A 56,641-nucleotide genomic window follows, 5' to 3' on the forward strand; every position below is an offset into this window, starting at 1 on the left:
CTTCGAGCAGCGCGATCGTCTCCTCGTCGAGCAGCATCGCGCTGATCTCGCTTAATACCTCGAGACTTTCGCGCGCCAACGCCCGGGGCGCCAGCATGAGGAGGAACCGGTCCAATTGAACGGAAGGCCCGTCTTGCTGCGGCATTCGAACGGGCTTGCAAAGCCGGTACAGCTTAAGCGTGGACTGCGAGATCTCCGTCGCCCGCGTATGAAAGAGCGCGAGCCCCGTGCCGGGGATCATCTGGCTGCCCTGTTCCTCCCGGCCCAGCAGCCGGTCGCGCACGGCGGCCGCGCCGCTCAGCAGCCCGAGCGCTTCCTCCCGCCGGCAGGCGTCGTCCAGCGCCGCGTGCAAGTCGCAGGCCTCCTCGCCCAGCTCGATCGCCCGGAATCCGCCGACGAGCGAGACGATCTCGTCGAGCGTCGTCTTCAGGCGCTGCAGCCGGGCGAAGGCGTCTGCCTCAGCATCCGGCGAACCGGCCTCTCTCTTCCGCACGGCCGCTTGCTTAACCCCCCCACGGCGCCTCGCGAACGAACGCCCGCAGCCGGTCGGCTTCCCCCCTGCGTGAGCAGGGGGCTGACCTTGATGTAGTGCCTGGCGTCGATCGGAAGATCGATCGTGGAGATGATCAGGTCGTACGTGTCCTCGTCAAGACGGGCCGCCTCGTACCAGGATACCCGATCCGCGATCTCGATCTGCGGAAGCTCCTTGCGGATGCGCATCTGCAGCAGCTTGGAGGAGCCGATGCCGCTCGTGCAAACGAGGATCGCCCGCACGTCCCGCTGGAGCTGCTTGAGCCGCTCGTGGGAGGCGCCGAAGTGCATGACCAGGAAGCCGACTTCCTCGTCCGGCACCTCTAGATGCGGCAGCGCCAAGCTGGCGGCCTCCCTAACCGCCGCGAATAGCACGCCGTAATCCCGGCGGATCTGCTCCAGCAGCGGATTGCGGATGCGCTGCCCCTCGCCGAGCCGCTGCACCGCCTGCTTCAAGTGCTCGAACAAGCCTTCCCGAAGCGATCGGTCCTCGTCGTAATCGACGCCCGTCGACGTCTGCACCGAACGGATGAGGCGGCGGACGGCATCCGCAAGCCCTAGATCGTCGCCGGGCAGCAGCGCGAGATCTTTGCCGTGCGCGTCCTGGAGCAGCTCGGCGACATAAGCCGTCTCGGCCGGGCCGATCGCCACGCCCGGCCGAGACGCGAGATGCTCAGCCAGCTGCGCGGCCTCCGCCGCGGCACGCTCGGACGCTTGCCTGTCCTGCGGCGGCGGCTGGTACGGACCGGGCGCGTCCGCCACCGTTCTGCCTTGCCGGACCCGATGCAGCGAGATCGAGAGGCGGATGAGCAGGTCCGTATAAATTTGTTCGTTCAGGCTGCCTGCCCATCGGCCCTCCAGCCCCCACAACGCGCTCTCGACGTCTGCCATGTCCGCACGTCCGGCCAGCTCGAACAGCATGCGGTCGAGCGGATGAGACGGCGGTTCGCCCCGGCTCGCGATCAGCTCGGCGTCGTCGAGGCGCAGCCGGATGAGCTGCCGGATCGTCTCCCGCAGTTCCGCCTCCCCGCCCGAGAGCTCCACGCCGTAGCCTCTGCGGCGGATCAGCTGTACGCCGAAGCGCTCCACCCATTCGGCCAGCTCCTCCAGGTCGCTGCCGATCGTCTGCACCGTTACCTTCAGCTCATGCGCCAGCGCGAATTGCTTGACGGGCTCCCGCTCCCGAAGCAGCAGGCATAACAGGTAGACCTGGCGCTCGTCGGGAGAGAAATCGGCCGCCTCCGACCCGGAAACGATGTCCCCGAGGCGCTTCAGCGCGGCCGGATCGCCCTGCAGGGCGATGCCCGAGCCGGATTTTTTTACCAGCGATACCGCCTGGCCTGCCAGCAGATCGTCGACCGCGGCAAGCTCGCGGTGCACGGTGCGCGAGCTGACCTGGAGCCCTGCGGCAAGCTCGGCGGCCGTCATCTCCCGCCCGCTGCGCAGCAGCAACTCGAGGATTAGCCGGGTTCGGTTGGATACGCTCATGGACGGATCATTCCTGTCTATCCAAAATGGGCTGAACGCCGGCGATATGCTCGCCAGCGTCAGCCAATTCGATATGCGTCGGAGGAAACGACCGTCAGGCCGCTTCCTTTCGAATGTTCGCCCGGGATCAGGTCAGCCTGTTCACCAGCACGTCGTATTCCGGACTTTTGAGGAAGTTGTCGATCGAAATATGCTCGGCGTTCGGCGCCTTCTGTCTGGCGCGGTCGGTGAGCGTCTTGTGCGTGATGACGATATCCGCGTCGTCCGGAATGTCGCCGATCGCCGTATTGACGACCGTCACGTTCGATCCCGCGGCCTTCATCTTCTTCCGCAGGATGGATGCGCCCATGGCGCTCGAGCCCATGCCGGCATCGCAGGAGAAGACGATCTTGCGCACGTCCTCCTTATCTTTAACCGCGGATGCCGCCGCTTGAAGACTTGCGTCCACGTACGCCGTGTCCGGGAGCGAAGGCCGCGCGCCGCCAGAAGCCGTGACGCCGGCGACCGGCGCCGCGGCATTGGCCGCTGCCGCGGCCGCCGCAGGCGTACCCGCCGCTTTCATCGCCCTCATGCGGCTTTGCGCTTCCTCGATATCTTCGTCCTCCGCGTTTTTCCTCGACGTCTTCAGCAGCAGCGCCGAGACCGCGAAGGATACGATGGCCGCGGTGAGCACGCCGCTCAGCACCGGCAGCAGGCCGCCCTTCGGCGCCATCGCGATGTAGGCGAAGATGCTGCCCGGCGAAGGCGGAGCGACCAGTCCCGCGCCGAAGAGCGAGAAGGTGAACGTGCCGGTCACGCCGCCCGCGATGACCGCCAGGATCAGGCGCGGATTCATGAGAATGTACGGGAAGTAAATCTCGTGGATGCCGCCGAAGAAGTGAATGATCGCCGCGCCGGAAGCCGACTGCCGGGCGGAGCCGCGGCCGACCAGCATATAGGCCAGCAGAACGCCGATGCCGGGACCCGGGTTCGATTCGAGCATGAACAGAATCGACTTGCCGGTGCGCGACGCCTCTTCCAGCGCGATCGGACTCAGCACGCCGTGATTGATCGCGTTGTTGAGGAACAGGATCTTCGCCGGCTCGATGAGCACGTTCGCCAGCGGGATCAGGTTGTGATTGACCAGGAACTCGACGCCGTCCGACAGCCAGGACGTGAGCTGCTCGATGATCGGACCGATGCCCGAGAATGCCAGCAGCGTCAGGCCAGCGCCGATGATGCCGAGCGAGAAATTGTTGACCAGCATCTCGAAGCCCGCCTTGATCTTGCCTTCCACGGACTTGTCGAACTGCTTCAGCACCCACGCCGCGAGCGGACCGCAGATCATGGCGCCGAGGAACATCGGGATGTCGGTGCCGACGATGATGCCCATCGTCATGAGCGCGCCGATGACGCCGCCTCGCGTCTTGTGCACCATCGTGCCTCCGGTATAGCCGATCAGAATCGGAAGCAGATACGTGATGATCGGACCGACGAGCTTCGCAAGCTCCGAATTCGGCGCCCAACCGGTCGGTATGAACAAGGCGGTGATGATGCCCCAGGCGATGAACGCCCCGATGTTCGGCATGACCATGCCGCTCAGGAAACGCCCGAATTTCTGGACGCCTACGCGTATGCCACCGCTAGAAGCAGAACGCTGTACATGCTCCATTTCGGTTCCTCCTTAAAATTAACCGCTTTCTTTTCGCGGCACTCCGCCAGCGGTCGATATGCGTTTATAGTACCCCTCGCTCACTTCCGCGGCAACAGAAGGAAAACGCGAATTTGTCAATCATACTGTTGACAGCATTTGATGTTTTTATGAGGCGGCAGCCAGCCGTGCGGGTTCTACTGCGATCATGCAAAGATACATCATTCAAGTCAGTGCGGCGTTCTTTCTCGAACGATCGCCCAGGCTCGCCATCCTGGCCGTGAAGGATGAGCGTTCGCAGTAGGGTTAAGTCGTTGCCTGGACGCAAAGAAGAACGGCCGAAAAGCTTCGACCGTTCTATGCAATAGGACTTCCCGTCCCGGCCTTCTTTTAGTCGACGGCCGCGCCGGCCGGCAGGATCTTGCCGGGTTCGCCCGCCTCCCGCCGCGAACGCTTGTAGAACAGCAGCGTCGCGAGGAACGCGGCGCCAAGCATGGCGGCGTAGACATAGAGCACGGGCGTCAGATGCGTCCCGAACTGGTCCGGCGTCGCGATCTCGCCGCCCTGGCGGAACACGAGGCTGCCGATGGCGATGCCGAACACGCCGCCGAGCTCCCGCGTAGCATTGGCGACGCCGCTTGCCTCCCCGGAGCTCGAATCCGGCACGGCGGAGAGTACGCCCTCGGACAAGGGCGTCAGGCTGAGCCCCATGCCGAGTCCCGCCAGCACCATCGCGGGCGCCAGGTAAGCGAAGGAGAATACGGCGCCGTTCGCGACGATGAGGACCGCGAACAGAATCAGCGCGGCCGTCTGCAGGAGCAGGCCGGTCAGCAGCACGCGGCGGGTGCCGAGGCGTCCGATAAAAAGCCCTGCCAGCGGCGCGGCGACCATCGTGGCGCCGGTCCAGGCCATCTCGCGGACGCCCGCGCCGAGCGCGGAGTAGCCCTGCGCTTGCTGAAGGAACAGCGTGAGCAAGAAGATCGCGCCGAAGATGCCGGCGTACAGCCAGAATCCGGCGACGATCAACGCCGAGTAGTCGCGGCTCTTGAACAGGCGGAGCGACAGCAGCGGGTGCGGATGGCGCCATTCCCAGGCGACGAAAGCGGGGAGCAGCAGCAAGCCTCCCGCGAGCGGCCCCCACACTTCAAATTCTCCCCAGCCCGCTTCGTTCCCGCGAACGAGACCGAATACGATGCCAAGCATCGAGGCCGCGATGAGTACCAAGCCGAACAGATCGAGCCGTTTCTCTTCGCCTTTCGATTCGCGGATCCAGAGCCAGCCGAACGCGACGGCGAGCGCCCCGACCGGGACGTTGATCCAGAAAATCGTCTGCCAGGGCGAGCCGTTCACGATGAGCCCGCCCACAAGCGGTCCCGTGGCGAGTCCGAGCCCGGATACGCCCGACACGATGCCGATCGCCGCTGCCCTGAACTTGGGCGGGAAAGCGGCGCTGACCAGCGTGAGGCTGATCGGCGTGATCGCGGCTCCGCCTACGCCTTGCAGCGCTCTGGCCAGCGTTAGCCCCCATGCATGCATGCTGAGCGCGGAAGCCAGCGAGCCTAACGTAAATATCGCGATGCCGAGCAGAAACATCCTTTTGCGCCCGTAGCGCTCCCCCAGCATGCCGAAGGGAATGAGCAGCACGGCGAAGGTCAGCGTGTAGCCGTTGGTGAACCATTCGAGATCCGCGAGACCCGCGTCGAAAGACTTTTGAATCGACGGCAGCGCCACGCCGAGCACCAGCGTATCCAGCATGACCATGAACAGCGCCAGGCAGACGACGACCAGCATCCGGTTCCTTTGCGAAGTTGACATCGTTGACATTCTCAACACTCCTTATTTATCGATAAATAAATTTATACCCTAAAACAGCCGCCAAGCATCTACATGCAGCCTGGCGGAACAGCGGACGGCGCCGCCGATAGTTCGGATCCTCTCGAATTGCCTGCGATGGGCGAGCGGTTTACTCGGGATCGCACCACGGAAGCAGCCGCGGGAGCTCTAATATTTGCGAGAGCGCGATGAGAAGTCCCGTGCCGATAAACATGCCGGCCTCGCCGGACGCATTGGGAATGCCCGCCTGCGCAAACCGGCTTCCGACCATCCGATGAATCTCGTCGAACTTCGCCTTCACTTCTTCGCGGATCGCGGGCTCGGGGATCGCATAGGCTTGCATGACGAGAAGGATCTCGTTGCGATGGGTGACGAGCAAAGCCTCGAACGCGCCGCCCATCCGGTGAACCAGCTCCTCGGGCGGACTCTCGACGGCGGAGAAAGCGTGCACCAGCCGACGATAGCCCCGGTCCAGCACGGCCAGGAACAGCTCCTCCTTCGTTCTGAAAAAATGGAACACGTAGGGCTGCGTCACGCCGACGGATTTGGCGACCAGCGCCGTCGTCGTCTTGTAAAAGCCTTGAAGCGCGAACAGCTCGGCGGCCGCGTCGAGGATTTGTTCTTTGCGCGTCGCCGTGGATGCATCGTCCCTGGGTGTCATGTGCCGCAACTCCAAATCAAGTTTATTTATTGATTAATAAATATCATGCGGAGGCTTCCCTTGTCAATACTCTCCCATCTAAATAAGCTTTGGCGGAACGGGAGGGCTTTGCTTTCGGATTTTTGATAAGATAAGGGTATCTGGACATTTCGGAGGTCGCTAACGTGGACTACATCATATTGGATATCGAATTCAACGGACGCAAATTCGCGAGCGAGCTGCCCATGGAAGTGATCGAGATCGGCGCTGTTCGGCTGAACGACGCGTTGGAGACGGTCGACGAGTTTTCGGCGCTTATCAAGCCCGTCTACTTTTCCAAGCTGAACAGCTTTATTAAGAAAAAAACCGGTATCCCTCAGGAGGACATCGATAGCGCGAGCGGCTTCGTGCCGGTTATCCGATCGTTTCTGACGTGGCTCGGACGCAGCGAGTCGTGCCGGTTCGTCACGTGGGGCGGCGAAGACTTCAAGCGGATCGTGCTCGATACGCGCATGCACAAGCTGGACGATGCGTACTGGATGTCCGCCGTCTACTACGACTTGCTCAAGGTATACCTGCGCGGCCGCGGGCTCACCAACGACGTCAGCGTGGAGGCGGCGCTCGAGGAGCTCGGCATTCCGTCCGAGGGCTCGGCCCACCGGGCGCTGGACGACGCGCGGATGACGGCGGAGATCTTCCGCAAGACGTTCGCCGTGCTCGATCCCGAGAAGGACGCGAAGCAGTACAAGGACACGTTCAGCAACGCCAAGGAACGGCGTACGGTCAAGAACGCGATCCGGCTGGCGCAATCGCAGAAGTTCGCGCTGAGCTGGGAGCTGCTGGCGGAGCAGGTGCTCGCCGGCAAGATCGACATCTCCGATCCGCGCAAGGCGGCGGAGCTGAAGGCTTACTTCGAGGCGGAGACGGCGAAGCCGCCCAAGCCGCCCAAGCCGAGAAGCGGCGAGCTTCAAGGCCAACGCCCCGATGGCGGAACTTTTGCCGAGGCGCCGGGCGCGGCGACCGCGGAGACGGATGCAGGCGAACCGGGTTCGGAAGATGCGGACTGACTGACAAATCGGTTGAACCGAATCGTCCGCAAATATAAAAAAGGCTTGAGCCCTAAGACGGCTTAAGCCTTTTTTTTTGCCGTGCATGCGCACCATCCCGGACGGAAACTTGCGGCTCGATCGCCGCGCCACGTCAAGCTTTCTTATTGCGCATTGCCTTGAGCACCTTCACGCCTTCGACCTCGCCGTCCGCGAACCGGCCGTATGCCTCCGACTCCTTGGGCACGAGCGCGACCTTGCCCTCGGCGTTGAAGTGCAGGCCCCAGCCGTACTTCTTCGGCAGCATCGAGGCCCGCATGCAAGCCTTCGGCTTGCCGTAAAATTCGGCCCGCATCTCCGCCTCTCGCGCGTCTCGCTCTTCGGGCGGGAGCCGCTTGTGGCGGACGTAGGTCTCGTAGAGAATCTCTTCCTGCGTGTACGCGTAAGGCTCGCCGGCGATCATGTCGTACTCGATGCCGGGCTTCGTCTTGCCGGCGGCCTTGTCCGGCGGCACAGCGCCATACTCGACGGGACAATCGTCGGACACGGCGATAAAGGTGTTGTAGTAGTTCCATTCCACGGGAGAGTTCCTCCTCTTCAGCGTGCAGGCGCTGCCTGATTCCTTATGGCATGAAAATAACATATCCGGACGCGACATACAATCGGTTCGCAAAGGTCCGGCCGAAAGCGGAAAAAAGCCGTCCCGGCCCCCATCTCGCAATGAGCGCTGAACGGCAAATCCGAGATTCCCCCCCCCCCTCTAATGCGAGATTCATCATAAAAAAACCGCCAGGGCGTAACCCTGGCGATTAGGTTGGACGCGAACCGCAGTTTTTTTGCGGTTGCAGCTTCGAAGATGACCGCCAAACCGGCCTCTATCCGCAGTTTCTGCGGTTGCAGCCCGACTAACCACAGGCCCCGTTGCAATAACCGCGCTTTTCTCGCTTACAGCGAACCGCCGCAGCAGCAACGTTACTTTCCTCGCGCACAGTCCCCTCTCTCGCACCCTTCACCTCAGTAACCGCGCTCTTCTCGCTTACAGCGCAGCTCTGCCGCTGCCCTTGCCTCGCTCGCCTGCAGCGACCGCGACAGCCGGCCTTCTTATCGCGTCGGCGCCAGATAGCCGTCCTCCAGCTCCCCCGCAGGCATCGGCCGGTCGATGTAGTAGCCCTGCGCAATGTCGCAGCGCAGCTCTCGCAGACGATCCATCTGCGCGTGCGTCTCCACGCCTTCGGCGATGACGCGAAGCTCCATTCCCTGCGCCATCTGAATGATCGCCCGCGTGAGCGCCTCGCTTTTCGGATCCGTGGTCAGTTCGGCCAGGAAGCTCTTGTCGATCTTCAATATATCGATCGGAAGCTGCTTCAAATAGCCGAGCGCCGAGTAGCCTTTGCCGAAGTCGTCGATCGCGATGCGGAAGCCCGCCGCCTTCAGTTCGCGCAGCACGGCGATCACCGGCTCCATATCCGTGATGCCGAAGCTCTCCGTAATCTCGAGCACGATCTGGCGCGGATCGCAGCCCGCCTCCCGCACGATGCGGCGGATCGAATCCGCCAAGTCCGGCGCCATGAACTGCCTGGCGGACAAATTCACCGCGATTGCCGGCACCGCCCGCGATGCCCGGTCCCATTCGCCCAGCTGCCTGCATGCCTCCCCGAGCGCCCAGCCGCCGATCTCCCGGATCAGGCCCGTCTCTTCCGCGATCGGGATGAACTCCGACGGCGAGATCGCGCCCAGCTCAGGATGCCGCCATCTCAGCAGCGACTCCATGCCCTCCAGCCTGCCGCTCGCCAATCCGATCTGCGGCTGATAGACGAGCTGGAGCTCCCCGCGTTCGGCCGCGAAGCGAAGCTCCCGCTCCAGCCGAAGCTTGCGCAAAAAAGCGCTGCTGATCCCCTCGTTGAACACCTGCGGCCCCGTGCCGAGCGACTTGGCCTCGTACATGGCCAGGTCCGCGTGCCGCATGAGCGATTCCAGGTCTTTGCCGTGATCCGGATACAGGCTGATGCCGATGCTGGCCGACATGTAAATCTCGTTGTCAGCCCCGTCGAACGGGCGCTCCATCAGCTCCGTGACCCGCCGCGCCGTATCCAGCGCTTCTTCGACGCGCTGCACGCCTCGCAGAACGACGATAAATTCGTCGCCGCCGAGCCTGGACACGACATCATCCGCGCGAACCGCTCGCTTCAGGCGCTCCCCCATTTGCCGCAATACCTTGTCTCCCGCATCGTGGCCAAGCGAATCGTTGACGGACTTGAACCGGTCCAGGTCGATAAACAGCACGCCCAGCCGCTCTCCCTTTCTCCGGCAGCCTTCCATCACGTCCGGCAGCATCTCCTGCAGCAGCGTCCGGTTGGGCAGTCCGGTCAACGCGTCGTAGTGGGCGAGATACTTCAGCTTGTCTTCCGACTGTTTGCGCTCGGTGATGTCCTTGAACATGCCGATGTAATTCGTGACTTCGCCATGCTCGTCGCGCAGCGTCGTGATCGTGAGGAACTCTGGATAGAGCTCTCCTCCCTTGCGCCGGTTCCAGATCTCTCCCTGCCATCTGCCGGTGCTGCGGAGGCTCTCCCACATGCGATCGTAAAAGTCGCGCCCGTGCCTGCCGGACCGGAGCAGCGCGGGCGTATGCCCGCAAGCCTCCTCCTCCGTATAGCCGGTAACGACGGTGAACGCTTGGTTGACGGATAAAATCTTGAGCGCGGTATCGGTGATCATGATGCCTTCGCTCGCGTGGCCGAACACCTGCGCGTGAAGCCTGAGCTTGGAGGCGGCGCTCTTGTATTCGGTTAGGTCGAGGAACATCGCCATATAATTTTGCAGCTGCCCGGCTTCGTCCTTGACCGCGGAGATCGACAGCCATTGCGGGTAAACCTCGCCGTTTTTGCGCCGGTTCCAGATCTCGCCCTTCCATTTGCCGTCGAGATGAATCGCCGCCCACATCCGCGCATAAAAGTCCGGCGACTGACAGTCGGACTTCAGCACGCTAGGCGTGAGCCCGACGACTCTCTCTCTTCGAAGCCCGTAATTCTGGAGAAGGACGGATTCACTTGCAAGATGCGGGCGCGACTGTCCGTGATCATGATCGCTTCCTGCGAATCGCGGTAAATTCGGGCATAGAGGGGCCATAGGGTCTCGTCATGATTCATGCCGTCCGCCAATGCCAAATATCCGCTCATGCCAATGCCTCCCTGATGCCGCGCCCAATGTGGTTTTAACGCGAGGCCAATCCGACCGCGCCGAGCTTTGGCGCCAGCCAAGCGCCCGCGTTTTTAATTTCGAACGTCGCCCCGATGTCTGCGGACAAATTCCTCAAAGCTAGCAACAGGCCGAGTCCCGAGCTGTCCAGGTCCGTGACCTCGTCCATCCGAAGCAAGACGCCCAGAACCCCCCGCCGTTAACTCGGGGAACAGCCTGTGCCGAAGCTCGACCGCTTCGGCTACGCCGATCCTGCCGGACAGCGCGATCGCGACCGTACCGTCCTCTCGCCTGATATCGCACTTCATGACGAACCTCCCGCGGGCGTCGACAGCCGTGTGACCCGAACCGACAGACACCGGCATATTTTGGTGACTTTTTCTTATATACACCGAGCTGGCGGACGCTGTATGTGACATTTATCACACTGCTGATTCTTCCAATCGACATGGATCGGCGGCAGCAGGTAGAATTGTAGCAAGAGCGTGTTCGCTAAAGGAAAAGGAGTCGGAAAGATGAAACTGGCGTCATGGAACGTGAACGGGCTGCGTGCCGCGGTGAATAAAGGGTTTGGCGTGTACTTCGAAGCGCTGGACGCGGACCTGTTCTGCGTGCAGGAGACGAAGCTTCAAGAGGGCCAGCTTAGTCTGGACCATGGAGAGCGGTACGGCCAATATTGGAATTACGCGAAGCAAAAGGGGTACTCGGGCACCGCCGTATTCACGAAGCGCAAGCCGCTGTCGGTGCGGTACGGGATCGAGGAGGACGCCGAAGAGGAGGGCCGGATTCTGACGCTGGAATTCGAGGGTTTTTACCTGGTCAACGTCTATACGCCTAATGCCCGCCGGGACCTGTCGCGGCTGGAGATGCGCATGACATGGGAGGACCGCTTCCGCCGTTATCTGACGGGGCTGGATGCGGTCAAGCCCGTCGTCGTCTGCGGCGACCTGAACGTCGCGCACGAGGAGATCGACCTGAAAAATCCGAAGCCGAACCGCGGCAACGCGGGCTTCACCGACGAGGAGCGCGCCAAAATGAGCGAGCTGCTGGACGCGGGGTTCGTCGATACGTTCCGCCACCTGTACCCGGACCGGGCCGACGTGTACTCCTGGTGGTCCTACATGCCCGGCGTCCGCGCGCGAAACGTCGGATGGCGCATCGACTACTTCCTCGTATCCGCGCGGCTCGCCCCCCTTCGTGCGGGAAGCGTCGATCGACTGCGCCGTCATGGGCAGCGACCACTGCCCCGTGCTGCTGGAGCTGGACGACAGCGTGTGGGACGGCATCGGGCAGAAGTAGTCTCGGTTGGGAACCAATTCGCTTTGACGCGTCGTTGGGTCGGCCGGGTAGTCTCGGTTGGTAACAAACTCGCTTTGACGCGTCGTTGCGTCGGCTTGGTAGTCTCGGTTGGGAACCAATTCGCTTTGACGCGTCGTTGCGTCGGCTTGGTAGTCTCGGTTGGGAACAAATTCGCTATGACGCGTCGTTGGGTCGGCTTGGTAGTCTCGGTTGGGAACAAATTCGCTTTGACGCGTCGTTGGGTCGGCTTGGTAGTCCCGGTTGGGAACAAACTCGTGCGGCCTCCAGCTGCCTAGCTGCCCGTGATCTTGACGCTAAGGCTGACGATCTGCACCATGATCGGCGTGCCTGCGAAAAGCGTCGTACCGGCGGGATCGATCGTCACGGACGTAGGCGTCAGCGTGTAGATGTCCTGTTCTTGGGGCACGCCATTCAGATACAGCATCGAGTAAGCGCTTGGACCGAGCCCTTCGAACGCAGCGGCGGGCACGCCGTTTACCGTGAATTGTCCGGCACCGATCGTGATCGGGCCGCTCGCGGCTTGTTCCAGAAAAGCGAGATACAGCGCGTTGCTTGGCAAAACGGCGATGTCCGCGGGAAGCGGCCCTGCCGGTCCCGGGGGGCCTATGGGTCCTGTCGGACCGGCAGGGCCTATGGGACCGGTCGGACCGGGAGAGCCGACGGGGCCGGTCGGCCCAATTGCGCCGGCGGGGCCGGCGATTCCCGGCTGGCCGCTCGCACCGGGGGCACCATCGGGGCCTGCAGGTCCAGGCGGGCCAATCGGACCGGCCGGGCCGGCGAGACCTGTCGGATCCGACAGATTGGCCGGAGCAGGCGGGTCTGCCGGATCGGGCGGGTCTAGCGGAGCAGGCGGGTCATCCGGAATGGGCGGGTCTATAGGAATAGACGGATCGGCCGGATCGGCCGGATCGGCCGGATCGGCCATGCCTAGCCGGCTCAGCGGCCCTGCCTCCCCATGAATGACTCGCTTGCCTTTCAATCCCGCAATGCCTTTCAGAGCGTGCCGGCCCAGCCGCCCTCTATCCCCAGAAGATCGGGGAACGACTCGCATGCCCTTCGCGCCTTCTCCGCTAGGCCTCGCCCTGCGTCTGCGCGCGCCCGTTCGGGCCGGGCGATTGCCTGGCGTCCCGCTCTTCGGACGCTCCTCCCGCTTTTTTCTTTTTTCCGCAAAGGTCGCCCCGAATCGCCGCCTTCGCTGCCGACCGTGCCGCGTGAGCGGCTTCGGCGCCTGCGCCGGTATGCGCGGGCGTCTGCCTTTCGAGCCTGCTTGCAAACGATGCGGGACATCTCCATCGGAATCCTCCTTCTATGCGGATTGCCGCATGCCTTCCCATCCGCTTGCGACGACAGCCTCGTCTTGCCGATAGCCTATCATATGCCGCGCCGGCCGATGCGACTTGGGCCGTTGGCCGGACGGCCCGCGATTTGCATTGCTTTTTCCGCAAGTTGAGCCGCTTGACGCAGTCGAAGCGCCGTACCGCATTCGCTCGCGATGCATGTACTGTTAAAAGGCCGAGCTGCGAACGCAATTTTCTCGGCCGGAGGAGGTGAATGAGATGCCCGTCATTAAACCTGTGATCGTCGCGATCGCCAGCAACCCCGTGGCGACCGGAGGCGTCATCTCGACGACCGTCAGCCCCACGGTGGACCGCTACTACGCCGCGGTGACGGCTGCCATGATCGTAGGCGGCGTGACCACGATTCCGGCAGGCAGCTTTCTCGACGACGCCGACGGACCCGTGACCACGCTGCCCGAACCCCCAGCCAACGGCTATTACAACGTCTATGTCAACGGCACGCTGCAGCAGGGCGGCCTGTCGACGTTGACCGCCGCCAGCTTAGTGCTGGCGACCGGGGACCTGACCGAAGGCACGCCCGTTCTGCTCGAGGTCAGCAGCTTCGACGGCGCCTCGACGATGACGACGCCGCCGACCATCTCGGCGCCGACGATCACGATTATCTCCTGATCCAGAAAGAGCAAGAAGGCCGGCACCCTTATGGGGCCGGCCTTCCTGTTCTCATACGGCACGGCGTCCGCCGTCAGCGCTTCTCCTTAAATTCCAGATGCATGTATCCCCATCCGCACATCGCGGAGAGCACCTGGCCTAGCGTCTTGCCGTGATCGGACAGCGCATATTCGACCTTCGGGGGGGGATCTCCGCGTAAACCCGCCTGTCGATGAGGCCGTCGCGCTCCAGCTCCCGCAGCTGGTTCGCCAGCATGCCTTGCGTGACGTCCGGCAGCCGTCGGCGCAGCTCCCCCGAATCGCTTCGTCCCCTCCTCGAGCAGCAAAAACAAGATCAAAGGCTTCCACTTGCCCCCGATCGCGCGCAGCGTCGCCGATATCCCGTCGGTGGCAACTTCGCGCCGCTTGTCGTCGGTCATCGTCGGCGCCCCTTTCGCTACTAGCTCTGAACATGTCTTTTTTCCACTTTAGCAGAGGACGGGGAGGAGCGGTAGTGGCCCGCCGGCCGAGCGGTCTCCGGGTCAGTACGGTTTAACGGACTATGTACGAAAAAACGGCGTACTGTGCAGCCGGATGCGCGCGGTCCATAATGAAAGAGCCATCCGGATGAGCGATAGACGAAGGAGAGAACGCAACAGATGAACATTTCGTTAAAAGGCAAATCTGCCCTAGTCACAGGCGCGAGCCGCGGTATCGGACTGGCGTCCGCGAAGCTGCTGGCCGAGTCGGGGGCCGGCGTCGTGGCCGTCGCCCGCAGCGCGTCGGACGAGTTGAACATACTCGCCGCGGCGTATGACGTGCATCCGGCCGAAGCGAACGCGTCGACGAGCGAAGGGGCTGCGGCGGCTGTCGAAGCCGCCGTCTCGCGATACGGCAGACTGGATATTCTCGTCAACAACATCGGCGCCACGGACGCACGCGCGGGGGAAGGCTTCCTTAAGCTGTCCGACGACGACTGGACGGAGATGTTGGAGGTCAATCTGATGAGCGTCGTGCGGACGACCCGTGCTGCCCTTCCGCATATGCCGCCGGGAGGCGCCATCGTCAATATTTCGTCGATGAATGCGGTCATGCCGAACGCGCGCATCATCGCTTACAGCGCCTCTAAAGCCGCGGTGACGAACTTATCGAAAAATCTGGCCCTTGCCTACGCGCCCCAGGGCATACGCGTCAACACCGTGGCGCCGGGCCCGACAGAGACGGCGATGTGGGAGGCTCGCCTGCCCGCCGATGAGGAAGAAAAGATCCGGATGGCCAAGGAAATCGGCATCGCTGTCGGCCGGTTCGCGCAACCTGAGGAGATTGCGGAGCTCGTCGTATTCCTCGCTTCCGACCGTGCTTCGATGATTACGGGCGCGGATTATATCATCGACGGCGGCTTGGTGAAGACGATTCACTAAGGGTATAGGCGGTAAACGCAAAGTAAAGAAGGTACGGCCGCCTCCAAAAATGGAGGCACCGTACCTTCTATATTTAAGCCTTCCTCGATGTCAGGGACCGATGAATTGCTGCGTCCAATAGCTGTGGTAATCGGAATCCGTGTAGTAAGCGTACCCGATGCCGATCTGGGCGTAGTCGCCGAGCATGTTGGCAAGATGTCCCGGGCTCCGCTCCCATCCGGCGACGACGGCCTGGGGCGTCTCGTGACCCGCGGCGATATTCTCGGCCCCCGCCCGGAACTGGATGCCCTCATCGCGCATCATCTCGAACGGGTCGCCGTAGGTTGGCGATTCGTGATCGAAATATCCTTGCTCGCCCATATCCGCGGACTTCAGCCACGCGACGAGCGACAGCTTCGCGTTAAGCGCGAACGGCTTGGTCTTGCCGTGCCGCGCGCGCAGGTCGTTCGTCCGGAAAAAGACTTCGATCTCCTCATTCGACAGCCGGAACAGCTCGCCCGACAGCGCGTACTGCTTGAACGTCATCTCCTGCGCCGCGCCCGCGTCCGGCTGCGAGATGACGGCGGTCTTGGAGGCCTGCCGCCATTCAAGCGCATGACCCGTCAGCTCCGCGCTCGCCCGCAGCGGAATCATCGTGCTGTCCGACAGGAGCTGCGCGGCCACGTCCAGCTTCACGACGTAGTCGGACGTCTTGCCGGAAGCGTCCGTCAGCGTCCGCTGCACGTACGGCGAGCCGATTTTCAGCTTCAGCACAGTTCCGCCGCCCTTCGCCTCCTGCATCGTCGCCGTCACGATCCGCGCGTCCGGGTCCCACGCCATGCGCGCGCCCATCGCTTCGAGCAGCGCGCGTGCGGGCACGAGCATGCGCCCCGCCTGGATGACCGGCACCGCCTCCGCGAAGACGACAGGCTTGCCGTCGACGATCGCGTTCGCGGCGGCCCCTGCCGCAGACACGGAACCCGCGCCTCCGGGGGCCGGCGCCGCCAGCCCGACCGCCAGCAGCAGCGCCAGTCCCGCTTTGCTCGTCGTACCGTATCGCCTCATCCGCATCGCCTCCCTCTGTGGTGTCTATTTACCCGTATGCCAGAAGGCTCTACCCGAATCGCGCCTTTACCGCTCGCCCAGCAGAATCCGCGTATACGGCGAATCCGCGGGCAGCATGATGACCGGCTCGCCCTTGAACGTCGTCGTGTAGCTCTGCAGCGTGCGGTACAGCTTGTAGAACTTCGGATCCTTGCCGTACGCCTCGTTGTAGATGCGCGCCGCTTCCTTCTCTCCCTCGGCAACGATCTTCTTGGCGTCCGCCTCGGCCTGCGCGATGAGCTCCTGCGCCTGACGGTCCGCGTTGGACGTCACCTTGCGCGATTGCTCGTCGCCCTCGGACAGGTAGCCGGCCGCGATCGACTGGCGATCCGAGATCATCCGGTTGTAGACGCTCTGCTTGTTCTCCTCGGGCAGATCCGTCTTCTTGATGCGCACGTCGATGATGTCGATGCCGTAGTTCTGATTCGCCGCGACGTCCTTGACGATCTGGGTGATCTCGTCGTTGATGTCGCCCCGCGCCGTCGTTTCGCTGATGATGCTCCCGTATTCGATCTCGGACAGCTTGCGCCGCACCGCGTTGTAGACGGCGTCGCCGATGCGCCCCTCGGCCGCCGACACGGTCTGCAGCGAGCGCAGGAAGCGGTGCGGGTCGGAGATGCGCCATACCGAATAGTTGTCGACGATGATCGGCTTCTTGTCCTTGGTCAGGATCGTCGTCGGCTGGCTGTCGTAGATGCGTTGGTACTTGGGGAGCGTGCGCACGGATTCGATGAACGGGATTTTAAAATGAATGCCGGGGGACTGATGGATGCGCGTCGCCTCGCCGAACTTGAGCACGACCTTGTACTGTCCCTCGCCGACGACGAACATGGAGCCGGAGAGGAGAATGATAAGCAGCAGCGCGCCGACGCCGGTCAGGATCCATTTGCGGGTGTTCATTGTCCGGCACCTCCCTGGTTAGGCTGCGTCGTAGCGCCGCCCGTACCGCCCGAAGTCGTCGATTTGGCGCCGCCGTTCTTGAGGAAGCTGTCGAGCGGCAGGTAGTTCACCGTGTCCCCGCTGCCGTCGGTCACGATAACCTTGGCATTAGGCAGAATCTGCTCGAGCGTCTCGAGCACGAGGCGGTCGGCGGTGACTTCCGGATTTTTAGCATATTCATTGTAAACGGCATTAAATTGCGCCACGTCGCCCTGCGCGTTCAGGATCCGCGACTTCTTCTGCGCCTCCGCTTGCTCGATGAGCGCCTGCGCCTCGCCCCGCGCCTTGGGCAGCCGGTCGTTCACGTACTTCTGCGCCTGGTTGATCTTCGTGTTCTTCTCCTCGCGCGCATTGGTGACTTCCTTGAACGCCGTCTGCACCTGGCCCTCGGGCGGCTCGATGTCCTGGAACTTCAGGTCGATGATCTGGATGCCCGTGCCGTACTTCTCCTGGATCTCCTCCAGCTTCTTTTTGACGTCGGTCTGGATGACCGTCTTGCCCTCGGTGATCGCGTAATCCAGCTTGGTCGCGCCCATCACGGAACGAATCGCAGCGCTGGCCGAATTCCGCAGGAACTGCTCCGGATCGTCGATGTTGTACAGATAATCGCGGATGTTGGCGACCTTCCACTCGATGACCGCGTCGGCGGACACGATGTTCTCGTCGCCCGTAATCATGAGCGCCTCGGACTCGACCGGCGTCACCTTCCCGCCGCTGTCCTCGCGGTAGCCGATGTGCAGCTTCTGCGTCAGGTTGGCCGGCACCTTCACGACCCGCTGGATCGGCGAAGGCAGCTTGAAGTGCAGGCCCGACTTCTCCTGCGTCGCCGTATACTTGCCAAATGTCAGGATCGCCGCCTGCTCCTGCTCCTGTACCGTGTAAAACGTCGTCGAGCCAAACCAGATCAGAATGACCGCCGCGATGCCGATGGCGATGAGCCGCCACGTTCGCTTGGGCAGCTTGGGCATCTGGTAAACCCTTTGCGTATTGCCGCCTTGAAAGACTTCCATGCGCAATCCCCTCCCATGTGTGTGTAGGAGTACATACGCTTAAAGAAGGAAGCGGTTGCTATGGATTGCGGCGAGCGGCCTCCCCCGGCAGTCCTCTATCTCCGCATGGCCGCGGCGATTTCCTGGGTCAGCGCGCTCTGCAAGTCGTCCAGGCCTCTGAAAAAAAGCCATATAATAAATGCCATCATGGCCCCAAATATAATAGGTGTGGCTCCGCTCGTCCGTTTGACCTGTGCCGGTCCCGTACGGATCGAACGAGCGCTTCTTATCCCTGAAGACCGTCACATCTATGCCGCCCGCATCCAGATGATCCGTCGACGGGAGTTTAGCGCCGTCTATCAGAGGGGTGCGGCTCTGGTACAGACTCACGTATTCGTTCCAATCGCCGATCGGCGTATAAGTGCTCTCCAGCGCGTCGCCCGGCGGACGGAAGTAGAAATCCGTATTTTGGTCGTACGGCCTGAGAAGCATGGCGTCGCTCAGCTGTAAGCGGCCTTCTTGCAGCCCGCGGGGCAACCTCGGTTCAAACCCGATTATCTGCTTCGCCGCCGCCAAGTCCTCCTGGTCGTATAGGGGGAAAGAGTTGCCTGCGCCGCTGTAGTCGGCTTCGCGAAGCTGCTCGGGCCTAACGAAGGACAGAAGAACCCGGTCGCGCTGCGCGTCGGTCAGATTGAGCCAATGCTGCGGCAGACCTTCCTCTTTCGTATGGTTCTCGCTGAAGTAGTCGATGGCATACCAAACGCCCTCGTCCTGCCAGATGAAGCTCTTGGCGCGCTCCGGCAAGTGCCAGGCGTACGTCTGGACCTGCGTCGCCAGCGTGCCCTGGATGCCGGCGAACACGGCGGGCTCCTGCTTGTAGGCGATCGGCTCAGCCTTTCCCCAGGTCGCGGGGGCCAGGGTGCGCTTTTCCCACCCCGGCTGCTGCCTGTATTCGCCGCGCAAATCTCCTGTCGAAGCTTTGATCTTGAACCGCACGACCTGATCTGTGCCGTAGCCGGATTGGAACGACAGCGTCACCGACTCGTCCGTTTTATCGCGAGTCCGCTGAACAACCTCGACATTTTCCAACGCATAGCCGGACGGTACGGCACCCGGCACCTTAAAGGCAAAAGATGCGAAGGCGCGTGCACGCTCCAGGTTGCTGAACCACTTGTACCGGTCCATCAGCCTTACGATGCCGAGCGAGCCGCGGCCGTCGTCCTGTGCCTCAGCCCTCGACTTTGAGCTCAGGAGCGGCGGAGAAGCCATGGCGAGCAGCATCGCGCCCGAGACGAGAACCAAGACGAGCGAGAGAAAGGTCAACCGGTACGAGCCGTTGCGGAAATCGGCGATCATCGTAATTCTCCGTCTCAGCTCTCCTCGTTTTTCCGGGAAGAGCGAGAACGAGATGCCTGGCGACGGCTTACCGGCGAACCGCCTGGACAACCGGAGCAGCGTCGTGCCGTAGGCGGAGGTTTCACGTTCGCCCAGCATAGCGAGTACGCCTGCATCGCAAGCGATCTCCCGATCCGCTTTCATGCCTCGTATCGCTATCCATACGGCGGGATTAAACCAGTTGACGGCGGCAGCGAGCATCCAGAGGGCACTGAGCCACAGGTCTTTGCGCTTGAAGTGGATCAGTTCGTGCAACAGAATATGCGAGAGCTGGCGGGCATCCGATTGAGCCGCCAAGCCCCGGGGCAAATAGATGGCGGGCTTCAACAAGCCATAGAGACACGGCCCGGCGAGTCGGTCATGCTCGTAAACGGCGATCGCACGGCGGATGCCCAGCCGTTCGAGGCATGCCTGGAGCACCGCGCGCACTTCCGGATCGGCGATCGGTACGGAAGCTGTCATCCGCCGGCGATAGCGCAGCCCGGCGATTGTGCCGATCAGGATGAACGCCAGACATCCGCCGGACCAAGCAAGCGAACCCGCCAGCAGCCAAATGTCGGACGAAGAAGCGGCCCTCGAAGCCGGCTTGGGCTCGCCGGAAGCCGCATCCGCTTCTGGAGCATGCGCGACAGTGCCGGAAATCGCAGCAGCATTCTCCGAAGCCTTATGCGGAGCCGAGTCGACGGGCTTGACCGACGCTTGCGCAGTCGGCTCCATCCGCGCTCCGCGCTCGCCCTGCGCCAGATGGGGAACCCATTGATACAGGTTGAGCGGATTGTCCGGCACGACCGGAACGAGCAGCTTGACCAGCACCAACAGCCAGACGAGCGACATGATGCGCGGACGCAGACGCATATAAGTCCATCTCCGCATGAGCAGCACAAGCGCGATGAGCGCCATCGCAGCCAAGGACGACTGCAGCAGCAGGAGGAAGGCCGATTCCGGCGCCCTCAAGTCGCTAACCATCTTTCCTCTTCTTGTCGAGCAGCTGCTGGAGCTGCTCGATATCGCTTTCGGACAGCTTTTCATCCTCCAGAAACTTGGCGCACATCAAACCGACGGCCCCGTCGTAGACCCGGTTCAGAAACGACCGGTTTTCCGCCTTCATATACTGGTCGCGTGTAACGATCGGGTAGTACAGGTAAGTGCGGCCCGTCTTCTCGAACCGAATCGCTTCTTTATTGAGCAGACGGTTCAGGAAGGTTTTGATCGTCTGGTCCGACCAGTCCGTTTGATGCTGCAGACGTTCGATAATCTCTCCCGCCGACAGCGGCTCCTTTTCCCATAGCAGCTTCATCACCGCTCCCTCGGCCTCGCTGATGCGTATATGCTCGCTCATGACGGCTCCTCCTCTTCGTTTACGTATGTAAATGGTACAATAAGATTACACGCGTAAACAATCCATGTCAAGAGAGGCGCAGACGGTAAAGAAGACGCAGCGTCGCTACAAGACGAATGCGAATCGCAACGAAAAACGGGATGAAGCGAGTATGTGCTCGCCTTCATCCCGCTTTCCGAATACTAGTGCGCGATGCCCCAAACTGTCAGACCGTCTCCCGCTTCAAATCCAGCCAATCCATCTCCGCCCTCGTCAGCGCGAGACGCATCGCTTCGTCGCACGAGCGGAGCTCCTCCGCGTTGCGGGCGCCGATGAGCGCGCATGCGGGGGAACGGCTGGTTCAGCACGTAGGCGAGCGCGATCTGGATCGCGGTGACGCCCTTGTCCGCGGCGAGCCGCTCGGCGCGCGCGAGACGCTCCCAGTTGTCGTCGCTGTAGAACACGCGCACCAGATCGGCGTCGCTCCGGTCGTCAGGTGAGAAACGCCCGGTGAAAAAGCCGCGCGCCTGCGACGACCAGGAGAGCAGCGGAAGCTGGTGCTTCTCGTGCCAATCGATGGTCGCTTGGTCTGCGGAGACCGCGTCCTTCCAGTACGGCTCTTTGGCCTTCGCGAGGCTCAGGTTCGGGCTGCTGAACGTGAAGCCGACGAGGCCGTGCGCCGCGGCATACTCGTTGGCCTCTTGCAGTCGTTGCCACGTCCAGTTGGAGCCGCCGATCGCCCCGATCGCGCCGGATTCGATATGCGCGTTAAGCGCCTCCACGATAACGCCGACCGGAACGTCCGGATCGTCGCGATGCAGCGCGTACAGCTCGATATGATCCGTCCGGAGCCGCTCGAGGCTTACCTTCAGATCGTCTGCGATCGCCTGCTTGTTCACGCGCGGGCCGTTCTGGTCATGGTGCGCGCCTTTGGTGAGGATCACGATCCGGTCCCGGTTGCCGCGTTCCTCCATATACCGGCCCAACACCTCTTCGCTCTGTCCGCCGCAATAGATGTGCGCGCTGTCGACGGCGTTGCCGCCGAGCGCCAGGAAGGCGTCCATATTCGCGGCCGCCAGCTCGTACGAATGATGGTAAAAGTAGTCGGTCCCTTTGATCAGTCGGGATACGGGCAAGCGCAATCCCGGAATGTCGATGTACTCCATTCTTGCAGCCTCCTCTTATGAAATGACGATGCGCGCGCGTTGGGAAGCCGACCGCAGCACCGCGTCGATGACCTTCATGTTGCGCACCGCGTCTTCCGGCCCGAACGCCGGCGCCTCGCCGTCCAGGACCGTCCTGGCAAATTCGTCGCCTTGCAGCGCATATTGGTTGCCGCGCGGCACCTCGATCTCCCGTCTGCCGTCCTTGGAGACGACGAAGAAATTGTATCCGCCGTCCGGTCCCGAGACGAACGCCGACGGCACCTCAATGCTCGCCTCTGTGCCCAGTACCTCGAGCGTATTGCGAAAGGACGCCCACATGCCGCAGTCGAAGGTCAGCCCCACGCCGCCCGCGAACTCGACCAGCCCGGATGCCGTCATATCGACGCCGTCGTGCTCGGGCGAGAAGAACGCATGCGCCGTCGCCGCCTCCGGCTCCTGCCCGAGAATGAGCCGCGCCGCGCTGATCGGATAACAGCCGACGTCGTACACCGAGCCGCCGCCCCAGTCGCGCCGGTACCGGATATTCGTATGGTTTGCCGCGTTGTTGAAGGTAAAGGTACCGTGAATGCCCCGCACCTCGCCGATCTCTCCCGCCTCGACCATTTGCCGGATGAGCCGGTAGCGCGGATGATGGCGGTACATGAACGCTTCCGCCAGATGCACGCCCTTGTCTTGGCAAACTTCGACCATGCGCGCGGCTTCGGCCGCGTCCAGCGCGATCGGCTTTTCGCAAAGGATATGCTTGCCCGCCTCCGCGGCGCGGATCGTCCACGGCAGATGCAGATGATTCGGCAGCGGTATGTAGACCGCGTCGATCGTATCGTCCGCGAGCAGCGCCTCATAGCTGCCGTAAGCGCGCTCGATGCCGAGGCGCTCCGCCGTCTCCTTGGCCTTGTCCGCATCCCGGCTCGCGATGGCCGCGACGACGTTCCGCTCTGACTGCTGAAGACCAGGTATAACCGCCCGAACCGCGATGCCCGCGCACCCGAGAATGCCCCATTTCAACTTGCGTTCCATTTGACCGCCGCCTCCTTGCTTATGCTTGATTGATAAGATATTGTCAGTATAATAACAACCAAACAAAATGAAAATGACAGCTTATTGACCATCATTAGAACAATATTGTCACCGAGGAGACGGACTGTGAGAAGACAAGCGCATCTGCTGACGCTGGCCGGAAGCCCGTATCTCGTCATGCCTGAATCGGTGGGCGCCTACCGCGATTTCCCCGACCATTCGGTGCTGCGGGAAGCCGGCGTGCTCAACAATTTCAACATCCATTATGTCGCGGCAGGCAAAGGCTACGCGGAGACCGAGACGGGCGTGCACGAGCTGCGGGCCGGCGACGCCGTCCTGTATTTTCCGCTGCAGCGGCAGCGCTACTATAGCAGCGAGGACGAGCCGTGGGACGTGAGGTGGGTTCACTTTTACGGGGAGGAACTGCGCGACTACCTCGTGCGCCTTGGCTTCCATCAGTCGGCGGTATGGTCCCTCCGGCACCGGGAAGCCTGGGAAGCCGCGCATCTGGCGCTTCTCGAGGAAGCGGAGACGCATCAGCTGCTGCGTCCGGTCCGCCTGTCCATGCTGACTTACGCCCTCTTCTCGGAGTTCGTGCAGCAGGCCGTCCCCGTCTCCGACGTCAAATCGGCGGGCACCGACCGCCGCATTCTGGACCTGCTGCCCGACATGCAGCGGGAGGCTTGCGCGCCCTTCATTCTCGAAGATTGGGCGGCGCGCGCTGGCGTGAGCCGTCATTATTTTTGCAAGCTGTTCCGGCAGGCGATGGGCTTCTCGCCCATGGACTTCGTCACCCGCTGCCGGCTGCAGGCGGCCAAGCAGTGGCTGCTCGAGCATCCGACGCTGCCCGTCGGGCGCATCGCGGAGGACGCCGGGTATCCGAGCGCGAGCTATTTTAACAAGCGTTTCAGCGCGCATGAGGGCGTCACGCCGACGGAGTACCGGCGGCTGTTCGGGAAGGCTTAGGAGGATCGCAAAGATCGCAGCCCGGATGAACGCCCAAGCTGCAACGCACAAAGGCCGGAAGCTCCAACGAGGCGTTCCGGCCTTTTTTTTGCGCAGACGCAGTTCGAGATCCGCTTCCCGTTCGTCAGCCGTGCGAGGCGTCTTGATCTTGATGCTCGGCATAGTACGCTTCCCGCGCCTCGCTAACGGACGCATAGTGTGCCGAAGACCATTCCTTCAGCATCCGCAAAAAGGGAAGAAGCGTCATGCCGAGCGGCGTCAGCGCGTATTCCACGGCGGGCGGGACGACAGGCGTTACTTTTCGAACGACAAGGCCGTCGCGCTCCAGCTGCTTCAGCGTCTGGGTCAACATTTTCTGCGAAATGTCCGCAATCCGGCTCTTGATCGTGCCATACCGGCTCGTTCCGTCTTCCAGGGCGTAGATGACGAGCGCCGTCCATTTGTTCGAGACGATCTCCAGCGCCCGCCTGTAGCTGCATTCCGCGATCGAGATATCGGGTTCCCTCACGCCGCTGCCTCCTTTACGCACCTTGAGGTTCGCATGCCACGTCAAAGTGCCTTCTTACTTAATTTTAGTAAATCAATTATGGTATGTCTATTCCCATCTCAAGGAGAGTGGCATTCATGAAAGCATATGTCGTTCGAGGCGGCTTCGGCCTTGATCATGTCGTACAGGTCGACCGTCCGATTCCCGAGCCGGGTCCGGGCCAAGCGCTCGTCCGACTCAAGGCGTTGTCCTTGAATTCCCGCGATATCGGCGTCATCGAGGGCTTCTACAATCCGGAACGCACCGAAGGCCTGATTCCCGTATCCGACGGCGTCGGCGAGATCGTCGCCTTGGGCGAAGGCGCGGCCCGGTTCAAGCTCGGCGACCGCGTCTGCGGCATCTTCACGCAGAGCTGGATCGACGGCGAGCCTACCCCGGCGAACTGGACGTCGACGCTCGGCAGTCCGCTGAACGGCCTTCTGGCCGAGTACGCGATGCTGCCGGAGGAAGGGCTCGTCCGCGTCCCCGATCATCTGAGCGACGCGGAAGCCGCGACATTGCCGTGCGCGGCCGTCACCGCCTGGCATGCGGTCGTCGAGGAAGGACAGGTGCGCGCCGGCGACACGGTCGTCGTGCAGGGTACGGGAGGCGTCTCCATGTTCGCGCTGCAATTCGCCAAGCTTCAGGGCGCGCAGGTCATCGTCACCTCCGGCAGCGGCGAAAAGCTCGAACGCGCGCTGGCGATGGGCGCCGATCACGGCATTCTATATACGGAAAAAGCGGATTGGGAAAACGCGGTGCTGGCCTATACGCAAGGGCGCGGCGCGGACCATATCGTCGACGTGGGCGGCGCGGCGACGCTGAACCGGTCGGTAGCGGCGCTGAGGGTCGGAGGCAGGATCAGCATCGTCGGCTTGCTGTCCGGCGCGGCCGTCGAAGATTTCGCGATCGTCCCCGCCATTCTAAAGAAGGCGAGGCTGCAAGCGATTAACGTCGGCAGCCGCGCGATGTTCGAATCGATGAACCGCGCGATCGGCCATAACGGACTGCGTCCGGCCATCGATAGCGTATTCCCGTTCGACGAGGCGGTCGAGGCGCTTCGGCGCTTGAAGACGGGATCGTACTTCGGGAAGATCTGCATTACGCTTTAAATCAATGCCATCCGCATGGGAGCGTTCGTTCAGAGCGCGGCAGGGAGGGGGCGGCTACGTTCATCCCCCAGCGACAGTCCTTAGCCCCCGCCGGGATCAGCGATGCAGCGCGTAGCGGTTCGCCTTGCTCACGCCGCGGATCGCCTCGAGCTCCGCGTCCGAGAGCGGAGGCGCCTCGGCGGCCGCGAGGTTCTGCAGCAGCTGCTCGCGGCTGCTCGCTCCCGGGACGGCGGCGGCGACCGCCGGATGCCCGAGCGAGTAGCGGATCGCGAGCTGCGAGAGGCTGCGCGCCGGCGACGTCAGCCGATGCAGCGCGCCGCGCAACGCGACCAGCTCGTCCAGCTCGTAGTCAAGCACGCCTTTCGCCGGCTCGCGGCCGTTCGCCAGCGCCCCGCTCGCTACGGGTCCGCGCGCGATGACGCCGATCCCCTTTTCCGCCAGGAGCGGCAGTACGGTCTCTTCAGCCCGGCGGTCGACGATGCTGTACTGGTTCATGACGCTCGCGATCCCCGAGCGCGCGGCATACTCGCGGATGACGTTCGGCCGGATCGAGGAGATGCCGTACGCCCGGATGACGCCCTCGCGCTTCAGCTGCTCGAACGCCTCGATCGTGTCGTCGATCGGATCGTCCAACGTGCCGCCGTGCAGCTGGTACAGGTCGATATAATCGGTGCCGAGCCGCTTCAGGCTATCCCGGACCGCCGACAGAATATAGGACTTGGAGGCGTCCCAAGTCCAGCCCTCTTGGCCCGGCACGCGCCGGTTGCCTACTTTGGTGGCCAGCACGACCTGCTCGCGCCGGCCGCTGATCGCTTTGCCCACCAGCTCCTCGTTGCGTCCGCCGTCGTACAAATCCGCCGTATCCAGCAGCGTGACGCCGCGATCGAGCGCCTCCCCGATCAATGCGACCGCCTTGGTCTCCTCCGTGCCCAGCGACATGCAGCCGAGGCCGATCTCGCCGACGTACAGTTCGGAAGCGCCTAACCGATTTTTCTTCATAAATCCGATCTCCTCCCTTTATTCAAGTTCAACGCCCTTTACGCCCTTTTACAGGCCGAGCTGCGCGCGCTTGCCTGCGGCCGGATCGGATACGGCCTCCGGCGCATCAGCCGCCCCGAAGATCATCGTCATCCGCTCCGGCTCCCCATAGGCCGGCCACGCCAGCTTCGCCGTATCCGGCGATCCCGCCTTCGCAAATGCTAGCCAGGCAGCCTGCATCTCCCCGGCCAGCCGCCATGCGTCCGGCCCCAGCGTCGCACCCAGCTGCCGCTCCAGCACCTGCAAATTGCCGAAGACAAACACGATCTCGCGTGTATGAACCGCCCGCGCCAGCGACGGATGAACGGCCGAAGTCCAATCGAACCGGTACATCCAGACCGGCGCATGACGGGCCTGCGCGTGGGCGAGCCGCACCGCGGCGCGCCAGAAAAACAGATCCGTCATCAAGTCCGCCTGCCCTTGGGCCGTATGCGGATAAGAACGAACGAGCGATGCCGCGTCGACGATGTCCGTCATGAGCTCGACGCCCAAGATCGCGCCTTCGAGGGGCATAGGCGCGGCGCCCGGGCGAATGAAGTATTCGCCTTCGTCCCTGTTCGTGCCGACGAGCAGCGACACGCCGCTTGCCGCGCCCGCCCGAACCGCCTCGAGGGGCTCGACCGGCAGCGTGGCCGCTTCGACGACCGGCTGAAAGAGCATCGCCGGCCCGCCGCCCAGCATGCGTCCCATTTCCTCGGCCGCTTGCATGATGGCCGACGCGGGAAGCTCCTTCAGCAGATGCGCGTCGGACCTCTCGATGCCGAGCAGCAGCAGGATGCCCGCCGCGACCTGCTCGGCTTGCTCCGCCGGCAGCGTCTGCGCGGCCCCGCTCTGCAGGATCGCCCGCGCGAACAGTCCCTTCGCGCCTGGCATCGCGAGCAGCGCGGCGATGCTCATCGCGCCGGCCGACTCGCCGAACACGGTGACCTGCGCCGGATCTCCGCCGAACGCGGCAATCTCGGCGCGGATCCAGTTCAGCGCCGAGATCTGGTCGAGCAGCCCCGCGTTGGAGACGAAGCCCTCTCCGAGCGGCGCGAGATGAAGAAACCCAAAGGGGCCGAGCCGATAATTAACCGTAACGGCGATCACGCCTTGGCGGGCGAGACATGCGCCGTCGTAGGCCGAATCCGCGCCGGTTCCGGTAACGAACGCGCCGCCGTGAATCCAGACCATGACGGGCAGCGGCTTTTTGGTTCGTTTGGCGGGCGCCCATATATTTAAATACAAACAATCCTCGCCGGGAGGCGGCGCGTCCGCCGGAAGGCCGTACTTCTCCGCGGGCTCGCCGGGCTGCAGGCACGGCGGGCCGAACGTTTTGGCCGGCCTGAGGCCTTCCCAAGACGCCGGCCGCTCTGGCGCCGCGAATCGCCGCTCGCCGGCCGGCGGCCTCGCGTAAGGAATCCCTTTCCACGTCCTCGCGCCGTTCTCCGCCCGGCCTTCCAACCATCCCGAGCTTGTCTTGATTCGCAAGTCGTCCACAGGCGCGCACCCTTTCCTGTCAACCTTTCCTTATCTTATTATCAACGCTGGCGAAGTGATTTTCCAGTCGCCGGCCCAAGCCGATGACGGCGAACTTCATACGCTGTACCACATGGACCAAAGCCGGCAAACGGCCCCCGTGAGCGGAAAGGAGTGGCGAGCCACATGGCATCAACCAAATCGGGCGCAGGAAAGACCGGCCCTCGCATCGACGTGCTGATCCCCGCGATCGAAAAGGACCTTGGCACCCTGCCGCACGTGATCGACGGCATTCGCAAGCAGGTGAAGCATCCGATCGCCAGCTTCATGATCGTCTCGCCGAACAGCGAGCGGATCAAGGCGCTCTGCCGGAGAAAAGGCTGCAAGTTCGTCGACGAGCGGACGGTGCTGCCGATCGGCAAGAAGGATATCCGCTACGGCACGAAACGCTGGAATCGCGCGGGCTGGCTTTATCAGCAACTGCTGAAGCTCGCGGGCAGCAAGCTTGGCGCGGCGGGCCACTACCTCGTCGCCGACGCGGATACGGTGCTGATTCGGCCCCACCGGTTCGTGACGGGCGGCCGGCCGGTCTTTTACTGCCGGAGCTGGAGCCAAGGCGAATACTTCCGCACGTACCGCAAGCTGCTGGGCACCAAGGCTTCCGCCCCCCGTTCTTTCGTCACGCACTATATGCTGTTCAACAAAGCGAAGGTTAGGCAGTTGAAGGGGACAATCGAAGCGCGCCACGGAAAACGCTGGTATAAGGCGATCATCGGCAGCATCGACAAGACCCGGCAATTCGGTTTTTCCGAATTCGAGACGTACGGCAACTTCCTGCACGGCCGCAATCCCCGCGGTATCGTCATGAAGTCCGCGCTGAACAAAAGCCTGCACGCCTCGTTCTCCTCGCTGTCGCCGGCTCGGCTGCGCAAGCTCGCGGGGAAGTACCGCTCGATCTCCTTCCACAAGCGGAAAATCTATTCGAGGCCCGGCGTGTAAATGCATGCTCGACGGCAGCCCAGGCGCGATGCGCTTGGGCTGCCGTTTATTGGCGTGCCTTCGCAGAACATGGGCGCTGTTCGCCGGTTATGAGATCAGCTGCACAAGGCGCTAATAGCGCGATTCACAGGCTTCACCCGCTTGCGGAGGCCGGATGAGGCGCAAACGCGTTTATCGGCTGCCTGATACCGCTTCCCGAAGCAGAGATAAGGCGCAAATGGCATGATCCGCGGAACTATGCTGCGCGCAAAGGCAGAGATAAGGCGCATATAGCATTATTTGCGGAATAAAGCTGCTCTCGTGTGCCGAGATAAGGCGCAAATGGCATGATCTGCGGACTAAAGCTGCTCGCGTGTGCCCAGATAAGGTGCAAATGGCATGATCTGCGGACCTACGCTGCGTGCACAGGCCGGGATAAGGCGCAAACGGCACTAACGGCAAACCGGCACCGTGGGAGAAGGGCTACCGGCACGTCACCTGGCCACCGGCACCGGCACGTCACCTGCCCGTCCCCTGTCCGTCCCCCGCGATTCCCCCCGCGATTCCCCCCGCTTTCACAAGCTTGATCAATCCCGCCGTCTGGGCTACGATACTTGCGAGGCAAGCGCCTCCCGCGGACCCGCACCGAATCGAACTGCCTAGAGCGCGGGAAGCCGGCTCCTACATATATCGGCTGGAGGAATCATACATGACCAAGATCGCCATTATCATCGGAAGCACGCGCCCGGGGCGCAAAGCCGAAGACGTCGCCAAGTGGGTATACGAGATCGCCGCCAAGCGGGACGACGCGTCGTTCGAACTCGTCGACATCGCCGACTACGCCCTGCCCCTTTACGACGAGCCGATCCCTCCCGTTATGGGCAACTACAAGCACGCGCATACGCTGGCCTGGTCCGAGCGGATCAAGGGCTTCGACGGCTTCGTGTTCGTCACCCCCGAGTACAATCACTCGACGTCGGGCGCGCTGAAGAACGCGATCGACTATCTATACCACGAGTGGAACGACAAAGCCGCGGGCTTCGTCGGCTACGGCAGCGCAGGCGGCTCCCGGGCGGTCGAGCACCTTCGCCAGATCGCGGGCGAGCTGAGAATGGCGGACGTTCAGGCGCAGGTCTCCCTGTCGCTCTTCCAAGACTTCGAGAACTTCAGCGTCCTGCGTCCCGGCCCCAAGCAGGAGGCTTCCGTGAACAACATGCTGAGCCAAGTCGTGGCGTGGAGCGGCGCGCTCAAGACGCTGCGCGCGTAACAAATGAAAAGAGAGGCCAGGCTGCGGCAATTTGAACCGCGGCCTGGCCTCTTGGCATTCGCGGGACGCGAAGGCTCAGCTTTTTGAAGCAGCCGCAGCAGCGTTCTGCCGGTTCTTGCGCACGCCGCCCTTCGCGAAGGAGACCAAGCCCGCCGACAGCGAGAGCAGCGCGAACGCGAGTCCCGCCCAGGGATGGTAGCGGACCGTGGACGATGCGTCGGCGAGCAGGCCGCCGGTTAAAGATCCGATCGCGACGCCAAGGTGAAGCAGCGACGTGTTGAGTCCCAGCACGATGTTCGCCGATTCGGGCGCGATCCGGACGAAATACGTCTGGATCGCCGGAATCGCCACGGAGTAGGCCAGCATCCAAGCCGCGGCGACGGCGATGCCCGACGAGAGGCCGCCTGCCGCGGAGGAAAAGACGGATGCCGCGAGCGGCATCAGCGCCAGGGCCAGCGCCATCGCGGCCAGGCCCCGCACGATGACCGCGGGCGGACCGAGTCTGTCGGCCGCGCCGCCGCCGGAGCGCGTGGCAAGCGTGCCGGCCAAGCCCAGCAGCAGCATGGTCAATCCTGTAAAAGACGCCTTCAGCCCGAGGACGTCCTGGAGGAAAGGCACGAAATACGTGTTCAGCAGGGCGATGCCCGACGAGAACAGGAGAGACATCAGCAGCCCTGCCGCGAGGGCAGGACGTCCCAGCACGGCGAACTGACGGCCGAAGCCGACGGGGGGCGTCGCCCTCTACCTCGGGCATGAGCCGCAGGACGCCCAGCATCACGAGCAGCGCGCCAGCGCCGAGCAGCAGGTACATGCCCTGCCAGGACCATCCGTCCGCCAGCGCGATGCCGATCGGCGCGCCGAGCACGGAGGCGGCGCTGAACGCCATCATGACGGTGCTCATGGCGCGGCCGAGCTGCGCCGCCGGCATGACTTTGGGGAGCGCGCCCAGCGCCGTCGTCAGATAGACGCCAGCGCCAGCGCCTATCAACGCGCGCAGTCCGATCATCGCCGCATAGCCTTCGCTGAAGTACGAGAGCAAGCTGCCTGCGGCGAATACGAGCAGCGCGGCCGCCAGGAGCCGTCGCCGCGATATCCGCTGCGTGAGCGACACGAAGATCGGCGTGCCGACGGCGAAGCCGAGAGAGAAGGCGGTGACAAGCTGGCCCGCTTGGGCAATGCTGATGCCGGCATCCCGGGAGATGATCGGCAGGATGCCGATGATGGCCAATTCGGCGAAGCCGGTCAAGAAAGTGCCTAGCGTGAGCATATACAAGATCGTGCGATTCATTTTAACCACCTCTTATAATTGTCGGGGAGCCGCGCGGCCCTTGTAGCGACAGTATAAGCGGGTTACTATATTTAAGTAAGAACGCAAATCCTTTGGGGATAATCCTAACTGATGGACTTACTAACTTAAGTAAAGTATGTTTGCCGGGAGGCGTTTATAATGGCCGAACAAGAAAGGGACGAGGATAAACCGATCTGCGAGGTTCTGCAAGTGCTCGGGGCCAAATGGTCCTTCGTCGTGATCGCGGAGCTGCAGAAAGGGCCGAAGCGATTCAACCGGCTGCAGCGGGATGTCGCGATCGTCGGCACGCAGTCGCTTACGGACACGCTGCGGCATCTGGAGCAGAGCGGCATCGTGCGGCGGGAGGTATACCCGACCGTGCCCGTGACGGTCGAATACAGTCTGACGGATAAGGGCTTGGACTTTCAGGCGACGCTCGCGGAGATGGAGAAGTGGGCGCTGCGCTGGCGGAAGCCCGACGGGGAGAGGTTCGCTGGCGAGGACGCGCCGGGATCTAAAGCCGCCGACGCAGGCTGACAGGCGAACACGCCATCCGGAGTCGTCGACCCGCGAGACCGAAGCCGCCAGTACGGCGGTTACAGCGATGCCGCCAAGTGGACCACAAGCGGCAAGTACAGGAAGCTAGCAACGGTCGAAAAGGCGACGTTCATCGCGACGAGCTCCTTGTCGCCGCCGTAGCGTTCCATGAGCACGAGCGAATTGATCGCCGCGGGCATGCAGGACTGAACGAACAGCACCGCGGCGGTCAAGCCGTGCAGGCCGAGCATCGCGATCGCGGCATACGACAGCAGCGGCACGACCGCGATGCGCAGGCCGAGCGAGATCCAGATCTCCCGGCGCAGGCTGCGGCGCCAGTCCGTCTTGCGAAGCTGCATGCCGAGGAGCAGCAGCACGACGGCCGGGTAGGCGCCGCCGACCAGCTCGAGGCCCGCCGAGAGGCTCTCCGGCAGGCGCGCCTTGAACAGGAACAGCGCGATGCCGACGGCGGCCGCATAGACGAGCGGCGTCTTCGCGATCTGAAGGAACGCCTGCCTCGGCTTAAAGGACGCGCGCGCCGCCAGATAGAAGCCCAGCGTATTCACGAGAATGACGTGCGTCACGACGTTGGTCACCCCGATCGCGAAGCCTTGCGTGCCGAAGGCAAGCAGCAGCAGCGGCAATCCGTAATTGTTGGAGTTGGAAAAGATCGTCGTCAGCTCCATCGCGCGCCGCGAAGGCTCGCTCATCCGCAGCAGCCTTCCCGCGGCGGCGGAAGCCGCCCAGCAGAGCGCGGTCTGCAAGAGCGTATAGATCGCGACCGTCCCCAGCGTGCCTGTCTTCAGGTCGCTGCCGGCGAGCGCCGCCACGATGAGGCACGGCGAGAGTACGAACAGGCTGAGATCGGCCAGCAGGCGCGAATCGGGGGTTTTGTACTTTTGATACAGGTAGCCCAAGCAGCAGGCGATCAAAATGGGGATGCTGACGTTCGCGAACGTATGGAAGTATGGCATGAGCCGGTCGTCTCCTGGCCCGGCGGACCGGGCGATCGATTTGATGCTCTAATCATATAAGAATTCAAATCATTGTTTAAATATATAAAATAAATAAACTAAATAGTTATCGTCTATAAAAGTCACTCTCTCTCAAACCCCGATCCCGTCACTTTCGTCCTCGCCGATCCTATATTTCGAAAGCCGGAGGCATGCACTCGCGCTGCCGGAGCCTAAAAAAATCCGCCGGAAAATCCCGACGGACCGTTGTCTTTCATTTTGCAAAACTCGCGCGACTGCACGCTTGCTCGTTCTACGTTCTCGCCGGCCGCGTCGCGGAGCGCACTCTCCTTTTACCAGCCCAGATCCAGCGTCTTGCCCGTCTCGACGTAGGATTTGATGTTGCTCAGGATCATCGGCCAGCTTTGCTTCGTGCTCTCGTACGAGGGATGCCCCTCCGGCCACCGGTCGTTGACGAACGTCACCTTCGTGCTCGCGCCCATCGGCTCGAGCTCCATCGTGATGCGCGTCTCGAGCTCGGCATGATTTTCCCGGTAAGAAGGCCCGGCATGCTCGGTGTAGCTCATCAGGCTGTACGGTTCGTACGCCAGCACCGTTCCGTATACGTGCACGGTCTCGTCGCCGTCGTCGCCCGGCCCGACATAAGCGTAGGGCGCGCCGACTTCGAAAGTAGACTGCAGCACGCTGCCGAAAAAGATCGCGCGCGTGCCCTCCGGCGAAACGAGCGCCTCCCATACCTGCTTCGGCGTGCCGCCTATATAGATCGTATACTTCAAGTCTTCCATGCGATTCCCTCTTTTCCTGGCTCGATTTAAATTGCGGCGTTTGCTGCGGACTGCTAGTATCGATTGTAACGCAACGTCGGCGCCTTGTATTGGAAAAACGCGACAAATCCTGGAGGTCGATTCCCCTGAAGCCTATCGAACGTCCTTTGGACAAGGCCATCCTCAAGCCGGAGGAGGCCGCGCGCAAATTCGATCTGAAGCTGTACGCGCCGTCGGCCGAGCTAGCGGGCTGGGTCGAGCATTATTGGACGCTGGCCTGGGATCTGCGGGGCGACGTCCCCTTCAGCCAGAAGGTGCTCTCCTACCCAAGCATAAATCTGACGTTGGAAAATGAAAACGGCGCCTCGCACGCCGAAGTATACGGCGTGCCGCGCGGCACCTTCACCCGTACGCTGACGGGGTACGGCGAGTGCTTCAGCGTCAAGTTCCGGCCCGGCGGCTTCTATCCCTTCTGGCGCGAATCCGCCTCCCGGCTGACTGGCCGCAAGCTCCCGCTCGGAGAGATATTCGGCGCGTCAGGGGAGGCGCTGTCCGGCCTGCTGTCGGCCGTGCCCGCCACCGAGGCGAGGCTCGCCGCCATGGAGCGATGGCTGCTGGACCTTGCGCCCGAGCGGGAAGATTCGGCCGAGATGGCCGGCCGGATCGTACAGGATGCGGCGTCCGACCGCAGCCTGCTCCACGTCGAGGCGATGGCGAGCCGGCATGGCATGAGCGTCCGCACGCTCCAGCGGCTGCTCGGCCGGTATATCGGGGTATCGCCGAAGTGGATTCTGCAGCGCTTCCGGCTGCAGGAGGCGGCGGAACGCATCCGGCAGGAAAAGCTGCAGGATTGGGCCGGGCTGTCGATGGAGCTGGGATATTACGACCAGGCGCACTTTACCCGCGACTTCAAATCCGTCGTCGGCGTGCCGCCCGAGACCTATGTGCGCGAGCTGGGCTGAGCCGGCTGGGCTGAGCCGGCTGGGCTGAGCGGGCTGGGCTGAGCGGGCTGGGTCAGCGGGCGAGCGCAAAGCATAAAACGGCTACATTTTTTGATCGGCCAGCCATTCCTTCAGCCCGCGCAGCGGCGCGCCGACGAGCTGCCGCAAGTCCGTGGAGACCGCAGCAGTCTCGGAGAGCGGCAAGAGCGAGTAGACCATGCCCTTCATCGCCGGATCGGCGCGGTGAACGACCGGTCTGCCCGATCGTTCGGCGAGCGCGCGGGCCAGATCGTTCAGGCGCCAAGGGCGCGAGGCCGTCAGTTCGTAGACCCGGCCTTCATGCCCGCTCTCCGTCAGCACCGCCGCAGCGGCCGCGGCGAGGTCTTCCCTGGCCGCGGCATTAAAAATCCAGTCGCCCGGCGGACTCAGCAGCACGCCGCCGGCCAGCGCCTCCCGCCAGCCCAGCATCTCGACGATGTCCATATAGTAGGCATTGCGCAGGATCGTGTATTCGAGCCCCGACTCGCGAATGAGCCGTTCGGTCGTCACATGCAGCTCATGCAGCGGCAGTCTTCCCCGTTCGGCGTACGCGATGCTCGTGTAGACGATCCGACCGGCTTTGGCTGCCGCCGCGCCCTCCACCGCTGCCCGGTGCTGCCGCAGACGGGCTTCCTCGTCCCGCAGCGGAGACGAGATGAAGAGCAGCGTGTCCGCGTCTTTGAATGCCGCAGGCAGCGAAGCCGGATCGTCGTAATCCCCGTAGCGGACCTCGATCCCCCCGGCTGCGCAGCGCCTCGGCCGCTTCCGGTCGCCGCGTCACGATCGCGATGCGCGCTGCCGGCAGGCGCCTGAGCAGCTCCTCCAACACCAGCGATCCGAGATTTCCAGTGGCACCCGTCATAACGATTTTCATGCCATCTCCACCCTTCATCCCTCAGTAGTTAAATGTTTAACAAATTAATTAAAAAGAGCCGTTGACAGCAAACCGACAACCCGGCGCGCAAGCCGTCGTACGGGGTCGGACTGGGCCGGGCATGATCGCGACTCGCTGACTGCCCCTCATCCTCAACCGCCCGTCAACTTGGCGAGGAGTCCCAGAAGCTGGCGAATCTCCGATTCCTCCAGCCGGCCCATGAGCGCCTCCAGCACTTCCCGATTGCCCGGCAGCGCGTCCAGCAGAAGCCGCTCTCCCGCCGGCGTCAGCGACACGCGCCGCCTGCGACCGTCTTCCGGGTCTCCGGCGACCCGCACATACCCTTCTTTGGCGAGCGGCACGAGCAGGACGCTGATATTCGCCTTGGTCACGCCGATTCGCTCGGCCAGCGCGGTGGGCAGCAGCGATCCGCCGGCCTTGGCGATCTCCACGAGTATGCGGACGCGCGCGCCGTTCAGTCCTCTTGACTGCCAGTACTTCTCGGATACGCCGATCAGGCTCGCCGTGGTCTCCACGAGCGCGAAAAAAGCGCGCACCTTGGGCGGCTGCTCCGACACGTATCCATGCAGATCGTCCATGCTATCTTCTCCAATTGGTTAAATATTTAACTATATGCAGGATACGACAGCAGGCTAGGGATGTCAATCGGCGCCTCTTCGGAAGCGATCGCCAAGCAGCCCCTGTTTTACGCTTTGCATCACGAAGAGCCATTTTAGCGTCCCTGCTGGTCGTCCAGTGTGGCATCCGAACCGGCTATCGTGCAAAAGTATACGTTCGAGATCAGTACCCTTTCATCTTTATGCCTATCGCGCAAATGTGCAGGATTTTCACTTAAAATTTGCCCCATCTCGCTCAAAGAGGCGAGCTTTCGTGCACTTTTGCGCGATTGATCGCACAAACCCGATAATCCAGTCTTGGTTGATGTACTTTTGCAGTATGGCTCTAGGCAGGAATGACAATCTATGCTATCATCGATACGAATTGTATCATAAATGAGGAGCTGATCGTTTTGTTACAACGTTTTATGCCAAAAGCATCCTTGTTCCTGCTCGTCTTCGCGATCCTCGCTTTTGCCTCGCCCGTATCGGCTTCCGCCGCAGGCGGCTCCTACATCCTGTTAACGCTGGACAAGATCAGCGGCGATAGCACGGTCGAAGGCGCGAAAGGGGCGATCGACATCTCGTCCTTCTCTTTCGGCGCCTCGAACGCGGCTACCTCGCCGGGCGGCGGCAGCGACATTGGAAAGCCGATCTACTCGGATTTCAACTTGACCAAGCAGATGGACTCTGCCTCCATTCCGCTGCTGCAGAGCCTTACCGCCGGCAAAGCGATCAAGAATGGAACGATCGCCTTTTACAATGGGCAAGGCAAGAAGCCTTACCTGACGATCAAGCTGGAAAACGTTTACGTCACTTCCGATGCTTACAGCGCAGGCGCCGACGGAAGCCGGATCGGGGAATCTTTCTCGCTCAAGGCCAAGAAAGTAACGTTTATATACGAAGGCGTGGATGCCAAGGGCCAGCCGTTGCCTCCGCAAACCTTCGAATACGACGTGAGCAAGGGCGCCGGCAAATAACCTGATTACCCTGCGAAAAGGAGCTGTGCCGCATGAGCGAGACAAGCAACGACAAGTCCAAGCTGCCCTGGGACGCGCCGGCGCTCGAGACGCTGCCCGTCAAGGATACGATGGACGACGGCAGCGTGTGGGGATTTACGCCGAAGGACGATTTCTACCAACGCAGCTTGCTGCTCGACAGTTGATCCCCGACGCACGACGGAGCGGTTCACGGGCATCCGCCGATAAAGGAGTAGATCGATTTGCTCGCTAGACTATTAAAATGGGGCCTGATCGCGGCGCTCGTCTCCGGGATGCTGCTCCTCTCTCCCTTCAGGCAGTCCGCCAGCGCGGCGGAAGCCGACCTGCCGTCGATCCTGCTGACGTTGGAAGGCATTCCCGGCGAGTTCGACGGCAAGGACAACCAGATCAAAGACGCGATCGCCGTCAACAGCTTTCAATACGGCGTGACGACGGAGACGCTGCCAGGCGGCAGCGGGAGTCCGGGCAAGCCGCAGCCGTCTGCGGTCGCGGTCTCCAAGGCGTTCGATTCATCCTCGCTGCCCCTGCTTCGCGCGCTCACGGAGGGTAAAGCCATCAAGGATGGCTACCTGTACTTCCAGAAGCGCAGCGCGGGTCAGAGCCGGACCTATATGGTCGTGCATCTCACGGATGTCCGGGTGACCGGCTACAGTTGCGCCTCGAGCAGCCAGCGGCCGGACGAGTCGATCTACCTGAGCGCGCAATCCGTGCTGTTCAAGTACATGCCCGAACAACCGGGCGGCGGAACCGACCCGATCCCTGCCGGCGAGGTGACGACCAAGTATCATTTCGACCCGATACAAGCCGTCACGTCCAAAGGCAATCCATACGTAAAAGGCTTCAACGTCACGCTTCGGGCGGACGGGACCGGCGGCGTCCCGGCGCAGACGCGCTACCGCGTGAACGGCGGGGATTGGATCGACTATTCGGGCCCGTTCGAGATCTATGCGGCGGACACGCATACGGTCGAGTACTACAGCGTCGGCAGCGACGGCCGCATCGAAGCGACTAACGTGATGAACTTCGATCAAGGGACCTTTACCGGCCACGGCTCCTACTAGACCGAACGCGTCGAACCGACTTTAACGCCAGAACCCCGTGCAACTGCGCGGGGTTTTCTGCATCCATGCTTCGCCTTCGATTCACACCGGATCGGGCAACGCCCATACCGACACGCTGCCGCCGTTCGCCGGGAAAGTGCCGAAGCCGTCCTCGCCGATCACGATCTTGTCGTCGCGCGTCTGCGTAAAGTCGACCCATGCCTCGCCTGCGCGATGCTCGCCGACATACATTCGTTTCTCGCCGCCTTCGCCCGTGCAGACGACGACCGCGCAGCCCGAGCGCTCGATCTCGGCGACGCCGCGACGCACCCAGCCGATCAGCCGCGGATCGTCGAAGTAATCTTCCTGCTCGCCGTATGCCTTGTGATGGCGGCTGTAGAGCAGCGGATCGATCGCCATTTTCTTGCCCTCGATCTCCTCCTCGTCTCCCCCAATGTGAAAATAGTCGCCGTAAAAGACGCAAGGATACCCGCCTTCCCGCAGCAGGATGAGGGCATACGCGCTCTGCTTGAACCAGTCGGCGATCCACGATTCCAGCGCTTCGCCGGGCTGCGAATCGTGATTGTCCACGAAGGTGACGGCGTTGGTCGGGTTCGTCTGCACGAGCGTACCGTCGAACAGCTTGGTCAGGTCATATTCGGCCCCTTGCTCCGAAGCCTCGTGCAAATTGTAGTGCAGCCGTACGTCGAACAGGCTGATACGGCCGCCGACGGCCTCGAGGAACCGCTGGCACGCGCCCGGATCGCTGTTCCAGAATTCGCCGACGATGAAAAACGCGTCGCCCCGATCGGCATACAGCGCCTCGGTAAACTCTCGCACGAACGTATGGTCGATGTGCTTGATCGCGTCGAGCCTGTAGCCGGCGCAGTCCAGCGTATCCGCGAGCCATTTTCCCCACTCGATCATCTCCCGGCGCACGTCCGGATGATGGTAGTCGATATTGGCGTACATCAGATAATCGTAGTTGCCGAACGCGTCGTCGACGTTTTCGTTCCAACGCTTGCCTTCTCCTACGATCCGGTAAACGCCCTGACGGTCCTCGCGCGCGTCGCAGTCAGTACCGTTGAAGTGCTCGAAGTTCCATTTGAACGACGAATACGCAGTCCCGCGGCCGGAAAAATCAAACTTCGTCCAGCCTTCGATGTCGAACGGCTCGGAAACCTCCTCCAGGCGGTTGTCCGCCTGTACCTCGACGACCTGAAATGTCTCCGTCCCGTCCGCGCCCGCCTTGTGGTTCATGACAAGATCCGCGTAGATGGCTACGCCCGCCTCCCGGCAGGCCGCGATCGCTTCGAGCAGCTCCTCCTTCGTGCCGTACTTCGTGCGCACGCTGCCTTTCTGGTCGAACTCCCCCAGATCGTACAAGTCGTACACCGCGTATCCCGTATCCTCGGGTGACACGGCCTTCGTAGGCGGCGGGATCCAGACGGCGTCGATGCCGCGTTCCTTCAGCTTCGGCGCAAGCTTCGCAAGACGGCGCCAGTGCTTGCCGTCGGCTGTGACGTGCCACTCGAAAAATTGCATGATCGTATGATTGCGTTCCATTCGGCGGCCTCCGTTTATATGTATGTGCGTGTTTGTCCGACATTGATCCTTTCCACCAAAGACTTACCTCAACCGGCGCGCGCGTAAACAAATCCGGATGTCGCGGACTTGGCCGCGGCACGTTGAGATCGGGGCCCGATTCGTATATGATGATGGAGAACTTAAGCGGCATCCGTTCAATTCCTAGCAAAGCGAGCTGAATCTCTTGTTCCCACGAGACCTCCAATATAAAATGCCCGCCGAATGGGCGCGGCACGAACGCACCTTCATGTCCTGGCCCGTCCGGGACTCCATGGTCTATCCGGACGACCACGAATCCGTCTGCGGCGGCTATGCGCAGGTCGTGCTGGCGATCGCCGAGTTCGAGCCCGTCAGCGTGCTCGTCAATGAAGCCGACCTGGCGCTAGCGAAGCGCCACCTGGACGCGCCGAACATCGAGCTCGTGCCGATCGCGCACAGCGACGCCTGGCTGCGGGACAACGGCCCGACCTTCCTCGTCGGCCCCGGCGGCGAGCTGGCCGGCGTGAACTGGCGCTTCAACGCCTGGGGCGGCAAGTACGCGCCTTGGGATCTGGACGACGCGGTCGCGCCGCAAATTCTCGAGCGCCTCGGCGTGCGCCGGTTCGACGCGCCCGTCGTGATGGAAGGCGGCTCGATCCACGTTGACGGCGAAGGCACGCTGCTCACGACCGAGGAGTGCCTGCTGAACGTCAACCGCAACCCCGAGCTGAGCCGGGAGCGGATCGCGGAGCTGCTCGCGCAGTACGTCGGGATCGACAAGATCGTCTGGCTGAACCGCGGCCTCGCCGGCGACGAGACGGACGGGCATGTGGACAACATCGCCTGCTTCGCCGCGCCGGGCAAGGTCATTATCCAGACCTGCTACGACCCATCCGACGAAAATTACGAGATCACGCAGGAAAATCTGCGCATTCTTCGCGAAGCGACCGATGCCAAGGGGCGGAAGTTCGAGATCGTCGAGCTCCCGCAGCCGCCGCTCGCGTCGTTCGAGGAGAGCCGGCTCACGCTGAGCTACCTGAACTTCTACTTCGTCAACGGCGGCGTCATCCTGCCGGTGTTCGGCGGCGCCGCCGAGGAGACCGACCGCGAAGCCGCGCGCATCCTGGCCGAGACGTTCCCGGACCGCCGCATCCGCACCGTGGACGGCATGGCGATCATCAAGGAAGGCGGCAACGTTCACTGCACGACGCAGCAGATGCCGGCGCGGGGTTAAAATAAGCGGGCAGGGTGGCGCTAGCGGTGCGAGTTATGCGATACTGCCGCACAACGACGCCTTGGAGTCGCGTTTTATGAATCGAATTCATGAAGGAGGTTACCCGAATGAGAAAAGTCAAAGTGGCGGCGACCCAGATGAGCTGCTCCTGCGATATCGACGAGAACATCGCCAAGGCGGACAAGCTCGTGCGCGAGGCCGCGGCCCAAGGCGCGCAGATCATCCTGCTGCAGGAGCTGTTCGAGACCCCGTACTTCTGCCAGAAGGAGAAGTCGGACTACTACGTCTACGCGACCGAGCTTGAGCAAAATAAGGCCGTCAATCACTTTAGGAAAGTGGCCAAGGAGCTGCAGGTCGTGCTGCCGATCAGCTTCTACGAGAAGAAAAACTACGCCCGCTACAACTCGCTCGCGGTCATCGACGCGGACGGCGAAGTCCTCGGCCACTATCGCAAAAGCCACATCCCGGACGGTCCCGGCTACGAGGAGAAATTCTACTTCAATCCCGGCGACACCGGATTCAAGGTCTGGAACACGCGGTATGCCATAATCGGCGTCGGCGTCTGCTGGGACCAATGGTACCCCGAAGCCGCGCGCTGCATGGCGCTTATGGGCGCCGAGCTGCTATTCTACCCGACGGCGATCGGTTCGGAGCCGCAGGACGGCTCGATCGATTCCAAGGACCACTGGCAAATGTGCATGAGGGGCCACGCCGCCTCCAACCTGATGCCGGTCATCGCCTCCAACCGCATCGGGCGCGAAGAGGACGAGGACTCGTCCATCGATTTCTACGGCTCGTCGTTCATCGCCGGCCCGCAGGGCAACATGATCGAGGAGGCCGGCCGTACCGAGGAAACGGTGCTGACCGCCGAGTTCGATCTCGATCAGCTCGAGATCCAGCGCATCGAGTGGGGCATCTTCCGCGACCGCCGGCCGGAGCTGTACCGCGTCATCGCCTCGTACGACGGCAGCACGACGGTGTAACGCGCGGCAGAGCGCGTCAATTAATAGAACCTTTATCGGCGTTTTGCGTCGATAAAGGTTCTTTTTTTTCGTATGAAGGAGGCAAGCTAAATTTTCGCGCAGGTTCACGCCGACCAGATCTGCGTTTGCGATACGACGGTCTCTCCGCTCTTCGCCGCCTGGTGCATCAGCAGCCCAAGGTAATGATCCTGGCATGCCTCGGCCAGGCTGTAGAAGCCGGGCCCGCCCGCGGCGTAGTCCGCCATCCGCGACAGGCATTCGGCGATGGCGAGCTCGTCGTCGGCCAGCCTGCCGGGCGCGAATTCGTTGCGATACACGTACTCGTCGCCGCACAGGATGGCCTTCAGATGGAAGCCTTCCAGGTTGCCGTCGTGGCCTGCGTGAACGCGTCTGAGCTGCGTTTCCACAGGGCTTCGGTAGTCGCGCAAGTAACGGACTTCGAAGTTGTTGATCTCGCCCGCTTCGCCCCGGACGAGCAGGCGCGGCGAACGGATCCAGGAGAAGTATTGGTCTCCGGTAAAATCGTACATGCCCAGGCGGTCGCCGAAATCGAAAAACGCGATCGTCTGCACGGACTCGACGACCCGATGAGTGGCGGGCGGCCCGTCCCGGCCGGGTCCTTCCGTAATCGGCGAGCGGAAGGACATGCCTCGGATGGCGGCGTTCTCGAAGCCCACGCCGAGGAACCGCCGCAGCAGCACGATGCCGTGATAATCGTGCGCGGCGGACACCTCCGCCAGCGTGACGCGGCCGAGCTTGCCCGAGCCTGCCACGGCAAGGCGGGCGGCATGGTTCGGCTGGAACGGATACTGCTCGGCCACCTGGATCCGGGCCTGGCTGCCGACCGAGCGATACAGCTTGGTCATCTCCTCCAGCGTCTGCGCGGGCGGCGTCTCGCACAGGGCGGGCATGCCGGCCGCGTTCAACTCGCGCAGGACGTCCGGCGCTGCGCTCCGCGGCACGCTGACGACGACGAACGCGGCATCGGCGGCCGCCAGCATCTCCCGCGTCGAACCGAACGCCGGGACGTTCCACTTTCGCCTGAACGCCTCCGCCTTGTCCGGACTGCGCACGACGATGCCCGCGACCTCGAACCGCTCCGGCAGCGCCGCGGCAATCCGCAGGAAAAATTCGGCGCGCCATCCGCCGCCGACGATGCCGAACCGAACGGCGGCGCTCATGACTGCCTCCAGTTGCGATTGCTCATAACTGCGGTAGTCCGTTTGCTCATGGATATAGGCTCCTTTGGTGAACGTGATCGCGACACGGTCCATGCGGTACGAAGAGTATACAACATTAGCATGGTGCGGGCCACGCCACGCTTAAGGGAGCTGCTTCGAGACCGCCGGCAGCGGGCCCACGTACGCGGATTGCGGCCGGAAAATGCGGTTGTGGCCGGCCTGCTCCAGCATGTGCGCCGTCCAGCCGACGACGCGCGCGGCCGTGAACGTGGGCGTGAACAGCGCCGTCGGCAGCGCGATCGCCTTCATGATGGCGGCGGCGAAAAACTCGACGTTCGTGTGCAGCCGCCGCCCCGGTTTGTACTCGGCGAGCAGACGCGTCGCCGTCTCTTCCACGTGCAGGGCGAGCGCGAACGCCGGATCGTCGCCGGTCAGGCCGCGCGTCACCGCGCGCAGCGCCTCGGCCCTCGGGTCGACGGTCTTGTAGATGCGATGGCCGAAGCCCATCAGCCGGCCGCCCCGCTCCAGCACCTCGCGCAGCCAAGGCTCCGCCCTGTCCCGCGTGCCGATCGCCTCCAGCATGGCGATCACCTCGCTCGGCGCGCCGCCGTGCAGCGGCCCGCCCATCGCGCCGATCGCCGCGCAGACCGCGGGATACAGGCCGGCCTGGGTCGACAGCGCGACCCGGCCCGCGAAGGTGGAGGCATTCATGCCGTGCTCCATGCCGAGGACGAGATACGCGGTCAGCGCCCTGGCATGGTCGGGCTCGGGCCGGCGGCCCGTCAGCATGTACAGGTAGTTGGCTGCGTGATCCAGCTCCGCATCCGGCTCCACGGGCCCAAGCCCCTGCTGGCGTCGATGCCGATACGAGATGAGGCTCGGCACCAGCGCCGTCATCCGCTCCGCCTGGTCCGCCCGCGGCGGCCAAGCGGGCTCGGCCCCGTCCGCTAACGCGGCGGCAGCCGTTTGCAGCACGCCCATCATCGGCAGCCCCGCCGGCATCGCGTCGAGCAGGCGCCGCAGCTCTTCGGGCAGGACGCGCGCCGCGGCCAAGCGCCCTTTCAACGCCGACAGCTCCGGCTCGCCCGGAAGCTGTCCGTACCACAGCAGATACGCCGTCTCCTCGAAGCCGCGGCTCACCGCCAGGTCCTTTGCCCAATAACCCCTGTATACGAGATGCCCGCGCTCGCCGTCGACATGCCCGATCTCGGTCTCCGCCGCCACGACGCCTTCCAGTCCGGTTACGCTAGCCATTCGACCACTCACTCCTTTTCTTGTTATTTTCAATATACATCGCCACATCAATTGTGTATATTTATTGTATTTTTTTATGGATGAAAGATTTCGTTTATCGAAACGGGAGCTAATAACCCCTTTTTAATCACCCTCATTAACTTTTTTCATCGATTCGGTTGACAGGGTTTGCCTATACCCCTTAATATAGCCATTATCTCATCAGAAAGGAGGCCGGCCGACATGACCGCGATTCGACTCCCCCGCCGCTACGACGCCTGGACCCAACTGAATATGCCGCTCGATGTCCGCCGGCCTCTACGGGCCGATCCAGAAGTCAGACCCGGATAATGCGCGTTCCCGCAAGGGAAGTGCGATGATCCAGGGTGCTTTCTAGACATATCCAAGGACCGCGGGCGAATCGGCTTGCGGTCTTTTTTTGTTTTCTAAAAATCCAAATCGATAAGAGGTCACAACGAATTTATGATACCGAACGAAACTTACTACCGGCGCATCGATCTGCCCGCGGGCGATCTGCACGTCTACGCAGGCGACGCGCTGTTCCGCGCCATGGGCGCCAAACCGCTCGAGATGGCGAACAACAATCTGCAAATTCCGAACATCCGCTACATGAGCTACACGCCGGATGCTCACGTCGGGGTCGGCACCTGCATCGGCACGACGGCCGTCTGGCAGGCGGACGAAGGCTTCGTATCCCCCACCATCGTCGGCAGCGACATCGGCTGCGGCATGCGGGTGCACCTGACGAACCTGGACGCGGACGACCTGAAGGACGTCAAGCTCCGGCGCAAGCTGGTCAAGGCGATCGAGAAGCGCATACCGACGGAAAATCACGCTCGCGGCCACTTTTCCGACATTCGGCTTGAAGACGTGCTGATCAAAGGCCTCCACGGGCTGCCGGGCAAATACGTACCCGATGCTTACACGCCTCGCCGGGCGACCTCGCTCACGCATGTGGAGCATGCCCGCTTCCGTTATGACGAAGAGGCGCTGAACCGGATCCCCGAGCATCTGTGGCACCGGGCTCATCGCCAGCTCGGCACGCTCGGCGGCGGCAACCACTTCGTCGAGCTGCAGGCCGTCACGCTGGACGAAGGCAACCGGGCCGTCGGCGAGCGCTGGGGGGCTGCGCGACGGGCAAGTCATCGTCATGATCCACTCGGGCTCACGCTCGTGGGGCGGCGCGGTCAATCAGCACTGCGGCTCCGAGGTCGTCAAGACGATGCGCAAGCTCGGCCTCGGCACGGCGGACCCGAAGCTGGCGTTCGCGCCGCTGGACAGCGAAGCGGGCGCCACTTACGTCAATCTGATGTACGCCGCGCTCAACTTCGCCGTCGCGAATCGCCATCTGCTCGCCTACGCGGTGCGCGACGCGCTGCGCGAGACGCTTGGCCCGCAAGCAGAGACGCGGACGCTGTACGACCTCATGCACAACTACGCGCTGGCGGAACGGCATGGCGAGGAAGCGCTGTTCGTGCACCGCAAAGGCGCGACCCGTTCCCTTCCCCCCTGGCCATCCGGACAATCCGGAGCCGTACCGGGAGACCGGCCACCCGGCGCTCATCCCCGGATCGATGGGGACGTCCTCCTACCTGATGGTCGGCATGCCCTCCGGGGAACGCAACTATCATTCCATCTGTCACGGCGCCGGCCGGGTCCGTTCCCGCAACGCGACCAAGCAGCTCGTCACCGTCGACGAATTCGCGGCATCGCTGCGCGTAGGCCAGGCGGACGAGGTCGTCGTTAACCACCGCGCGCTCGAGGCGATCATCGACGAGTCGCCGCAGGCTTACAAGGACGTCGATCAAATCATAGAAAGCGTCGCGGGCGCAGGCCTGGCCGCCGTCGTGGCCAAGTGCCGGCCGCTCGCGACCATAAAAGGAGTATAAGGACACAAAATGACATTAATGAATGAAAAAGCGCTGCGCCCCTTCCTCATCCGGCGGGACGACTATGAAGCCGAGCCTGCCGGCATGGAAGCTTACTTCGACTACACGATGGCCGTGCGGCGCATCTCGGATTGGCTCTGCGAACGCTACTGCTGCGGCTTCCACCTGTATTATCAGGAGGACAGCGACGACGCCTGGGACGGACTTGCGGACGACATTCGCAGCGGCTATGCAGGCGTGGAGCACGCCATCAGCCTATTCGATCTTGTCGAGACGCGGAGCTTCAAGTATGCGTCGGACCCGGCGCCGGATGCAGATCGCGACCGCAAGCCGGTCGCCGGCGGCAAGTCAGCCGACGGCGCGCACGACATCCGCATGGCCGTCCGCAACAACGTATTCGTTTACCCGGCGCATCGCGTCGCTTTTGCCCGCGTGCCCCGGCTCGCCCAGTACGGGCTGGGCTACGAAGATCTGATCTTCGCGGAGAGCGATGCGCAGCTCGGCGGCTTCCTGGCGGAGCTGCGTGAGCGGCAGCTGGCGGACCGGCAGCTGCTCGTGTTCACGGACACCCGCGACGGGCTGGAGCGCAGCCGCGAGACCACGGAGCGTCCGGTCGACCGGGAGGGCGTGTTCATGGACGAGTCCCTGAAGGCGCAAATCTTCCGCTCCGTGGATACCTTTTTCGCGGAAGACCGCAGCTTCTATCAAACCTACGGCGTTCCCTACAAGCGGGGCATCCTGCTGTACGGCAAGCCGGGCAACGGCAAGACGACGCTCGTCAAATCGATCTCCGCCACCGTGAACGCGCCGGTCGCTTATTGGCAGATCACCGAGTTTACCGGCAGCGAGTCGATCCAGCAGGTGTTCGACGCAGCCGTGAAGCTCGCGCCGATGGTGCTCGTCGTCGAGGACATCGACTCGATGCCCGAGTCGTGCCGCTCGTACTTCCTTAACACGCTGGACGGAGCGACCTCGCGAGAGGGCATTTTCCTGATCGGGACGACGAATTATCCGGAGAAAATCGATCCCGCGCTCATGAACCGGGCCGGGCGCTTCGACCGCGCCTACGAAGTGAAGCTGCCGAGCGAGACGCTGCGGCTGGCTTACCTGACCTACAAGGGAGCGGGACGGCTGGCGGACGAGGCCGGGATCGCCGAGATCGCTCGGCTGACGGAAGGGTTTACCTTCGCGCAGTTGGCCGAGCTGTACGTGTCCGCCGCGCTGGAGCTGCATCAGACCGGCGCGACGGATTGGCAGCGGCTGATCGCGGGCATGAAAACCGATCTGTCCAAGGGACGGAGCCGGGAGTGGATGACCGAAGGCGCCGGACGCAAAGTTGGGTTTTCCGCAGGGAACTGATGCGATCCCGCAAAAGTGCATCATTCAAGGCTGACAGGGTGGTTTATTGCGATCAATCGCGCAAAAGTGCACTTTATCTCGTCTATTTAAGCGAGATATCGGTTGTTTGGGATAAAAATCCTGCACTTTCGCGCGATAGCCTCACGAAGGCCGTCTCGCTTTTACTCGATTGGCGCAGGGGCAGCGCAGGACAGTGTTAAGAGGCGAAGCGCCGGCAGCTCCGCCTTTTGGTTACGCGCTCGCGCTTCGGATCCCGCCAGTCGTCGCTCAGGCGTCCGACGCCTCCGATCGGGGCAGCACCGCCCGCCCCGCTACGGGGGACGACAGAATCACCGACGTATTCAGCATGCCGCAAGGCAGCAGCCGTTCGACAAGACGATTCAACGCGTTCAGGTCCGTCACGGCTGCCTTCAGGATGAACGTGACGGCACCCGTAACGCGATAGCACTCCAAAATGTCGCCGTCTTCCGCGATCCGCCGCTCGAACACGAGCGGGGACACCTTGAGCTCGCTGACTTGAATGATCACCTGTACGCTGCGTCCGACGGCCGGCGCCGACACGACGGCGCAAAATCCTGTGATGACGCCGCGCTCCTGAAGACGGGCGAGCCGTTCAGAGACGCTGGGGCGGCTGAGCGACAGCCGCTTGGACAGCTCGCTGACCGTCATTCGGCCGTCCTCCTGCAGCAGCTTGAGCAGGCTGATATCTATGCGATCCATGTCGTTTCACCCTCACCTTCAAAATGCAGGACATCCGGCGCTTCTTGTTTCAATGTGAGATAAAGTCACGCAAAAGAGCTTCACTTCAACATTTCTCGGCGCCTCTCGGCTGCGTATCATGGAAGTTAACAACATCACTTCATGGTAGGCAATCAGAAGCGAGGCGTTTGTCATGAATCATATCATGCATCAGCGACGCAGGGAATGGCTGCTCATCGTGCTGGGCTGCATCGTCACGGCCATCGGCGTATCGCTGCTGAAGGAAGCCCGGATCGTCACCGGGGGGCAGCGCCGGATTGGCGCTCAGTCTCTCTTACTTGCTCCATATGAAGTTCCCGGTCCTGTTTATCCTGATCAACCTGCCCTTCCTGCTCTTTTCCTGGGTCAAAATGGGCCGCTCGTTCACGCTCCGGACGATCGGGGCCATCGGCCTGCTGTCCGGCTTGACCGCGCTCGAAGGGCTGCTGCCCGAATACGGCATGCCCGTCATGGGCGAAGCCGTCGCCGGCGGCGGGCTTGTCGGCATCGGCATCTGCATCCTGTTCAAAAACGGCGCGTCGTTCGGCGGCTCGACGGTATTGGCGCGCTATTTGCAGCTTCAATACGGGCGCGACCCAGGCAAGACCGGCTTCGCGTTCGACCTCTTGGTCATTGTGACGAGCCTGTCCGCCATCTCTCTCGGCGGCGCGCTAGTCTCCGCGCTCTCGCTCGCGATCACCGGCACCGTAATATCGCTGTACAAGGGACGGCTGGACGCCTCCCGACGCCAGGCGCCCGGTCAGACCGCCTCCGCTTCCACCGTGGCCGCGGGATAAGAAACGCAACGAAAAACACCGAACGACTGTGTCCGCTCGGTGTTTTCGCCTTCTTATCGCATCGCCGGCGCGATCGTTCGCCCGGCGCCGCGGCTTCCGGAGGTCCGGACGCCTTTTTTATTGGTATACCGTCATCGGCTGATGATGCGGCACTTCCCGGTAAATCTGACCGACCGTCTCCATCAGGTTGCCCGTCGCGGGCACGATCGGATACCAGCTTTTGCGGCCCATATACGACCATACTTCGTGCGCCTGATGCGAGCACATGCGGAACGCGTCTTCGAGAAACGCCCGCAGCTGCGGCGTGCCGCATTCGAAGGCGGCCCACGCATACTCGCGGCCCGCGCGTTTGAGCGTCAGCAGGTACGAAGTGGCGATCGCCCGGTCGTCCAGTTCGGCCAGCTTCACTTGGGGCTCGATGGACGGATACGGCGGCGCAGCCACAGGAAGGAGCGCCGTCATCGACAGGCCGGGGACGTTCAGCTTGTCCGTGGAGCCGGTCATTTTTTTCACGAATTCGATCTTCATATTGTAATCCTGAACGTGGACCGGGTAATGCTTCCCGATCATCTCCTTCAGTTCGGGATCTTTGGCTTGGTTCAGGAACAGCGCCATCGATTGAATGGAGTTCGTGCAGCTCATGAGCAGTTCGTTCAGCTCAAGCGCCTCATGGGTACCTAGATTCAACTTGGAAAACCCTCCTTCGATTGGATACGTGCCGCGAGTAGTATGCCAATCGGGACGATGGATATGCGAAACGCAGCGCGATCAAGGCCTTTGGTATCAATTATCCGGGATTCGTTTGCGCGAGCTTTCCAGTTATTTCTATACTAAGATTGCATATTCGTAAATGAATGCCACGGGAGCGTGAACAGATTGAAGAAAAAGCTGACTGCAGCCGTCATCGGGCTGTCCATGGTGGCCAGCATGGGAGCGGGCGCCTACGCCGCTTCGAACCTGACGCCGATCAAGGCCTATCTCAATTCCGGACTGAGTTTCAAGGTGAACGGCAAGCCGTTCCAACTACGCGACGGCAACGGCGGCACGCTGGCGCCCATCACTTACAACAATACGACCTACCTGCCGATCCGGTCTGTCTCCGACGCGCTCGGCGTCGCCGTGCACGTGGACAACAAAGGCCTCATCCAACTCGGCGAAACGGTCGACGGCATCTCGATCGCAACCGGCTTCGAGGGCGACTATCATACGAAAGACCCGTCCAAGACCGTCTATGACGGCAAGGACTACAAAGAAGTGTACCTGAACAACAGCAGCGGCACGCGCGGTGCCTCGTTCATGCTTTATCCGAAAAAGAAGTACCAGAAGCTGTACATTCAGATCGCCGCGATCGGCAAGGACATCAAGGAATTCGCGGTTCAGGACAGCGATACCGATGTCGAACTGAAGACGACGCCGATCGCCATGAGCGACGGGCTCGTCACCGTGGAAGTCGACATCGGGGGCTCCGACGCGCTCTACGTGAGAGCGGAAGCGTCCGACGGCGGCTCGGTGTTCATTCCGCTGACGACGTCTTATTTCAAATAAGCTAGGACGAAAAGACAAAGAAGGCGGCCCTCGACGCAAGGCTTCGGAAAGCCTTGGTCGAAGGTCGCCTTTCTTAGTGGCCGCAGACTGTTAGATCAAACCCGACTTCTGAAGAAGTCGCTCGATAAGCTGCGCGACCTCGGCTCTCGTCAGATTCGCCTGAGGCGCCAGCTCCACCGCCCCTCTACCTGACACCAATCCGGAGCGGATGCTCTCCACGATGCCTATCCTCGCCCATTCAGACGCCTCGTCCGCATCGGTGAATGCGTTCAGTACCGAATCGTCGGACGGGCCGGTGAGCTTTTCCGCCAATCCGGTCAGCGCGAGAGCCTTGCCCATAACTACCATTGCCTGCTCGCGCGTAATGCGTTCGTTCGGATGGAAGGAGCCGTCCGGCATCCCGCTGATCAATCCATTTTCGACGGCTGTCTGTACCGCCGAAGCATACCAGTCGCCAGCGCTAACGTCAGAGAATGGCGCGCTGCCGCTTGCCTGCTTCAGCCCCAACCCCAACCCCCGTACGATGATCGCCGCGAATTCGGCGCGGGTGATCTCGTCATTCGGGCTGAACGCCCCGTTCCCCGTACCCTCCAACACCATCCGCGAGCCCAGGTCGTTAATCGCCGCTTTGGCCCAGTGATCAGCGACGTCCGCGAATTCGACCGGGTGCCAGATAACCGAATACGTACTATTGGTCAAGCTGTTGATCAATGCATAATACGTACCGGATTCCTTCAGGACTTGGGTAGGCACGTGACGGACCGTACCGTCCGGCTCTACGACGACTCCGGTCGTGATTTTGTTCGGATCGATCCCTTTTGGCAGCGCGATCGTCCGTTCCACATAGGCGTTAAACTTCGACACTTCCGCCGTCTTGTCTCCGTAGGTCGCCGTAATCGTGAACGCTACCGGAGGCGCGACTTGCGTAAAGCCGTTGCGTGCCGCCGCATTGTCAACCGCAGCCTTGTCGCTGGCCCTCGGCACGGCAATCTCGATCCGCACCTTCAGCCCCTCTAGATCGGTCGCTCCCAGCTTCGCGGCGATCGAGGCAAGATTCAGCTGCTTCGCCGGTAGCGTAAAGGAACCGGTCGAAGTCTTGATCTGCAGCTTCGCCTGCAGCTGCTCCATAACCTTGAACATATCGCCGCTAAGCTCTCCGATGACGACATCGGAGTTGCTGGCGTCCAGCGGAATGGTAACCGTTGCCCCCGCGCCGGCCGAAGCCAGCCTCGCCTTAAGACCCGCCGGGTCGATTACCACGGTTTGCACCGTTTGACCGTTGCGATGGCTCTCGACGATCTTGCCCAAACGCTCAATGGTGCCGTTAATCAGGATTTCAAAATCCTTGTACGCGGGAGTGGTGACAAACGGCGGAATTACTATATCTTGCTCAAACTCAGCCGTCACGGACAGGTTCGCCGCCACGTTCTTGTCCGTACGGGTCGCGCTAGTATTGTTGTCGCTCCACTTCACGAAGTGGTAGCCGCTCGCCGGTACAGCCGTCACTGCCGCACCGTCTGCGCCTTCGTTTACCGTCTGCGCCGTGTCGCCGGTGATCGTGCCGTTCGCTGCGGCTGTGTAGGTCAGCGTATGTGTGTTGATCGCGAACTCCGCTGTGACAGCAATGTCCGCCGTCACGTTCGTGTCTGTACGGGTCGTGCTCGTGTTGCCGTCGCTCCACTTCACGAAGTGGTACCCGCTCGCCGTTACAGCCGTCACTGCCGCACCGTCTGCGCCTTCGTTTACCGTCTGCGTCGTGTCGCCGGTGATCGTGCCGTTCGCCGCGGCTGTGTAGGTCAGCGTATGTGTGTTGATCGCGAACTCCGCTGTGACAGCAATGTCCGCCGTCACGTTCGTGTCTGTACGGGTCGTGCTCGTGTTGCCGTCGCTCCACTTCACGAAGTGGTACCCGCTCGCCGGTACAGCCGTCACTGCCGCACCGTCTGCGCCTTCGTTTACCGTCTGCGTCGTGTCGCCGGTGATCGTGCCGTTCGCTGCGGCTGTGTAGGTCAGCGTGTATTGTGCAATAGCACGCGTCACCGTGACCGTATAAGTATTCGGCGTGCCGTCCTGTGCCGTTACCAACAACGTAATCGTGTTGCTGCCCACATTGAGCGCAACCGTGCTACCATTGCCGCTCGTTGCCGCAACGCCATTCACCTTCAACGCCGCCGTCGCATCCGCTACCGTCGGCGTTACCGTGAGACTCGAGACCGCATTGCCCACGCTCGCCGTATAGGTCGTCGTGCCGCTCGCGAATGTCGGACTCAGCGTCCCTTGCGACAGCGTCAGGTTGCTCAGGTCCGCGTTGCTGCTCGCCGCACGCGTAACGGTGATCGTATAAGTATTCGGCGTGCCGTCCTGTGCCGTTACCAACACCGTTATCGTGTTGCTGCCCACATTGAGCGCAACCGTGCTACCATTGCCGCTCGTTGCCGCAACGCCATTCACCTTCAACGCCGCCGTCGCATCCGCTACTGTCGGCGTTACTGTGAGACTCGAGACCGCATTGCCCACGCTCGCCGTATAGGTCGTCGTGCCGCTCGCGAATGTCGGACTCAGCGTCCCTTGCGACAGCGTCAGGTTGCTCAGGTCCGCGTTGCTGCTCGCCGCACGCGTAACGGTGATCGTATAAGTATTCGGCGTGCCGTCCTGTGCCGTTACCAACACCGTTATCGTGTTGCTGCCCACATTGAGCGCAACCGTGCTACCATTGCCGCTCGTTGCCGCAACGCCATTCATCTTCAACGCCGCCGTCGCATCCGCTACCGTCGGCGTTACCGTGAGACTCGAGACCGCATTCCCCACGCTCGCCGTATAGGTCGTCGTGCCGCTCGCGAATGTCGGACTCAACGTCCCTTGCGACAGCGTCAGGCTGCTCAGGTCCGCGTTGCTGCTCGCCGCACGCGTCACCGTGATCGTATAAGTATTCGGCGTGCCGTCCTGTGCCGTTACCAACACCGTTATCGTGTTGCTGCCCACATTGAGCGCAACCGTGCTACCGTTGCCGTTCGTTGCCGCAACGCCATTCACCTTCAACGTCGCCGTCGCATCCGCTACTGTCGGCGTTACTGTGAGACTCGAGACCGCAATGCTCACGCTCGCCGTATAGGTCGTCGTGCCGCTCGCGAATGTCGGACTCAGCGTCCCTTGCGACAACGTCAGGTTGCTCAGGTCCGCGTTGCTGCTCGCCGCACGCGTCACCGTGACCGTATAAGTATTCGGCGTGCCGTCCTGTGCCGTTACCAACACCGTTATCGTGTTGCTGCCCACATTGAGCGCAACCGTGCTACCGTTGCCGTTCGTTGCCGCAACGCCATTCACCTTCAACGTCGCCGTCGCATCCGCTACTGTCGGCGTTACTGTGAGACTCGAGACCGCATTGCTCACGCTCGCCGTATAGGTCGTCGTGCCGCTCGCGAATGTCGGACTCAGCGTCCCTTGCGACAACGTCAGGTTGCTCAGGTCCGCGTTGCTGCTCGCCGCACGCGTCACCGTGACCGTATAAGTATTCGGCGTGCCGTCCTGTGCCGTTACCAACACCGTTATCGTGTTGCTACCCACATTAAGCGCAACCGCTGTTCCGGTCCCGTTCGTTGCCGAAGCGCCATTCACCTTCAACGTCGCCGTCGCATCCGCTACCGTCGGCGTTACCGTGAGACTCGAGACCGCATTGCCCACGCTCGCCGTATAGGTCGTCGTGCCGCTCGCGAATGTCGGACTCAGCGTCCCTTGGGATAGGATGAGATTGCTTAGGTCTGCGTTGCTCGATAGTGTCTGAGGCGGTGCGATTGCAATATCGTTAATCGCCAAGAATGAACTTTCTTCGCCTGAATTACGATATAATCGCAGCTCGTCGACATCGTAAAAAATGGACGACAGCAAGTAGGAATGGTTTAAGGAAATAAAGTCTCCTGTCGTATTACCTTTAAACGTAGCTTTGCCCAATGAATTTCCATCGGCAAAAGCTTCGATGGCGTAAGTATCGCCGTCATAGTTGCCCCAGTCCAAGAAATTAAGGGAGCTTAGCTTAAAATTTTTGCCGTCCATCGATTTGATTGCCAAACCGTAATTAGCCGTATCTTTTCCGTTATCTAAATCGTCATCCCATTCGACAAGTTGGGGATAACCTGTCCAGGATCTATCATCTTGATATAGCATGTTACCGTCCAGCTTCTTCCCTGTTGCATCTATTCCATAGATGCCAATGTCATATCCCGGAATGCTACCCGATAAGCCCTCGCCGGCCGAGGCGACCCCGTCTCCTTCGAAGTCATATCCCGGCGTAGCTTGAAAATGAATCAGCTTCGTCCCAACGTCCGCATATCTAAAGTTCGTGGCATCGATGTTATCGACGCCGATCGCACCGTCGACTGGTTGACCCGATGGCGTTACTACGCGAAACGCGTCAATCCCCCCGAAATTCGGCATCCCCGCTTACAACAAAAGGGACGACCTCTCCATCAGGGGAAGCCCTTTGTACATTTTGCGTCAGTACTGCGCCTGACACGGGCGAGCCGTTACGATAGCCTACCAGCTGAATTGGCAACGTTTCGTTACCGCTATCGTCGAATATGAGGTCGACCGAACGAAGATCGAATAACTTTCCATCACTAGAAGAGAGCTGAATCGCGTTCAGTTTAGTCAAGCCATTATTGGTTGCCGCATAGGCTAATTGCGTCTGACCAGTGAATTTCTCTGTGCAAATGCTAACATCGGGCTCGTTGTCCACGGCAAACACGCGAAAATCCCAGCCTGACCCTACGATATTGCTCACTAAGTAGCCTTGGCCTCCGGCACTTACGTTGTTGCTTTTTTTGATTCGCAGGACAGAAAGTTCCTTCACCAAATGTGGTGACACCGTCGAGTGGCGAAGCAGCAGAAACCTTAAAAGAAGGCACGACCGAAGCCAACAATGTTAATATCAGAGTGAACGACAACAGCTGGACCAAGCCTAGTTTTCCATATTGATTGCGATGCACGAATGATGCCCCTTCCATCCTCATAAGTAGATGCGAGCGAATCTATTCTACAATAAAAAATAAAAAACTCGTTAAATTTAACCAAAATTCAGTATTCGACATTCCCTGCCGCTTTCCCTTTTCCATTAACGCATTGAAGCGCAGCAAAAACCGCCAAGGATTTTCCTTGACGGTTCATTGATTACCATTGCGAGAGCGTTTATATGCACCGACTTCATCTGCCGTGTCTGCTTCCCTTCCTAATGGTGAACAACAGCATCAACTCCAGCACGACGCCGACCGCCAATCCAAGCCCAAGCAGTTCCAGATAGACGAGTAGGCTCGAGAGATCCTCCCATCCCGTGTTTCCACGCGAAACGAACGCCATAATCAGCAGACCGAGCAAATTTCCTGCCAGGGTCGACAGGGCAAGCCACCGCGCGCCGAGCCAGCCGGATATAGCGGCGAACGCACTTACGGCGAGGGCGACCAGCAAAAAGCGGAAAGCATGCACCGCTGTCCAGGGCTGCCCTAATATAACGAATCGTACGAGCCAAAACAACAATGTCGTGACGAGCCAGGACATCGCGCCCCAGGAGAGCCACTGCTTGCTTCGAGAAGCGGGAATGACGCGCATGACGTTCACCCTTTCATCGGCGAGGATCGGCGCCCAGCCGGCAGCCATTCAATCATATGCTTATTATGGCATACCCGATTCTGTCGGGCTATAAAATGCGGGACAGACAAGAGCGCGG

Annotated in this window: 51 protein-coding genes and 6 pseudogenes (2 of these 57 only partly in view); 20 read left to right on the forward strand and 37 right to left on the reverse strand. The window is 61.9% G+C overall.

The features are described from left to right. The 5 genes from OMP38_RS31030 to OMP38_RS31050 all read right to left on the reverse strand — a co-directional run. A protein-coding gene (locus OMP38_RS31030) for a PTS sugar transporter subunit IIA (RefSeq protein ID WP_277568496.1) crosses the window boundary here: on the reverse strand, positions 1-493 show its 5' portion. Its footprint begins 80 nt before the window's first position; 493 of the gene's 573 nt are visible here — the first part of the coding sequence; its start codon is at positions 491-493; its stop codon lies off the left edge, out of view. Then, positions 427-2,019, reverse strand: a complete 1,593-nt coding sequence (locus OMP38_RS31035; protein ID WP_277568497.1) for a BglG family transcription antiterminator — start codon at positions 2,017-2,019, stop codon at positions 427-429. The genes OMP38_RS31030 and OMP38_RS31035 overlap by 67 nt, the downstream gene beginning before the upstream one ends. 127 nt (positions 2,020-2,146) lie before the next feature. After that, positions 2,147-3,670, reverse strand: coding sequence for a PTS mannitol transporter subunit IIBC (locus OMP38_RS31040; RefSeq protein WP_277568498.1), 1,524 nt, complete (start codon positions 3,668-3,670; stop codon positions 2,147-2,149). Between the two features lie 369 nt (positions 3,671-4,039). Beyond that, positions 4,040-5,473, reverse strand: a complete 1,434-nt coding sequence (locus OMP38_RS31045) for an MFS transporter (protein ID WP_277568499.1) — start codon at positions 5,471-5,473, stop codon at positions 4,040-4,042. Positions 5,474-5,612: 139 nt separating this feature from the next. Then, on the reverse strand, positions 5,613-6,143 hold the full coding sequence (locus OMP38_RS31050; RefSeq protein WP_277568500.1) for a TetR/AcrR family transcriptional regulator: 531 nt from the start codon (positions 6,141-6,143) through the stop codon (positions 5,613-5,615). A gap of 164 nt (positions 6,144-6,307) precedes the next feature. On the opposite strand from OMP38_RS31050, the gene OMP38_RS31055 reads away from it, so the two are divergent. Further along, a complete protein-coding gene (locus OMP38_RS31055) occupies positions 6,308-7,189 on the forward strand; it encodes a 3'-5' exonuclease (protein ID WP_277568501.1) in 882 nt (293 codons plus the stop codon). A gap of 133 nt (positions 7,190-7,322) precedes the next feature. On the opposite strand, the gene OMP38_RS31060 is transcribed toward OMP38_RS31055, so the two are convergent. From OMP38_RS31060 to OMP38_RS31075, 3 genes are all read right to left on the reverse strand, one after another. After that, the gene (locus OMP38_RS31060) at positions 7,323-7,748 is read right to left on the reverse strand and encodes a DUF6157 family protein (RefSeq protein WP_277568502.1); all 426 of its coding nucleotides are present in this window, start codon (positions 7,746-7,748) and stop codon (positions 7,323-7,325) included. A gap of 521 nt (positions 7,749-8,269) precedes the next feature. Further along, complete coding sequence (locus OMP38_RS31065; protein WP_420869784.1) at positions 8,270-10,297, reverse strand: putative bifunctional diguanylate cyclase/phosphodiesterase; 2,028 nt, start codon at positions 10,295-10,297, stop codon at positions 8,270-8,272. Positions 10,298-10,440: 143 nt separating this feature from the next. Next, positions 10,441-10,674: a hypothetical protein gene (locus tag OMP38_RS31075; protein ID WP_277568505.1), complete on the reverse strand. Its 234-nt coding sequence runs from the start codon at positions 10,672-10,674 to the stop codon at positions 10,441-10,443. Between the two features lie 207 nt (positions 10,675-10,881). Here OMP38_RS31075 and OMP38_RS31080 point away from each other — a divergent pair. After that, positions 10,882-11,665, forward strand: a pseudogene (locus OMP38_RS31080) (exodeoxyribonuclease III). Between the two features lie 292 nt (positions 11,666-11,957). On the opposite strand, the gene OMP38_RS31085 reads toward OMP38_RS31080, so the two are convergent. Together OMP38_RS31085 and OMP38_RS31090 are read right to left on the reverse strand one after the other, a co-directional pair. Continuing rightward, positions 11,958-12,665, reverse strand: a complete 708-nt coding sequence (locus OMP38_RS31085) for a DUF4183 domain-containing protein (RefSeq protein WP_277568506.1) — start codon at positions 12,663-12,665, stop codon at positions 11,958-11,960. A 14-nt stretch (positions 12,666-12,679) separates the two neighbouring features. Further along, positions 12,680-12,979, reverse strand: coding sequence for a hypothetical protein (locus tag OMP38_RS31090; protein ID WP_277568507.1), 300 nt, complete (start codon positions 12,977-12,979; stop codon positions 12,680-12,682). Between the two features lie 263 nt (positions 12,980-13,242). Here OMP38_RS31090 and OMP38_RS31095 point away from each other — a divergent pair, with 263 nt between their 5' ends. Continuing rightward, entirely contained in the window at positions 13,243-13,653 is a 411-nt protein-coding gene (locus OMP38_RS31095) for a DUF4183 domain-containing protein (protein ID WP_277568508.1), read from the forward strand. A gap of 73 nt (positions 13,654-13,726) precedes the next feature. Here OMP38_RS31095 and OMP38_RS31100 read toward each other — a convergent pair. After that, positions 13,727-14,071: pseudogene (locus OMP38_RS31100) on the reverse strand (winged helix-turn-helix transcriptional regulator). A 219-nt stretch (positions 14,072-14,290) separates the two neighbouring features. Between OMP38_RS31100 and OMP38_RS31105 the strand changes: the two are divergent. Beyond that, complete coding sequence (locus OMP38_RS31105) at positions 14,291-15,052, forward strand: SDR family NAD(P)-dependent oxidoreductase (protein WP_277568509.1); 762 nt, start codon at positions 14,291-14,293, stop codon at positions 15,050-15,052. Positions 15,053-15,142: 90 nt separating this feature from the next. Here OMP38_RS31105 and OMP38_RS31110 read toward each other — a convergent pair whose 3' ends face one another. From OMP38_RS31110 to OMP38_RS31140, 7 genes are all read right to left on the reverse strand, one after another. After that, positions 15,143-16,096, reverse strand: a complete 954-nt coding sequence (locus OMP38_RS31110) for a stalk domain-containing protein (protein WP_277568510.1) — start codon at positions 16,094-16,096, stop codon at positions 15,143-15,145. Positions 16,097-16,162: 66 nt separating this feature from the next. Beyond that, a complete protein-coding gene (hflC, locus tag OMP38_RS31115) occupies positions 16,163-17,035 on the reverse strand; it encodes a protease modulator HflC (protein WP_277568511.1) in 873 nt (290 codons plus the stop codon). Further along, on the reverse strand, positions 17,032-18,084 hold the full coding sequence (gene hflK / locus OMP38_RS31120; RefSeq protein ID WP_277568512.1) for an FtsH protease activity modulator HflK: 1,053 nt from the start codon (positions 18,082-18,084) through the stop codon (positions 17,032-17,034). Before hflK ends, hflC begins: the two co-directional genes overlap by 4 nt. Positions 18,085-18,123: 39 nt before the next feature. Beyond that, on the reverse strand, positions 18,124-20,424 hold the full coding sequence (locus tag OMP38_RS31125; protein WP_277568513.1) for a M56 family metallopeptidase: 2,301 nt from the start codon (positions 20,422-20,424) through the stop codon (positions 18,124-18,126). Continuing rightward, positions 20,417-20,797 carry a BlaI/MecI/CopY family transcriptional regulator gene (locus tag OMP38_RS31130; RefSeq protein WP_277568514.1) on the reverse strand — a complete coding sequence of 127 codons (381 nt, stop codon included), beginning with the start codon at positions 20,795-20,797 and terminating at the stop codon, positions 20,417-20,419. The genes OMP38_RS31125 and OMP38_RS31130 overlap by 8 nt, the downstream gene beginning before the upstream one ends. Positions 20,798-20,979: 182 nt before the next feature. Beyond that, the gene (locus OMP38_RS31135; protein ID WP_277568515.1) at positions 20,980-21,942 is read right to left on the reverse strand and encodes an aldo/keto reductase; all 963 of its coding nucleotides are present in this window, start codon (positions 21,940-21,942) and stop codon (positions 20,980-20,982) included. Positions 21,943-21,957: 15 nt separating this feature from the next. After that, a complete protein-coding gene (locus OMP38_RS31140) occupies positions 21,958-22,959 on the reverse strand; it encodes a Gfo/Idh/MocA family protein (RefSeq protein ID WP_277568516.1) in 1,002 nt (333 codons plus the stop codon). A gap of 126 nt (positions 22,960-23,085) precedes the next feature. Between OMP38_RS31140 and OMP38_RS31145 the strand changes: the two genes are divergently transcribed. Beyond that, positions 23,086-23,925, forward strand: a complete 840-nt coding sequence (locus OMP38_RS31145) for a helix-turn-helix transcriptional regulator (protein ID WP_277568517.1) — start codon at positions 23,086-23,088, stop codon at positions 23,923-23,925. A 124-nt stretch (positions 23,926-24,049) separates the two neighbouring features. On the opposite strand, the gene OMP38_RS31150 is transcribed toward OMP38_RS31145, so the two are convergent. Next, positions 24,050-24,433 (reverse strand): winged helix-turn-helix transcriptional regulator, encoded by a 384-nt coding sequence (locus OMP38_RS31150; protein ID WP_277568518.1) that lies wholly within the window; start codon positions 24,431-24,433, stop codon positions 24,050-24,052. Between the two features lie 116 nt (positions 24,434-24,549). Between OMP38_RS31150 and OMP38_RS31155 the strand changes: the two genes are divergently transcribed. Continuing rightward, on the forward strand, positions 24,550-25,563 hold the full coding sequence (locus OMP38_RS31155) for a zinc-dependent alcohol dehydrogenase family protein (RefSeq protein WP_277568519.1): 1,014 nt from the start codon (positions 24,550-24,552) through the stop codon (positions 25,561-25,563). Between the two features lie 96 nt (positions 25,564-25,659). Here the strand turns inward: OMP38_RS31155 and OMP38_RS31160 are convergent, their stop codons facing one another. Next, positions 25,660-26,562, reverse strand: a complete 903-nt coding sequence (locus OMP38_RS31160; RefSeq protein WP_277568520.1) for an aldo/keto reductase — start codon at positions 26,560-26,562, stop codon at positions 25,660-25,662. 48 nt (positions 26,563-26,610) lie between these two features. Continuing rightward, positions 26,611-28,080, reverse strand: a complete 1,470-nt coding sequence (locus tag OMP38_RS31165; protein WP_277568521.1) for a carboxylesterase/lipase family protein — start codon at positions 28,078-28,080, stop codon at positions 26,611-26,613. Between the two features lie 165 nt (positions 28,081-28,245). On the opposite strand from OMP38_RS31165, the gene OMP38_RS31170 reads away from it, so the two are divergent. Continuing rightward, positions 28,246-29,058 carry a DUF6492 family protein gene (locus tag OMP38_RS31170; RefSeq protein WP_277568522.1) on the forward strand — a complete coding sequence of 271 codons (813 nt, stop codon included), beginning with the start codon at positions 28,246-28,248 and terminating at the stop codon, positions 29,056-29,058. Positions 29,059-29,746: 688 nt separating this feature from the next. Then, entirely contained in the window at positions 29,747-30,304 is a 558-nt protein-coding gene (locus OMP38_RS31175) for an NADPH-dependent FMN reductase (RefSeq protein WP_277568523.1), read from the forward strand. A 75-nt stretch (positions 30,305-30,379) separates the two neighbouring features. On the opposite strand, the gene OMP38_RS31180 is transcribed toward OMP38_RS31175, so the two are convergent. Both OMP38_RS31180 and OMP38_RS36450 read right to left on the reverse strand, forming a co-directional pair. Next, positions 30,380-30,970, reverse strand: coding sequence for an MFS transporter (locus tag OMP38_RS31180; RefSeq protein WP_277568524.1), 591 nt, complete (start codon positions 30,968-30,970; stop codon positions 30,380-30,382). A 124-nt stretch (positions 30,971-31,094) separates the two neighbouring features. Next, positions 31,095-31,517, reverse strand: a pseudogene (locus tag OMP38_RS36450) (MFS transporter); the annotation flags it as partial. On the opposite strand from OMP38_RS36450, the gene OMP38_RS31190 reads away from it, so the two are divergent. Both OMP38_RS31190 and OMP38_RS31195 read left to right on the forward strand, forming a co-directional pair. Then, a complete protein-coding gene (locus tag OMP38_RS31190) occupies positions 31,405-31,638 on the forward strand; it encodes a hypothetical protein (RefSeq protein WP_277568526.1) in 234 nt (77 codons plus the stop codon). The pseudogene OMP38_RS36450 and the gene OMP38_RS31190 sit on opposite strands and share 113 nt — an antisense overlap. Positions 31,639-31,751: 113 nt before the next feature. Next, on the forward strand, positions 31,752-32,129 hold the full coding sequence (locus tag OMP38_RS31195) for a winged helix-turn-helix transcriptional regulator (protein WP_277568527.1): 378 nt from the start codon (positions 31,752-31,754) through the stop codon (positions 32,127-32,129). Positions 32,130-32,188: 59 nt separating this feature from the next. Here the strand turns inward: OMP38_RS31195 and OMP38_RS31200 are convergent, their stop codons facing one another. Together OMP38_RS31200 and OMP38_RS31205 are read right to left on the reverse strand one after the other, a co-directional pair. Further along, the gene (locus tag OMP38_RS31200; protein ID WP_277568528.1) at positions 32,189-33,103 is read right to left on the reverse strand and encodes an AEC family transporter; all 915 of its coding nucleotides are present in this window, start codon (positions 33,101-33,103) and stop codon (positions 32,189-32,191) included. 332 nt (positions 33,104-33,435) lie between these two features. Next, positions 33,436-33,888 carry an SRPBCC family protein gene (locus tag OMP38_RS31205; protein WP_277568529.1) on the reverse strand — a complete coding sequence of 151 codons (453 nt, stop codon included), beginning with the start codon at positions 33,886-33,888 and terminating at the stop codon, positions 33,436-33,438. A 146-nt stretch (positions 33,889-34,034) separates the two neighbouring features. On the opposite strand from OMP38_RS31205, the gene OMP38_RS31210 reads away from it, so the two are divergent. Beyond that, entirely contained in the window at positions 34,035-34,829 is a 795-nt protein-coding gene (locus OMP38_RS31210) for a helix-turn-helix domain-containing protein (protein ID WP_277568530.1), read from the forward strand. Between the two features lie 81 nt (positions 34,830-34,910). Here OMP38_RS31210 and OMP38_RS31215 read toward each other — a convergent pair whose 3' ends face one another. The 3 genes and pseudogenes from OMP38_RS31215 to OMP38_RS31225 form a co-directional block, all read right to left on the reverse strand. Continuing rightward, on the reverse strand, positions 34,911-35,582 hold the full coding sequence (locus OMP38_RS31215) for an NAD(P)H-binding protein (protein ID WP_338130736.1): 672 nt from the start codon (positions 35,580-35,582) through the stop codon (positions 34,911-34,913). Between the two features lie 22 nt (positions 35,583-35,604). After that, a pseudogene (locus OMP38_RS31220) lies at positions 35,605-35,739 on the reverse strand (SDR family oxidoreductase); the annotation flags it as partial. Positions 35,740-35,873: 134 nt separating this feature from the next. Further along, positions 35,874-36,320 carry a MarR family winged helix-turn-helix transcriptional regulator gene (locus OMP38_RS31225; RefSeq protein ID WP_277568531.1) on the reverse strand — a complete coding sequence of 149 codons (447 nt, stop codon included), beginning with the start codon at positions 36,318-36,320 and terminating at the stop codon, positions 35,874-35,876. A 431-nt stretch (positions 36,321-36,751) separates the two neighbouring features. Here OMP38_RS31225 and OMP38_RS31230 point away from each other — a divergent pair, with 431 nt between their 5' ends. Genes OMP38_RS31230 through OMP38_RS31240 form a run of 3 tightly spaced genes read left to right on the forward strand, consistent with a single transcriptional unit; the run spans position 36,752 to position 38,400 of the window. Beyond that, entirely contained in the window at positions 36,752-37,318 is a 567-nt protein-coding gene (locus OMP38_RS31230) for an Hcp family type VI secretion system effector (protein ID WP_277568532.1), read from the forward strand. A gap of 32 nt (positions 37,319-37,350) precedes the next feature. Continuing rightward, positions 37,351-37,503, forward strand: coding sequence for a hypothetical protein (locus tag OMP38_RS31235; RefSeq protein WP_277568533.1), 153 nt, complete (start codon positions 37,351-37,353; stop codon positions 37,501-37,503). A gap of 57 nt (positions 37,504-37,560) precedes the next feature. Beyond that, positions 37,561-38,400: an Hcp family type VI secretion system effector gene (locus OMP38_RS31240; RefSeq protein WP_277568534.1), complete on the forward strand. Its 840-nt coding sequence runs from the start codon at positions 37,561-37,563 to the stop codon at positions 38,398-38,400. An 81-nt stretch (positions 38,401-38,481) separates the two neighbouring features. Here OMP38_RS31240 and OMP38_RS31245 read toward each other — a convergent pair whose 3' ends face one another. Further along, positions 38,482-39,945: an alpha-amylase gene (locus tag OMP38_RS31245; protein WP_277568535.1), complete on the reverse strand. Its 1,464-nt coding sequence runs from the start codon at positions 39,943-39,945 to the stop codon at positions 38,482-38,484. Positions 39,946-40,177: 232 nt separating this feature from the next. Between OMP38_RS31245 and OMP38_RS31250 the strand changes: the two genes are divergently transcribed. Continuing rightward, complete coding sequence (locus tag OMP38_RS31250) at positions 40,178-41,179, forward strand: agmatine deiminase family protein (RefSeq protein WP_420869785.1); 1,002 nt, start codon at positions 40,178-40,180, stop codon at positions 41,177-41,179. A 107-nt stretch (positions 41,180-41,286) separates the two neighbouring features. Next, positions 41,287-42,162: an N-carbamoylputrescine amidase gene (aguB, locus tag OMP38_RS31255; protein ID WP_277568537.1), complete on the forward strand. Its 876-nt coding sequence runs from the start codon at positions 41,287-41,289 to the stop codon at positions 42,160-42,162. Positions 42,163-42,266: 104 nt separating this feature from the next. Here the strand turns inward: aguB and OMP38_RS31260 are convergent, their stop codons facing one another. Continuing rightward, positions 42,267-43,343, reverse strand: a complete 1,077-nt coding sequence (locus OMP38_RS31260; protein ID WP_277568538.1) for a Gfo/Idh/MocA family protein — start codon at positions 43,341-43,343, stop codon at positions 42,267-42,269. Between the two features lie 141 nt (positions 43,344-43,484). After that, positions 43,485-44,597 carry a citrate synthase/methylcitrate synthase gene (locus OMP38_RS31265; protein ID WP_277568539.1) on the reverse strand — a complete coding sequence of 371 codons (1,113 nt, stop codon included), beginning with the start codon at positions 44,595-44,597 and terminating at the stop codon, positions 43,485-43,487. Positions 44,598-45,059: 462 nt separating this feature from the next. On the opposite strand from OMP38_RS31265, the pseudogene OMP38_RS31270 reads away from it, so the two are divergent. Then, positions 45,060-46,486, forward strand: a pseudogene (locus OMP38_RS31270) (RtcB family protein). 9 nt (positions 46,487-46,495) lie between these two features. Beyond that, positions 46,496-47,845, forward strand: coding sequence for an AAA family ATPase (locus tag OMP38_RS31275; protein ID WP_277568540.1), 1,350 nt, complete (start codon positions 46,496-46,498; stop codon positions 47,843-47,845). Between the two features lie 267 nt (positions 47,846-48,112). Here OMP38_RS31275 and OMP38_RS31280 read toward each other — a convergent pair whose 3' ends face one another. After that, entirely contained in the window at positions 48,113-48,565 is a 453-nt protein-coding gene (locus OMP38_RS31280; RefSeq protein ID WP_277568541.1) for an Lrp/AsnC family transcriptional regulator, read from the reverse strand. A 290-nt stretch (positions 48,566-48,855) separates the two neighbouring features. On the opposite strand from OMP38_RS31280, the pseudogene OMP38_RS31285 reads away from it, so the two are divergent. Beyond that, positions 48,856-49,380 (forward strand): annotated as a pseudogene (locus tag OMP38_RS31285) (YitT family protein); the annotation flags it as partial. Between the two features lie 117 nt (positions 49,381-49,497). Here OMP38_RS31285 and OMP38_RS31290 read toward each other — a convergent pair. After that, entirely contained in the window at positions 49,498-50,067 is a 570-nt protein-coding gene (locus tag OMP38_RS31290; RefSeq protein WP_277568542.1) for a spore coat protein, read from the reverse strand. Between the two features lie 180 nt (positions 50,068-50,247). On the opposite strand from OMP38_RS31290, the gene OMP38_RS31295 reads away from it, so the two are divergent. Beyond that, positions 50,248-50,925 carry a hypothetical protein gene (locus OMP38_RS31295; protein WP_277568543.1) on the forward strand — a complete coding sequence of 226 codons (678 nt, stop codon included), beginning with the start codon at positions 50,248-50,250 and terminating at the stop codon, positions 50,923-50,925. Between the two features lie 90 nt (positions 50,926-51,015). On the opposite strand, the gene OMP38_RS31300 is transcribed toward OMP38_RS31295, so the two are convergent. From OMP38_RS31300 to OMP38_RS31315, 4 genes are all read right to left on the reverse strand, one after another. Continuing rightward, the gene (locus OMP38_RS31300; RefSeq protein WP_277568544.1) at positions 51,016-54,738 is read right to left on the reverse strand and encodes a cadherin-like beta sandwich domain-containing protein; all 3,723 of its coding nucleotides are present in this window, start codon (positions 54,736-54,738) and stop codon (positions 51,016-51,018) included. A gap of 595 nt (positions 54,739-55,333) precedes the next feature. Beyond that, the gene (locus tag OMP38_RS31305; RefSeq protein WP_277568545.1) at positions 55,334-55,702 is read right to left on the reverse strand and encodes a hypothetical protein; all 369 of its coding nucleotides are present in this window, start codon (positions 55,700-55,702) and stop codon (positions 55,334-55,336) included. Between the two features lie 419 nt (positions 55,703-56,121). After that, positions 56,122-56,571: a hypothetical protein gene (locus OMP38_RS31310; protein ID WP_277568546.1), complete on the reverse strand. Its 450-nt coding sequence runs from the start codon at positions 56,569-56,571 to the stop codon at positions 56,122-56,124. A 40-nt stretch (positions 56,572-56,611) separates the two neighbouring features. After that, positions 56,612-56,641, reverse strand: the 3' portion of a protein-coding gene (locus tag OMP38_RS31315; protein WP_277568547.1) for a hypothetical protein. The gene runs 213 nt beyond the window's last position; only the last 30 of its 243 coding nucleotides appear in the window; the start codon falls outside the window, past its right edge; the stop codon is at positions 56,612-56,614.

The sequence above is a fragment of the Cohnella ginsengisoli genome (assembly GCF_029525555.1).
Lineage (GTDB): Bacteria > Bacillota > Bacilli > Paenibacillales > Paenibacillaceae > Cohnella > Cohnella ginsengisoli.

Excerpts from the sequence above, each read along its gene's own strand:
- OMP38_RS31035 (WP_277568497.1), bottom strand. The coding sequence starts at position 2,019 with ATGAGCGTATCCAACCGAACCCGGCTAATCCTCGAGTTGCTGCTGCGC.
- OMP38_RS31040 (WP_277568498.1), bottom strand. The coding sequence starts at position 3,670 with ATGGAGCATGTACAGCGTTCTGCTTCTAGCGGTGGCATACGCGTAGGC.
- OMP38_RS31045 (WP_277568499.1), bottom strand. The coding sequence starts at position 5,473 with ATGTCAACGATGTCAACTTCGCAAAGGAACCGGATGCTGGTCGTCGTC.
- OMP38_RS31050 (WP_277568500.1), bottom strand. The coding sequence starts at position 6,143 with ATGACACCCAGGGACGATGCATCCACGGCGACGCGCAAAGAACAAATC.
- OMP38_RS31065 (WP_420869784.1), bottom strand. The coding sequence starts at position 10,297 with ATGGCCCCTCTATGCCCGAATTTACCGCGATTCGCAGGAAGCGATCAT.
- OMP38_RS31075 (WP_277568505.1), bottom strand. The coding sequence starts at position 10,674 with ATGAAGTGCGATATCAGGCGAGAGGACGGTACGGTCGCGATCGCGCTG.
- OMP38_RS31090 (WP_277568507.1), bottom strand. The coding sequence starts at position 12,979 with ATGGAGATGTCCCGCATCGTTTGCAAGCAGGCTCGAAAGGCAGACGCC.
- OMP38_RS31095 (WP_277568508.1), top strand. The coding sequence starts at position 13,243 with ATGCCCGTCATTAAACCTGTGATCGTCGCGATCGCCAGCAACCCCGTG.
- OMP38_RS31105 (WP_277568509.1), top strand. The coding sequence starts at position 14,291 with ATGAACATTTCGTTAAAAGGCAAATCTGCCCTAGTCACAGGCGCGAGC.
- OMP38_RS31110 (WP_277568510.1), bottom strand. The coding sequence starts at position 16,096 with ATGAGGCGATACGGTACGACGAGCAAAGCGGGACTGGCGCTGCTGCTG.
- hflC (WP_277568511.1), bottom strand. The coding sequence starts at position 17,035 with ATGAACACCCGCAAATGGATCCTGACCGGCGTCGGCGCGCTGCTGCTT.
- hflK (WP_277568512.1), bottom strand. The coding sequence starts at position 18,084 with ATGGAAGTCTTTCAAGGCGGCAATACGCAAAGGGTTTACCAGATGCCC.
- OMP38_RS31125 (WP_277568513.1), bottom strand. The coding sequence starts at position 20,424 with ATGGTTAGCGACTTGAGGGCGCCGGAATCGGCCTTCCTCCTGCTGCTG.
- OMP38_RS31130 (WP_277568514.1), bottom strand. The coding sequence starts at position 20,797 with ATGAGCGAGCATATACGCATCAGCGAGGCCGAGGGAGCGGTGATGAAG.
- OMP38_RS31135 (WP_277568515.1), bottom strand. The coding sequence starts at position 21,942 with ATGGAGTACATCGACATTCCGGGATTGCGCTTGCCCGTATCCCGACTG.
- OMP38_RS31140 (WP_277568516.1), bottom strand. The coding sequence starts at position 22,959 with ATGGAACGCAAGTTGAAATGGGGCATTCTCGGGTGCGCGGGCATCGCG.
- OMP38_RS31155 (WP_277568519.1), top strand. The coding sequence starts at position 24,550 with ATGAAAGCATATGTCGTTCGAGGCGGCTTCGGCCTTGATCATGTCGTA.
- OMP38_RS31160 (WP_277568520.1), bottom strand. The coding sequence starts at position 26,562 with ATGAAGAAAAATCGGTTAGGCGCTTCCGAACTGTACGTCGGCGAGATC.
- OMP38_RS31170 (WP_277568522.1), top strand. The coding sequence starts at position 28,246 with ATGGCATCAACCAAATCGGGCGCAGGAAAGACCGGCCCTCGCATCGAC.
- OMP38_RS31175 (WP_277568523.1), top strand. The coding sequence starts at position 29,747 with ATGACCAAGATCGCCATTATCATCGGAAGCACGCGCCCGGGGCGCAAA.
- OMP38_RS31180 (WP_277568524.1), bottom strand. The coding sequence starts at position 30,970 with ATGTCTCTCCTGTTCTCGTCGGGCATCGCCCTGCTGAACACGTATTTC.
- OMP38_RS31195 (WP_277568527.1), top strand. The coding sequence starts at position 31,752 with ATGGCCGAACAAGAAAGGGACGAGGATAAACCGATCTGCGAGGTTCTG.
- OMP38_RS31200 (WP_277568528.1), bottom strand. The coding sequence starts at position 33,103 with ATGCCATACTTCCATACGTTCGCGAACGTCAGCATCCCCATTTTGATC.
- OMP38_RS31205 (WP_277568529.1), bottom strand. The coding sequence starts at position 33,888 with ATGGAAGACTTGAAGTATACGATCTATATAGGCGGCACGCCGAAGCAG.
- OMP38_RS31225 (WP_277568531.1), bottom strand. The coding sequence starts at position 36,320 with ATGGACGATCTGCATGGATACGTGTCGGAGCAGCCGCCCAAGGTGCGC.
- OMP38_RS31235 (WP_277568533.1), top strand. The coding sequence starts at position 37,351 with ATGAGCGAGACAAGCAACGACAAGTCCAAGCTGCCCTGGGACGCGCCG.
- OMP38_RS31245 (WP_277568535.1), bottom strand. The coding sequence starts at position 39,945 with ATGGAACGCAATCATACGATCATGCAATTTTTCGAGTGGCACGTCACA.
- OMP38_RS31250 (WP_420869785.1), top strand. The coding sequence starts at position 40,178 with ATGCCCGCCGAATGGGCGCGGCACGAACGCACCTTCATGTCCTGGCCC.
- aguB (WP_277568537.1), top strand. The coding sequence starts at position 41,287 with ATGAGAAAAGTCAAAGTGGCGGCGACCCAGATGAGCTGCTCCTGCGAT.
- OMP38_RS31260 (WP_277568538.1), bottom strand. The coding sequence starts at position 43,343 with ATGAGCGCCGCCGTTCGGTTCGGCATCGTCGGCGGCGGATGGCGCGCC.
- OMP38_RS31265 (WP_277568539.1), bottom strand. The coding sequence starts at position 44,597 with ATGGCTAGCGTAACCGGACTGGAAGGCGTCGTGGCGGCGGAGACCGAG.
- OMP38_RS31275 (WP_277568540.1), top strand. The coding sequence starts at position 46,496 with ATGACATTAATGAATGAAAAAGCGCTGCGCCCCTTCCTCATCCGGCGG.
- OMP38_RS31280 (WP_277568541.1), bottom strand. The coding sequence starts at position 48,565 with ATGGATCGCATAGATATCAGCCTGCTCAAGCTGCTGCAGGAGGACGGC.
- OMP38_RS31310 (WP_277568546.1), bottom strand. The coding sequence starts at position 56,571 with ATGGCTGCCGGCTGGGCGCCGATCCTCGCCGATGAAAGGGTGAACGTC.